The sequence below is a fragment of the Pseudomonas graminis genome (assembly GCF_900111735.1).
In the GTDB taxonomy this organism is placed as follows: domain Bacteria; phylum Pseudomonadota; class Gammaproteobacteria; order Pseudomonadales; family Pseudomonadaceae; genus Aquipseudomonas; species Aquipseudomonas graminis.
Genome location: NZ_FOHW01000025.1, coordinates 1 through 57,671 on the forward strand (window position 1 = coordinate 1; position 57,671 = coordinate 57,671).

General features: G+C 60.5%; 50 protein-coding genes and 2 tRNA genes (1 of these 52 running past the window's edge). 18 read left to right on the top strand and 34 right to left on the bottom strand.

The window, feature by feature from the left end; all coding sequences use genetic code 11:
* Positions 1-397 precede the first annotated feature (397 nt).
* Positions 398-1,408, bottom strand: coding sequence for an AI-2E family transporter (locus tag BMY98_RS17820; protein WP_065987762.1), 1,011 nt, complete (start codon positions 1,406-1,408; stop codon positions 398-400).
* 188 nt (positions 1,409-1,596) lie between these two features.
* Positions 1,597-1,887 carry a PsiF family protein gene (locus BMY98_RS17825; RefSeq protein ID WP_074891365.1) on the bottom strand — a complete coding sequence of 97 codons (291 nt, stop codon included), beginning with the start codon at positions 1,885-1,887 and terminating at the stop codon, positions 1,597-1,599.
* A 152-nt stretch (positions 1,888-2,039) separates the two neighbouring features.
* Between BMY98_RS17825 and BMY98_RS17830 the strand changes: the two genes are divergently transcribed.
* Positions 2,040-2,924 (top strand): DMT family transporter, encoded by an 885-nt coding sequence (locus tag BMY98_RS17830; protein ID WP_074891366.1) that lies wholly within the window; start codon positions 2,040-2,042, stop codon positions 2,922-2,924.
* A gap of 26 nt (positions 2,925-2,950) precedes the next feature.
* On the opposite strand, the gene BMY98_RS17835 is transcribed toward BMY98_RS17830, so the two are convergent.
* Positions 2,951-3,187: a hypothetical protein gene (locus tag BMY98_RS17835; protein ID WP_074891368.1), complete on the bottom strand. Its 237-nt coding sequence runs from the start codon at positions 3,185-3,187 to the stop codon at positions 2,951-2,953.
* Between the two features lie 58 nt (positions 3,188-3,245).
* On the bottom strand, positions 3,246-4,136 hold the full coding sequence (locus tag BMY98_RS17840; RefSeq protein WP_074891370.1) for an esterase/lipase family protein: 891 nt from the start codon (positions 4,134-4,136) through the stop codon (positions 3,246-3,248).
* Positions 4,137-4,334: 198 nt separating this feature from the next.
* Here BMY98_RS17840 and osmE point away from each other — a divergent pair, with 198 nt between their 5' ends.
* Complete coding sequence (gene osmE, locus BMY98_RS17845; RefSeq protein ID WP_074891372.1) at positions 4,335-4,673, top strand: osmotically-inducible lipoprotein OsmE; 339 nt, start codon at positions 4,335-4,337, stop codon at positions 4,671-4,673.
* A gap of 330 nt (positions 4,674-5,003) precedes the next feature.
* Positions 5,004-5,537, top strand: a complete 534-nt coding sequence (locus BMY98_RS17850) for a ferritin-like domain-containing protein (RefSeq protein WP_065987767.1) — start codon at positions 5,004-5,006, stop codon at positions 5,535-5,537.
* A gap of 242 nt (positions 5,538-5,779) precedes the next feature.
* Here BMY98_RS17850 and BMY98_RS17855 read toward each other — a convergent pair whose 3' ends face one another.
* On the bottom strand, positions 5,780-7,849 hold the full coding sequence (locus BMY98_RS17855) for an AsmA family protein (protein WP_074891373.1): 2,070 nt from the start codon (positions 7,847-7,849) through the stop codon (positions 5,780-5,782).
* Positions 7,850-8,165: 316 nt separating this feature from the next.
* On the opposite strand from BMY98_RS17855, the gene BMY98_RS17865 reads away from it, so the two are divergent.
* From BMY98_RS17865 to BMY98_RS17895, 7 genes are all read left to right on the top strand, one after another.
* Entirely contained in the window at positions 8,166-8,387 is a 222-nt protein-coding gene (locus tag BMY98_RS17865) for a hypothetical protein (protein ID WP_074891376.1), read from the top strand.
* A gap of 248 nt (positions 8,388-8,635) precedes the next feature.
* On the top strand, positions 8,636-9,268 hold the full coding sequence (locus BMY98_RS17870; RefSeq protein WP_074891378.1) for a TetR family transcriptional regulator: 633 nt from the start codon (positions 8,636-8,638) through the stop codon (positions 9,266-9,268).
* Between the two features lie 379 nt (positions 9,269-9,647).
* A complete protein-coding gene (gene ureE, locus BMY98_RS17875; protein ID WP_074891379.1) occupies positions 9,648-10,148 on the top strand; it encodes an urease accessory protein UreE in 501 nt (166 codons plus the stop codon).
* Positions 10,145-10,819, top strand: coding sequence for an urease accessory protein UreF (locus tag BMY98_RS17880; RefSeq protein ID WP_074891381.1), 675 nt, complete (start codon positions 10,145-10,147; stop codon positions 10,817-10,819). The genes ureE and BMY98_RS17880 overlap by 4 nt, the downstream gene beginning before the upstream one ends.
* A 58-nt stretch (positions 10,820-10,877) precedes the next feature.
* Positions 10,878-11,492: an urease accessory protein UreG gene (gene ureG / locus BMY98_RS17885; protein WP_074891382.1), complete on the top strand. Its 615-nt coding sequence runs from the start codon at positions 10,878-10,880 to the stop codon at positions 11,490-11,492.
* A 49-nt stretch (positions 11,493-11,541) separates the two neighbouring features.
* Positions 11,542-12,114: a HupE/UreJ family protein gene (locus BMY98_RS17890; protein WP_074891384.1), complete on the top strand. Its 573-nt coding sequence runs from the start codon at positions 11,542-11,544 to the stop codon at positions 12,112-12,114.
* 242 nt (positions 12,115-12,356) lie between these two features.
* Positions 12,357-13,493 (top strand): AGE family epimerase/isomerase, encoded by a 1,137-nt coding sequence (locus tag BMY98_RS17895; protein ID WP_074891385.1) that lies wholly within the window; start codon positions 12,357-12,359, stop codon positions 13,491-13,493.
* A gap of 187 nt (positions 13,494-13,680) precedes the next feature.
* On the opposite strand, the gene BMY98_RS17900 is transcribed toward BMY98_RS17895, so the two are convergent.
* The 8 genes from BMY98_RS17900 to amaB form a co-directional block, all read right to left on the bottom strand.
* The gene (locus tag BMY98_RS17900; RefSeq protein WP_074891387.1) at positions 13,681-14,451 is read right to left on the bottom strand and encodes an SDR family oxidoreductase; all 771 of its coding nucleotides are present in this window, start codon (positions 14,449-14,451) and stop codon (positions 13,681-13,683) included.
* A 771-nt stretch (positions 14,452-15,222) separates the two neighbouring features.
* Positions 15,223-15,939: an ABC transporter ATP-binding protein gene (locus BMY98_RS17905; protein ID WP_074891389.1), complete on the bottom strand. Its 717-nt coding sequence runs from the start codon at positions 15,937-15,939 to the stop codon at positions 15,223-15,225.
* On the bottom strand, positions 15,936-16,811 hold the full coding sequence (locus tag BMY98_RS17910; RefSeq protein ID WP_074891390.1) for an ABC transporter ATP-binding protein: 876 nt from the start codon (positions 16,809-16,811) through the stop codon (positions 15,936-15,938). The genes BMY98_RS17905 and BMY98_RS17910 overlap by 4 nt, the downstream gene beginning before the upstream one ends.
* A complete protein-coding gene (livM, locus tag BMY98_RS17915) occupies positions 16,811-18,106 on the bottom strand; it encodes a high-affinity branched-chain amino acid ABC transporter permease LivM (protein WP_074891392.1) in 1,296 nt (431 codons plus the stop codon). Before livM ends, BMY98_RS17910 begins: the two co-directional genes overlap by 1 nt.
* Before the next feature lie 2 nt (positions 18,107-18,108).
* Positions 18,109-19,023, bottom strand: coding sequence for an ABC transporter permease subunit (locus BMY98_RS17920; RefSeq protein ID WP_037015668.1), 915 nt, complete (start codon positions 19,021-19,023; stop codon positions 18,109-18,111).
* Positions 19,024-19,208: 185 nt separating this feature from the next.
* Positions 19,209-20,345, bottom strand: a complete 1,137-nt coding sequence (locus BMY98_RS17925) for an ABC transporter substrate-binding protein (protein WP_074891393.1) — start codon at positions 20,343-20,345, stop codon at positions 19,209-19,211.
* A 357-nt stretch (positions 20,346-20,702) separates the two neighbouring features.
* Positions 20,703-21,986, bottom strand: coding sequence for an L-pipecolate oxidase (amaA, locus tag BMY98_RS17930; RefSeq protein WP_074891395.1), 1,284 nt, complete (start codon positions 21,984-21,986; stop codon positions 20,703-20,705).
* 229 nt (positions 21,987-22,215) lie between these two features.
* Positions 22,216-23,706 carry an L-piperidine-6-carboxylate dehydrogenase gene (amaB, locus tag BMY98_RS17935; protein ID WP_074891397.1) on the bottom strand — a complete coding sequence of 497 codons (1,491 nt, stop codon included), beginning with the start codon at positions 23,704-23,706 and terminating at the stop codon, positions 22,216-22,218.
* Positions 23,707-23,862: 156 nt separating this feature from the next.
* Between amaB and BMY98_RS17940 the strand changes: the two genes are divergently transcribed.
* The 4 genes from BMY98_RS17940 to BMY98_RS17955 all read left to right on the top strand — a co-directional run bounded on the left by BMY98_RS17940 (position 23,863) and on the right by BMY98_RS17955 (position 28,501).
* Complete coding sequence (locus BMY98_RS17940) at positions 23,863-24,768, top strand: LysR family transcriptional regulator (RefSeq protein WP_074891399.1); 906 nt, start codon at positions 23,863-23,865, stop codon at positions 24,766-24,768.
* A 329-nt stretch (positions 24,769-25,097) separates the two neighbouring features.
* Entirely contained in the window at positions 25,098-26,297 is a 1,200-nt protein-coding gene (gene pncB / locus BMY98_RS17945) for a nicotinate phosphoribosyltransferase (protein WP_074891400.1), read from the top strand.
* A 58-nt stretch (positions 26,298-26,355) separates the two neighbouring features.
* Positions 26,356-27,183 (top strand): ammonia-dependent NAD(+) synthetase, encoded by an 828-nt coding sequence (nadE, locus tag BMY98_RS17950; RefSeq protein WP_074891402.1) that lies wholly within the window; start codon positions 26,356-26,358, stop codon positions 27,181-27,183.
* Between the two features lie 292 nt (positions 27,184-27,475).
* The gene (locus BMY98_RS17955; protein WP_074891403.1) at positions 27,476-28,501 is read left to right on the top strand and encodes a DUF1338 domain-containing protein; all 1,026 of its coding nucleotides are present in this window, start codon (positions 27,476-27,478) and stop codon (positions 28,499-28,501) included.
* 3 nt (positions 28,502-28,504) lie between these two features.
* Here BMY98_RS17955 and azu read toward each other — a convergent pair whose 3' ends face one another.
* Positions 28,505-28,951, bottom strand: a complete 447-nt coding sequence (gene azu / locus BMY98_RS17960; protein ID WP_074891405.1) for an azurin — start codon at positions 28,949-28,951, stop codon at positions 28,505-28,507.
* Positions 28,952-29,135: 184 nt separating this feature from the next.
* On the opposite strand from azu, the gene BMY98_RS27830 reads away from it, so the two are divergent.
* Both BMY98_RS27830 and BMY98_RS17965 read left to right on the top strand, forming a co-directional pair.
* Positions 29,136-29,264 carry a hypothetical protein gene (locus BMY98_RS27830; protein WP_281248189.1) on the top strand — a complete coding sequence of 43 codons (129 nt, stop codon included), beginning with the start codon at positions 29,136-29,138 and terminating at the stop codon, positions 29,262-29,264.
* Between the two features lie 110 nt (positions 29,265-29,374).
* Positions 29,375-29,587, top strand: coding sequence for a hypothetical protein (locus tag BMY98_RS17965; protein WP_074891406.1), 213 nt, complete (start codon positions 29,375-29,377; stop codon positions 29,585-29,587).
* Between the two features lie 143 nt (positions 29,588-29,730).
* Here the strand turns inward: BMY98_RS17965 and BMY98_RS17970 are convergent, their stop codons facing one another.
* The 11 genes from BMY98_RS17970 to rnr form a co-directional block, all read right to left on the bottom strand.
* Positions 29,731-30,627 (bottom strand): transglutaminase family protein, encoded by an 897-nt coding sequence (locus BMY98_RS17970; protein WP_074891408.1) that lies wholly within the window; start codon positions 30,625-30,627, stop codon positions 29,731-29,733.
* Entirely contained in the window at positions 30,627-33,128 is a 2,502-nt protein-coding gene (locus BMY98_RS17975) for a circularly permuted type 2 ATP-grasp protein (RefSeq protein WP_074891410.1), read from the bottom strand. Before BMY98_RS17975 ends, BMY98_RS17970 begins: the two co-directional genes overlap by 1 nt.
* Positions 33,129-33,263: 135 nt before the next feature.
* Positions 33,264-36,557: a transglutaminase family protein gene (locus BMY98_RS17980; RefSeq protein ID WP_074891411.1), complete on the bottom strand. Its 3,294-nt coding sequence runs from the start codon at positions 36,555-36,557 to the stop codon at positions 33,264-33,266.
* A 246-nt stretch (positions 36,558-36,803) separates the two neighbouring features.
* Positions 36,804-39,113, bottom strand: coding sequence for a YgiQ family radical SAM protein (locus tag BMY98_RS17985; protein ID WP_074891413.1), 2,310 nt, complete (start codon positions 39,111-39,113; stop codon positions 36,804-36,806).
* Between the two features lie 167 nt (positions 39,114-39,280).
* Positions 39,281-40,678, bottom strand: a complete 1,398-nt coding sequence (dnaB, locus tag BMY98_RS17990; protein WP_065987793.1) for a replicative DNA helicase — start codon at positions 40,676-40,678, stop codon at positions 39,281-39,283.
* A gap of 149 nt (positions 40,679-40,827) precedes the next feature.
* Positions 40,828-41,274 carry a 50S ribosomal protein L9 gene (gene rplI / locus BMY98_RS17995; protein WP_065987794.1) on the bottom strand — a complete coding sequence of 149 codons (447 nt, stop codon included), beginning with the start codon at positions 41,272-41,274 and terminating at the stop codon, positions 40,828-40,830.
* Positions 41,275-41,293: 19 nt separating this feature from the next.
* Positions 41,294-42,190: a YybS family protein gene (locus BMY98_RS18000; RefSeq protein ID WP_065987795.1), complete on the bottom strand. Its 897-nt coding sequence runs from the start codon at positions 42,188-42,190 to the stop codon at positions 41,294-41,296.
* Between the two features lie 38 nt (positions 42,191-42,228).
* Positions 42,229-42,459 carry a 30S ribosomal protein S18 gene (rpsR, locus tag BMY98_RS18005; RefSeq protein WP_037015707.1) on the bottom strand — a complete coding sequence of 77 codons (231 nt, stop codon included), beginning with the start codon at positions 42,457-42,459 and terminating at the stop codon, positions 42,229-42,231.
* 28 nt (positions 42,460-42,487) lie between these two features.
* The gene (gene rpsF / locus BMY98_RS18010) at positions 42,488-42,910 is read right to left on the bottom strand and encodes a 30S ribosomal protein S6 (RefSeq protein WP_065987796.1); all 423 of its coding nucleotides are present in this window, start codon (positions 42,908-42,910) and stop codon (positions 42,488-42,490) included.
* 251 nt (positions 42,911-43,161) lie between these two features.
* Positions 43,162-43,911, bottom strand: a complete 750-nt coding sequence (rlmB, locus tag BMY98_RS18015) for a 23S rRNA (guanosine(2251)-2'-O)-methyltransferase RlmB (RefSeq protein ID WP_037015712.1) — start codon at positions 43,909-43,911, stop codon at positions 43,162-43,164.
* Positions 43,908-46,526: a ribonuclease R gene (rnr, locus tag BMY98_RS18020; RefSeq protein ID WP_074891414.1), complete on the bottom strand. Its 2,619-nt coding sequence runs from the start codon at positions 46,524-46,526 to the stop codon at positions 43,908-43,910. Before rnr ends, rlmB begins: the two co-directional genes overlap by 4 nt.
* A 213-nt stretch (positions 46,527-46,739) precedes the next feature.
* On the opposite strand from rnr, the gene BMY98_RS18025 reads away from it, so the two are divergent.
* Positions 46,740-46,826 (top strand) — tRNA-Leu (locus BMY98_RS18025).
* A gap of 193 nt (positions 46,827-47,019) precedes the next feature.
* Positions 47,020-47,106, top strand: a tRNA-Leu gene (locus BMY98_RS18030).
* A gap of 68 nt (positions 47,107-47,174) precedes the next feature.
* Here BMY98_RS18030 and BMY98_RS18035 read toward each other — a convergent pair.
* The 9 genes from BMY98_RS18035 to mutL all read right to left on the bottom strand — a co-directional run.
* Complete coding sequence (locus tag BMY98_RS18035) at positions 47,175-49,109, bottom strand: methyl-accepting chemotaxis protein (protein WP_074891416.1); 1,935 nt, start codon at positions 49,107-49,109, stop codon at positions 47,175-47,177.
* A gap of 150 nt (positions 49,110-49,259) precedes the next feature.
* Complete coding sequence (locus BMY98_RS18040) at positions 49,260-50,552, bottom strand: adenylosuccinate synthase (RefSeq protein WP_074891417.1); 1,293 nt, start codon at positions 50,550-50,552, stop codon at positions 49,260-49,262.
* A gap of 54 nt (positions 50,553-50,606) precedes the next feature.
* On the bottom strand, positions 50,607-51,794 hold the full coding sequence (locus tag BMY98_RS18045; protein ID WP_074891419.1) for an ATP phosphoribosyltransferase regulatory subunit: 1,188 nt from the start codon (positions 51,792-51,794) through the stop codon (positions 50,607-50,609).
* A gap of 290 nt (positions 51,795-52,084) precedes the next feature.
* The gene (gene hflC / locus BMY98_RS18050; RefSeq protein ID WP_074891421.1) at positions 52,085-52,954 is read right to left on the bottom strand and encodes a protease modulator HflC; all 870 of its coding nucleotides are present in this window, start codon (positions 52,952-52,954) and stop codon (positions 52,085-52,087) included.
* On the bottom strand, positions 52,954-54,135 hold the full coding sequence (hflK, locus tag BMY98_RS18055; protein WP_074891422.1) for an FtsH protease activity modulator HflK: 1,182 nt from the start codon (positions 54,133-54,135) through the stop codon (positions 52,954-52,956). Before hflK ends, hflC begins: the two co-directional genes overlap by 1 nt.
* A 96-nt stretch (positions 54,136-54,231) precedes the next feature.
* Complete coding sequence (gene hflX / locus BMY98_RS18060; RefSeq protein WP_074891424.1) at positions 54,232-55,533, bottom strand: ribosome rescue GTPase HflX; 1,302 nt, start codon at positions 55,531-55,533, stop codon at positions 54,232-54,234.
* Between the two features lie 12 nt (positions 55,534-55,545).
* A complete protein-coding gene (hfq, locus tag BMY98_RS18065) occupies positions 55,546-55,806 on the bottom strand; it encodes an RNA chaperone Hfq (RefSeq protein ID WP_019691505.1) in 261 nt (86 codons plus the stop codon).
* Between the two features lie 104 nt (positions 55,807-55,910).
* On the bottom strand, positions 55,911-56,882 hold the full coding sequence (gene miaA / locus BMY98_RS18070; protein ID WP_074891426.1) for a tRNA (adenosine(37)-N6)-dimethylallyltransferase MiaA: 972 nt from the start codon (positions 56,880-56,882) through the stop codon (positions 55,911-55,913).
* A protein-coding gene (mutL, locus tag BMY98_RS18075) for a DNA mismatch repair endonuclease MutL (protein ID WP_175514189.1) crosses the window boundary here: on the bottom strand, positions 56,882-57,671 show its end. It continues 1,166 nt past the right edge of the window; the window shows 790 of its 1,956 coding nt (coding positions 1,167-1,956); its start codon lies off the right edge, out of view; it ends in the stop codon at positions 56,882-56,884. Before mutL ends, miaA begins: the two co-directional genes overlap by 1 nt.

The window sequence follows — 57,671 nt, forward strand, 5'->3', positions numbered from 1 at the left end:
AAGCCGGTCCTACTGACCGCGTGCAAATGTAGGACCGGCTTTAGCCGGGAATGCGTCGGGTGTCACGCCGCAAATTTTATGGTGCACAAACCGGCCTCTTCCCGGCTGAAGCCGGTCCCACAAAACACCGCGTGCAAATGTAGGACTGGCTTTAGCCGGGAAGGCGTCGGGTGTCACGCCGCAAAATAGATGGTGTGCAATCTGGCCCCTTCCCGGCTGAAGCCGGTCCCACAAAAACACCGCGTGCACATGTAGGACTGGCTTTAGCCGGGAATGCGTCGGGCCTCACGCCGCAAAATTGATGGTGTGCAATCTGGCCCCTTCCCGGCTAAAGCCGGTCCCACAAAAACACCGCGTGCAGCCGTAAAAAGGGTGAGCACCTGTTGAGCACCTGCCGCTATACCAACTCCGCCCGGCGCAGTTCGCTCTTCAGGTAGGCGTAATAAATCGGCCCTGCCACCACCCCCGGCAGGCCGAAGGCGGCTTCGAAGATCAGCATCGCCAGCAGCAATTCCCACGACTTGGCGCTGATCTGCCCGCCGACGATCCGTGCGTTTAGGAAATACTCGACTTTGTGGATCACGATCAGATAACCCAACGCCGCCACCGCCACCCAGATCGACAACGACATGCCGACGATGAAGATCAGCGTGTTGGACATCAGGTTGCCGACCACCGGAAGCAAGCCCAGCAGGAAGGTCAGCACGATCAGGGTTTTGGTCAGCGGCAAGTGCACGCCACACAGCGGCAGGATCACCGCCAGAAAAATCGAGGTGAACGCCGTATTCAGCAGCGAGATCTTGATCTGCGCGAAAACAATATTGCGAAAGGCCTGAGTCAGCAGGTGCAAACGCTCGAACAGCGCCGCCGCCAGTGGCTTGCGCTTGGTGACATCGGGGATGCGCTGCAGGGCGATGATCGCGCCCAGCACCATGCCAATCAGCAAGGTCACGAACATGTGCGCCGCGCCCTTGCCGAGCAGTTGCAGCTCGCCCAGGTGCTTGGTCAGCCAGGCGCTGAGCGACACCTGAAACTCGGTGGCACTGGCCGGCAGGTAGTTGTCGATGAAAGGCGGCAGCTGACCGCGGGCGCGGTCCACCAGAATCATGAATTTATCCAGCGACGCGCCGGGGTTTTCCGCCTCGTGCAGCAGGAAACTGATCGCGCCGGCAAACAGCAACGCCAACACCGTCACCACCAAGGTCCCCAGCAATGCCACCGCCAGCCACCGCGCACGCTCGCCGGCAATCAGCCGTTGCAGCTGCGGGGTGAGCATGTCGACCAGTTCATATACCAGCAAACCCGCCAGCAGACTGGGCAGAAGGTTCAGCGGCAGCACCAGCAGCAACCCGCCGAACACGAGAATGCAACTGGCCAGATAGACTTGACGGGGCGTAAACGTTGGCATACAGCCTCAAAACGAGCGGCGTGAAGGATGGGCAGTCTGCCAGCGTTCTGAGTGGAGAACCAGCGACGCGAAAGCCCTTGAGAGCTCAAGCGTGAGGAGGCTGCGATTGCAAACCGGTTCATCGGCCGCAATCGCAAAAAAAGCAGGGGTTGGCGCCGCATTTCGACGCCCGCCATTGGCTCGGAAAATTATTTCTTTTTAAGACAATCGCTCATGAAGGTCTTGCGGGCATCACCCTTGAGCGCTTGGGTGCTCGCCGTTGCGTTACAGGTCTTCATCTTCTCCTGCTGGGTCGCGGCAGGCGCAGGCGCGGCCTTCAGGCAGGTGCTCATGAACGCCTTGCGCTCGTCGCCTTTCAAGGACTTGGCAGAGGCATCGGCGTTGCAGGTGGTCATCTTGTTTTGTTGGGCGGTGGCGGCAAAACCCTGGGCGCTCAACAGCAGGCCCATCACCAGCAGAGGAATACGCAGCATCGTCATCGCTTTTCTCCGGAAGCGCCACGCACCTGCATGGCTTTACGAGCAGTGTAGTCAAAGAATGTTGCTGCATATTTCTGCAAATGCGCAGCGCACGCTGGACGCGCGGACTGACAGGCCGATAATGGCCGCCTCACTCAGCCGCCGGTCCGGTCATGCAATACCTTTATCCACTGCTCACCGTCATGATCTGGGCGGGCAACAACGTCATCACCAAGGCAGCCGCCGGGCGTATTTTCCCGGCCGAGATCGGCTTCTATCGCTGGTTGCTGGCGGGCTTCCTGTTCACGCCGTTTCTGCTCGGTCCCGTGCTGCGTAACCGGGCGCAGATCAAACCCATCATCGGCAAGGTCGTGGTGCTGGGCGTGCTGGGCATGGCGATTTATCAAAGCCTGGCGTACTACGCGGCGAATATCACGACAGCCACCAACATGGGCATCATTCTGTCACTGGTGCCAGTGATGACCCTGGGCATGTCGATTGCCAGCCTGGGCACACGGCTGACCGCGGGCGCACTGGTCGGCGCAATCGTGTCGTTTGCGGGCGTGTTATGGGTGGTGTCCCAAGGGAGCTGGAGCTTGCTGATTGCCCATGGCATCAACATCGGCGACGTCATGATGCTGGTCGCGACACTGGCGTATGCGACCTACAGCACGCTGCTGAAGAAATGGCAGTTGCGCATGCCGCCGTTGCAGCTGCTGTACCTGCAGATTCTGGTGGCGATCATCGCGCTGTTTCCGTTGTTCGCGATTTCACCGAAAACCGGCCTGAACGCGAGCAACATTCCGTTGGTGCTCTATGCGTGCATCCCGACCTCGATGCTCGCGCCGTTGCTGTGGATGAAAGCGATCTCCATCTTGGGACCAAGCCGTACCACGTTGTTCTTCAACCTGGTGCCAATCCTGACGGCGCTGGTCGCTGCGCTCGCACTGGGCGAGCAGCTGGCGTCGTATCACTTCATCGGCGGTGCCCTGACGCTGGGCGGGGTGATCCTGGCAGAACGCTGGACCACACCGCTGCGCAAGGCCGCAATCCATTAAGCCTGTCCTTCGGATGAAACCGGCAATCAGGCTTTGTCGTGCTCCTGCGCAGCGTGAATCGACACGTCGGTAATGCCTAGAACATGAGGCAGACCGATGGTGTCCTCGCCGGTATCGAAGGGGTCATCTTCAACGGCCACGTTGTGCTTGAGCGCCAGCTCGTGCACGACCTCGATGATGGGCACGTCGAGGTTTTCAATCAGATCGACATGGTGCTCACCGGCCAGCGTGTACTCGATTTCATAAAGCTCTTTATCGCTCATCGCATCTCTTCCTACGCGACCTCACGGGTCGACTGATCACGAACTACGGCCAAATAAGTCAAAGACCGGCGGCTTTGAGACGCGCGGCATGTTCAAGGAACAACCCCACGGGATCGGCTCCCTTGCCCACCAGCCCGAAGTGCTGGTTGACGATGTCGAAATGGTCGAGCGGGTAGTCATCACCGATGACTTTACCCAGGTGAGAACTGCACCTCCCGACCATGCCATCAGATTGACCTCGCTCTTTCGTGAACGTGCGAGCAAATATTCGGCAGGAGAGATTTGACGTATCGAAGACGTTCTTGCCACGTTCTGTGCGCCCCGCTTGCAACGTCCCGGACCACGAGTAATAGCGCACGCCGTTGACCTCCTCGTCGCCCTGCCCGCCCCAGTGTTCAGGCAATCCCTGGGGGAACAGCCGGTTGAAGCGCGCCACTCCGCGCGTGGTCAGCGAATGGTGCGCAGCGTCGACATCCACGGGCAGACGCGTGCCGCGATAACCGGTGTCGAGCAGGCTGGTGATGAGCGTGGTGAGGCGGATTGCAGCGTTGACCACACGTCCTTTCACGGTGCGGGGCGGGTAATGCGCTTCAAAGTAATCGGCCAGTTCCGAGCCATGATTGGGCCCTGCGACCGAGGTGACCGAGGCGACCAGGTCAGGGCGAACACCCGCGACATATCGAATGGTCAGCGCACCCTGACTGTGACCGATCAGGTTGACCTTGGCCGCGCCGGTTTCCAGGAGAATTTCCTGCACGCGGGCCAGCAGTTGTTCCCCGCGAATCTCGGTGGAATTGACTGCCGAAACCATCACCGGAATGACATGCGCGCCGCCCCGACGCAGCGCCGGCACGATACCGAACCAATACGGATAGACCACCAGCTTTACGAACCCCATCAACCCCGGTACCAGAACGATGGGATAACGCGTGGCCTGTTCTTGCGGCATGAAGGGACGTTCCTGAGTGAGCGTTTTGATCAGAGCAATCGGGTCAAGTCAGCTATGTGAAAGTAGTCGGGAAACATTCATGAAACATGACAGAACCCGGTAATGCCCCATCGCCATCAATTTGATCGAACTCTTTCGCCTCTTCAACGCTCCTAACAGCAACGGGCCAACAATGGCCTTTTTCGCGGAGCGATTCGAATGTTCAAGCAATCCCTGGCAGTAGTGATTTCCATGGCCGCATTGGCTGGTTGCGCATCGACCACCCTGCCGAACCCGGTTGATTACGCGACCTATCGCAATGAGCCGCTGGTCAAGCAGGTTGAGGAAGGCATGACCAAAGAACAGGTCCTGACCATTGGTGGCACGCCATCGACCTCCATGCAGCGTCGCGCCCATCCAGGTACCTGCAACAACTACGTGCTGAACCGCGAAGGCCATCAGCAGGCGTACTACGTCACCTTCGACAACAATGGCCGCGTCAACAGCAAGGGCTTCATGACCTGCGAACAGCGTGACGCCAACGAACGCGCCATGTGATCTGAGGCCCTTCGTATGAAAGGGCTTTGATTGGATGAGCCTGCTCGCGATCACGAGCGCCGTGGCATCGCAAAGATGCCCGGCACTGCTGTCATCGCGGGCGATTCCTGCGCAAACATGCGCACCCCGTCCTGACCCCGCCTTGGTTCTACCCCCCGCGACGTTACCCCGCGACAATCTGACCCGCGTCAAAAAGTCTGTGAACAAAAATCAAACTTTTGCCAGCGCCCACCACTCACACATTAAGACCCCGATCCTGCCGGGCGCCTGCGTAAGCACGGCGCAACAGAGCGCGACGGAAAAAAACCGGAACAGCCCTGGAGAAATCTGATGATCAATCTGCACCCAATGACCGACGTCGCCACCCTGCGAGAGCGCGCACGCAAAAACGTCGAAGACGGCGCCGTCACTGAAGGCTACAACGGTGATCGTGATGAGGTCCTGCGTTTGCTGAACTCGTCGCTGGCCACTGAACTGGTCTGCACCCTGCGTTACAAGCGCCATTACTTCATGGCCAAGGGCATCAAATCCCACGCGGCGGCTGACGAGTTTCTGGAACACGCCAATCAAGAACTTGAACACGCTGACAAGCTGGCCGAGCGCATCGTGCAGTTGGGCGGCGAGCCGGAATTCAACCCGGACCTGCTGAGCAAGAATTCCCACGCGCAGTACGTGGCCGGCAACACGCTGAAAGAGATGATCACTGAAGACCTGGTAGCCGAGCGCATCGCGATCGACAGCTACCGTGAAATCATTCAGTACATCGGTGATCAGGACCCGACCACCCGCCGTATCTTCGAAGAGATTCTGGCGCAAGAAGAAGAGCACGCCGACGACATGGCCGACCTGCTCGACGGCCTCTGATACGCCGCACGCAACGCAAAAAGCCAGGGCATATGCCCTGGCTTTTTTGTGGGTGCGGGATTGAAGACCCCGCAGGATTATGTGCTGTACGCGGTCAACTGTAGGAGTGACCGGGGGTGGCGCTCCACCTTGCTCGCGAAAGCGGTGCTCCAGGCGCCGAGATATGTCGGCTGTACTGGCCTCTTCGCGAGCAAGCTCACTCCTACACGAGCGGACTAGGGCGCAGAATCATTGCGCCGAACTCACTTCACCGTTTTCGGCGCCTTGCCTGAACGCATCTGCTCCAGCAACCCGGTGCATTGGTTAGGCGCGTCGCCACTGCTCGGTGCCACCAGCGCCAGCAACCCTGCCGCCGGCCCGACTGCCGCGCCCAACAGCACCATGCCTGCGCCGCGCAGCAGCAACGGACCTGATTCAACCCCCGCGTTGGGCTTGCTGAACGGCCCGCGCACATATAGCGGCGAACGCAAGGAGAAAACCCGGAAGCCTTTCGATTCCGGCGTCACCTTCATGTCCAGTTGCTCGGTCTTCATGTTCGCCGTGCCTTCGACGTAAATGATCGCGTTTTCGGTGTCGAACAAAAACACCTTGGTGCTCGCCAGGCCGTCCTTGAAGCCTACGTCAGTGGCCGCACAGTTGATCTTCACGTCCTTGTCGCCGAACAGCTTGCCGACCACGTAATTACCGACGTTCAGCCCGGCAATCTCCATCAGGCCTCGGCTGACAGCGCCGTCGTTGATCAGCATCTTCAGATCGCCGTTGGACGTGCCCAGCAACGCTGCCACGGAGTTGCCACGGCCACTGAGGTCGGCATCACCGTTGAGCTCACCAAAGCTGGTTTTCATCGGCTCGAAAGTCGGGAACAACTGCTTAAGCTTGAAGCCCCGGGCCGAAAGCTTCGCACGCCCTTCCAGCGGCTGGGTGTGGCCGTTGAGCTTGATGTCGGCGTCGAGCTTGCCGCCCGCCACACCAAATCGCAGCGGTTCCAGACTCAGCACGCCATCGTTGAGTACTACGTGGGTGTACAGGTCAGTAAACGGCAGGTCGGCGCTCTGCACGATGCGCTTGCCGGTGAACTCCACGTCGGCGTCCATGGCAGCCCAGCGATCGGTCTTGAATTCCTCGACCGGCAGCACTTTGCCTGTCGGCTGTTTGCTCTCGCCGCCCCGGGTTTTCTGCTCGGCATTGGAGTCGGCACCGATCAGCGGCTTGAGGTCCGCCATCAGCAATTGATTGGACACCAACGCGCCGGTCAGCTTGGGGCGAGGTTCACTGGCGACAAAGCCCAGGTCGCCATGAATATCGCTGTCGCCGATCTTGCCGTTGAAGGACTTGTACTGGAAGGACGCACCCGCCGGGTCGTGCAGTTTGGCGATCAGGCGGCCATCGGTGGAGTACGGCGGGGAATCCGGCAGGGTCACGCCAGTCAGGGGATACAGGTTGCTGAGGCTGTCGCCGGAGAGTTTCAGGCGCAGGTCCAGCTCACCCAAGTTCTGCGGATCGGTCACGGTCCCCGCAATGGCGACACGCAAGGCGCCCGCGCTAACGTCGGCCTGCACCGGGAATGGCTGCGTGGCGTCTTTCAATGCCAGCAGTCCACCGACTTTGCCGCTGCCGTTTAGCTTCTGGCCGTGGTACTGGCCTTTTGCGGTAAAGCCGAAGGCATAGTCCTGTGCCGAAGCGCCCTTGTCCTGGACCTTCTTCGCCTCGCTGCTGCCGACGATGTCGCTGTAGGGAATGGGCTTGCCGAGCATATCGATAACGACATCGACCGCCGTGTTGATCTTCTGGTCGTTGTAGCTCACGAAGCCTTTATCGAAGCCGATCGAGCCAATGTCGACCACCCAGCTCGACGGTTTGGCGTTCGGGTCGCTCTTGGGCAGATCAAACACCCAGTTGGCGCGGCCATCGGCCAGACGCTCGATTTTCGCGTTGGGCTCGGTCAGGTTGATACGCGGAATGACCACGCGTTGCGCCAGCAATGGCAAGGGAGACAAGCGCAGGTCGACGCGCTTGAGCGTGACCATCTGCGGCGTCTTCGACCATTCCGGGTTGCCCAGTGAAATGTCTTCCGCCGACATGTGCGGCCATGGCACCCAGGCGCGCCATCCGCCTTCGTCGGGCTCACGGTGCCAGCTCACCGCCAGATTGCCGTTGATGGCAAAGGGGCGATGCAGTTCTGCAGACACTTTCTCATTGATGGTCGGCTTGAGCCGGTTCCAGTCGAACGTCGCGATCACAATGATCAGAATCACCAGCAACAGCAGCAGGATTGCAGCTGTCCAGGCAAAGATTTTACGGCCTCGCATCATTGCGTTGTCTCCCCAAAAACCGACGCGCCATCCAGGGCGCGTGTCGTACGTCGTAACGGTTCGACTGAGAAAACCCGCGTCGGTTTGATGAAATCTGTATTCATGGTCAGAAAAGTTCCGCAGCCCGCCAATACCGTACGTCCAGAAGGGTTTGAGGATTGGCCTTAAACACGCTGAAACGCCCGCCGGGCAAGGTGCGCGAAGCCGCATCATTTCTGTCGATGGTCACCATCAGCCCGCTGAACTTCTTTATCGAACGGGCAGCGGTAAAATCGCCAGCACGTTCACACACCCCTTTACACCCGAGCATCCTTCCATGAAACGCCAATTGATTGCCCTGACCCTTTCCCTCCTTGCCTCGAGCGCATTCGCGATGCCTGCCAGCGAACAAGCGATCCTCGGCGAAGCGAAGGCGACGCAGCATTCCGGTTTGCCGACCATTGCGCAAGACGGCCCGAATCGATTGATCAATCAATACCAGCGAGTGGCCGACAACGGCCCTGATCGGCTGATTCAGCAGTATCAACGCGTTTCCTGAGCGATACTCGCTGCAGGTAACGCCTTCCCGGCTAAAGCCGGTCCTACGGAAGACACGCGCACCCCGTAGGACCGGCTTCAGCCGGGAAGAGGCCGGTCAGATCACCCAAAAATCGGCACGACAAAAAACATGAGAACAGCCCGGCCTTGATCGCCGGGCTTTTTATTGCCCGACGCAAAACCGGGTTCGACGCCACGCAAATGCATTTGCTAGAGTTGCGGCCCATGCCTCCATCAGATACACGCCCCATGCTGCCCCGCGCCGAACAGAAACAGCAGACCCGCCATGCCCTGCTCGATGCAGCACGGGGCCTGATGGAGAGCGGACGCGGTTTCGGCAGCTTAAGCCTGCGTGAAGTGGCGAAAACCGCCGGCATCGTGCCCACCGGTTTCTATCGGCATTTCGATGACATGGACCACCTGGGCCTGGCGCTGGTCAGCGAGGTCGGCCAGACCTTCCGTGAAACCATTCGGCGCGTGCGTCACAACCACAATATCGACAGCGGCATCATTGATGCCTCCATCCGCATCTTTCTGGATGTCGTCGCCGCCAACCGCTCGCAGTTTCTGTTTCTGGCGCGGGAGCAATACGGCGGCTCGCTGAAAGTCCGTCAGGCGCTCGGTGCGCTGCGCGAAGGCATCATCGCCGACCTTGCGACCGACCTGGCGTCGATGCCCAAATTCCGGCACCTGGACACCGACGACCTTTCGGTCATGGCCGACCTGGTGGTGAAGAGCGTGTTCGCCATGCTCCCCGAGCTGATCGACCCGCCGCCCCCGGCATTGGCCGCACACCTGACCCCACGCGCGAAAATCACTCAACAGCTGCGCTTCATCTTCATCGGCGCCAAGCGCTGGAAGGGGTTGGGCAGTACTGAGTGATTCAGCGCCTGCAAAGGCCATTCGCGGGCAAGCGCGCTCCTACAGTGGGTTGCGGTACTAAACATGGATACGGTGATGGTGCTGAAGTCGTTGTCGCAGGCAGTGTAAACCTGCGTTTGGAACGCGATCCCGTGTAGGAGCGCGCTTGCCCGCGAAGACCTAGCGTCCACCCCAGAAGATTCCAGCGCCGTACCGATTAGTAGCGCCACAACTCAAGCGCACCATGCCGGTGCGCAATCTTTCCTCGCGCCCCACCACTGAGCGTCACGCCTGCTGAATTTCGGCCCTCTGCACCGTATTCAGGCAATTTCTGTTCTGGTCGCCTGTTGGCAAGCCACTTGCTCTAGCACTTGCATCGCACATTGCTGGAAGCTATCTGATGCTGGTGATTCATCAACGGACCGAACCTCAGGCTGAATGGGCCGCAGAGCTGCATTTGATATTCGAGGCGCGGAGCAAGAGCCGGCTGCGCTGTTTCAGTGCCGAGGGTGAGGATGTCGGGCTGTTCCTTGAGCGGGGTCAGCCGCCGCTGCGTGATGGCGACTTCCTCAAGGCTGAAGACGGCCGGATCGTGCGTGTTTGCGCGCGCCCCGAGCAACTGATGCACGTGACGTGCAGCAATACGTTCGAACTGACCCGGGCGGCGTATCACCTGGGTAACCGCCATGTGGCGCTGCAAGTGGGCGACGGTTGGCTGCGACTGCTGGACGACTACGTGCTCAAGGCCATGCTCGATCAACTGGGCGCCACCACCGAATCCCTCGAAGCACCCTTCCAGCCGGAACATGGCGCGTACGGCGGCGGCCATCACCACTCGCGCGCCGGTGAGGAAGACTTCAACTACGCGCCGCGCATTCATCAATTCGGCGTACGCACGTGAACGCCGCCTGGGCGCTGCTGCGTCTGGCAAGCCCCCAGCTGCCAATCGGCGGCTACAGCTATTCCCAGGGCCTGGAAATGGCGGTCGAGCAATCGATCGTTCACGACTCGGCCAGCGCCGCCCGCTGGATTGGCGACCAGTTGCTGCTCAACCTTGCGCGCTTCGAGGCGCCGCTTTTACTGGCGCACTGCACAGCGGCTGCCGAAGACGACTGGGCGACGCTACTGCAATTGAGCGAAGCACACCGCGCCAGCCGCGAAACACGCGAGCTGCACCTCGAAAGCCGGCAGATGGGCTACTCGCTGCAACAACTGCTCAACGGCCTGCCGGAAATGGATCAACCTGCGCGAGACGTTCTACAACGTGTGGGCGAGCCCCATCTGGCGCTGGGTTGGGCACTGGCCGCGCGGGCGTGGCAGATCAGTCCTCACGACGCACTCGCCGCCTGGCTCTGGAGCTGGCTGGAAAACCAATTGGCGGTGCTGATGAAAACCCTGCCACTGGGCCAGCAAGCCGCCCAGCGCCTGACCAGTGAGTTGCTGCCGCTGCTGCAGAAGGCTCAGCAGGACGCGACCGCACTGAACCCTGAACACATCGGCAGCGCGCCATTCGGTCTGGCGCTGGCGAGCATGAACCATGAGCGGCAGTACAGCCGCCTGTTCCGATCATGAGGTGGCCGCCGTCGCTGCAGCACCTCGAACCGCACAACACGCTTAACGGAGAGAACGAATGAACAGCCAACCTTTGCGCGTCGGCATCGGCGGTCCGGTCGGTTCCGGCAAGACCGCGCTGACGCTCGCGCTGTGCCTGGCCCTGCGCGACCGCTACAACCTCGCGGTGGTCACCAACGACATCTACACCCGTGAAGACGCTGACTTTCTGGTGCGCAACGAAGCACTGGCGCCCGAGCGCATCATCGGCGTGGAAACCGGCGGCTGCCCGCACACGGCGATCCGCGAAGACGCCTCGATCAATCTGGAAGCCGTCGACCAGCTCAATCGGCGCTTCGAGGGACTGGACCTGATCATCGTCGAATCCGGTGGCGACAACCTGTCGGCGACGTTCAGCCCGGAGCTGTCGGACCTCACCATCTACGTGATCGACGTGTCAGCAGGCGACAAGCTGCCGCGCAAGGGTGGCCCTGGCATCTGCAAATCCGATCTGCTGGTGATCAACAAGATCGACCTCGCGCCGCTGGTGGGTGCATCGCTGGAGATGATGGACCGCGACACCAAGAAGATGCGCGGCGACAAGCCGTTCGTGTTCAGCAACCAGAAAACCGGTCACGGCCTGGAGCAGATCATCGCGTTCATCGAGCGCCAGGGCCTGCTGACTGCGGCATGATTTCGTCCACCCAAATGGCTCACACCCAAGTGAAGCAAGGAATTCATTCATGAACGGCAAAAAAGTATTCGGCGCGTTGGCGCTGCTCCTCGTTCCGGCGCTGGCCTTCGCCCATCCCGGCCATGATGAAAGCGGTCTTGTGGCCGGCATCAGCCATCCATTGGGCGGCATCGATCACCTGCTGGCGATGATCGCCGTCGGCCTTTGGGCGGCACAGCAAAAAGGCGCGGCGCGCTGGGCGCTGCCGTGCACGTTCGTCGGCACCATGCTAATGGGCGGCTTGCTCGGGTTTGAAGGGCTGGCGCTGCCTGCACTGGAAAGCGGGATTGCGGCGTCGGTGTTTGCGTTGGGCCTGGCGGTGGCGCTGGCGGTGCGTCCGCCGCTGTTCGTGGCCGTCGCGGCGACGGCGCTGTTTGCGCTGTTCCACGGCGTGGCCCATGGTCTGGAGCTGCCGGAGATGTCGAGCCCATGGGGTTATGCGCTCGGGTTTGTCGGCGCGACGGCGGCGCTGCATGCGGCGGGTTATGCCGTTGTGCGGTTTCTGCCATCGGCGGCGTCACCGGTTGTGCGGGTTGCTGGTGCGCTGTCGGCTGCGACCGGCGTCTGGTTGTTTGCGGGCTGAATGACATCCGAAAATGTAGGAGCGCGGCTTGTCCCGCGATCGGCGACGAAGTCGTCGTAAAGCAGGCCAGCGCGGTCATCCTGGTTGATCCGGTAGGTAAGCTTTGCTGCCGCTGCGCGACAGATCGCGGGACAAGCCACGCTCCTACAGGACTCGGCGGGGATCAATCGATCCCCGCTGCCCCGCCCGCCTCACCTCCTGCTACCATGTCGCGCAATTTGCCACTGCCGTGACGCCATCCAATGCCTGACGCTTCCCTTCCCACCGCCAAGTCTGAACTGTCCGCCGCATTCGCCGAGGTGCAACGACACTTCATGCGCGTGGTCGTGCCGTTGTGGCAGGGCCCGGGATGGAATGCCGAGATGGCGTTGCCGTTCGAGGCGGTCGACGCTCAGCATCGGCCTTTGCCGCCGCAGCGCTACCGGGCCATGGCCTGTGCGCGTCAGCTGTTTCTGTTTTCAAGCCTGATCGATCACCCCGACGTACCCGACGCCGCAACTCGCGCGGCGGCTCTGTTTCGTTCGTTGCAGCAGCACTTTCACGACGCCGAGCACGGCGGCTGGTTCTACAGCATTGATCCACAGGGCGCGCCGCTGGATCGCCGCAAGGACCTCTACACCCACGCCTTCATCGTCTTTGCCTGCGCGCATTACTGGGGCCAAGTCCGTGAGCCGTTGGTGGAGTCGGTACTCAACGCCGCGCTGAACGTGGTCGCCGAGCGCTTTGCCGACGGCGATGGCCTGTTCGAATCCGTGCTGGCCGAGGATTGGTCTTCGCTCAACGCCGGCCCGCTGCAGAACCCGCTGATGCACCTGGCCGAAGCGTTTCTCGGCACGCTCGCGGTGCGCGATGACGCTGACACGCAGGGGGCGCTGGATGCGTTGGTGGAAGCCATGCAGCGACGCTTCGTCGATGTCGAGCATGGGGTGATGCTGGAAAAACCGCTGGACGCTGTGGATAACTGGTCCGAGCCGGGTCATCAGTTCGAATGGTTCTACCTGCTAGCGTCTTCTGCGCGTCTGCGGGGCACGCCGCTGTATCGTTCGCTGGAGACTGCGTTCGCCCACGCCGAGGCACAGGGCGTCGATCAAACGAACGGCGCGGTCGCGGCGACGCTGGAAGTGGACGGCTCGGTGAAAGACGGCACGCAGCGCATCTGGGCCCAGGCTGAATACCTGCGCGCGTTGACGTTACGACCTGATAGCGAGCGCCTGCTGGCGCGCCAGTTGAAAGCGCTGCAAGCGCAGTTCCTGCACCCCGCCGGCTGGAACGAGTGCCTCGACAGCCAGGGGCAGATCAGCCGCAGCGACATGCCTTCCACTACGCCCTATCACTTGGCGACCTGCTACATCGGGCTGGCCGAGTACTTCAACGCCTGAGGCACCCCGGCCTTGTGACGCCAACCGTTTTAATGCTCGCCCCTGTAGGAGCCGGCTAACGATCGTTCCCACGCTCTGCGTGGGGATGCAGCCCAGGACGCTCCGCGTCCCAGCCGCCGGTGACGCGGAGCGTCGGTTAGCGCATTCCCACGCGGAGCGGGAGAGCGATCACATCAGTAAAACTGACTTACTTCTCGCCACGACTACGATCAATCGCAAACCCGGCCCAGGTCTGGCTGACGGGCATCAGTTCCAGGCTGTTGACGTTGACGTGGGCCGGCGTGTTCATGATCCAGAAGATGGTGTCGGCGATGTCCTGGGGCTGGATCGGCTCGGCGCCTGCGTAGGTGGCGTCGTACTTGGCCTGATCGCCGCCGAAACGCACCAGCGAGAACTCGCTTTCACACAGCCCCGGCTCAAGATTGGTCACCCGTACGCCGGTGCCGATCAGGTCATTGCGCAGGTTCAGCGAGAACTGTCCGACGAACGCTTTGGTGCCGCCATACACGTTACCGCCCGGGTACGGATAATTCCCCGCCACCGAACCAAGATTGACGATGCTGGCCCCGCGGCCGTAGGCGATCAGACGCGAAAGCAGCGTGCGCGTGGTGTACACCAGCCCTTTGATGTTGGTGTCGATCATGGTGTCCCAGTCATCCAGATCGCACTTGGGTGCAGGATCAATCCCCAGCGCCAGGCCGGCGTTGTTGATCAGGCCGCGAATTTTCGCGAATTCAGCCGGCAGGATTTCCACAGCGCGCTCCACGCCCGCCCGATCACGCACGTCCAGCGTCAGCGTGTGCACCTTGGTCTGTTTCGACAATTCGGCGCTCAGCGCCTGCAAGCGGTCTTCACGGCGACCGGTCAGCACCAGCGACCAGCCCGCCTCGGCAAAACGACGGGCGCAGGCTTCGCCAAACCCGGAAGTGGCCCCGGTAATGAATACGGTAGAGGTCATTTCTTTCTCCTGACTAACGATGCGGGCTTATCAAGCCAAGCGGAAATGTCACGCAAGCAGCGTTGCGTGTAGGAAGTTTCTGGAGAATGCCCGCGCTAACAGGCCGGGATCAAGCACCATCAGCAACATCGTCATACGACCGTTCTGCTGTATAAAAAACAACCAACTTCCCCAACCCCTTATTCCGTATGGCCTACAGATACTTTTGCCCACCTTATCCACAGTCAGGCAACCATTTTCTGGGGGCAAATCGAAACGCCTAGAGTCCCGGCATACGGGGCGTGTGGGTAACTTGAACGATGTTTTTACTTGACCGGCCATGGGCCATCTGCCGTCGAATTTTCTCAGGACTTGGGTGGGTGGACAGGAATGCACGCTCCAGACCACAGATTGCGCTATCTGCGGCGGTCTTTCCAACGGTTGCACACAGACTTATCCACAGGTCGGCACTACATAAAGACTGTATAAAAAACCAGCCACAACAACGTTGACAAATCCCACTAAAATACCGGCCGAAACAACTGGTCAAATATTGATCAACAGGCTGTAAGCCACGTAAAACAAGGCTTCCAGCCAGCTGCTCCCAACTTATTCACAGTCGCTTCCACAGTAAAACTGAACAAGTCAAAAGCGTGACAAAACAGCGATTTGCAGCGGCTATATGTCGCGTTTTAGCAGTTGCCCAAAATTGTTTTCCACAATTCGGCTTTGCCATAAAAAAGCCCCGGAAGTTATCCACCCGGGGCTTGTTTTTTCTGCATTGATCAGGAATCAGTGACCGCCGAGATAGGCGTTCCTGACCTCCTCATTGGTGAGCAATTCCTTACCCGTACCCGTCAGGCGAATCTCGCCGTTTACCATCACGTAAGCACGGTCGGACAGCTTCAGCGCGTGGTTGGCGTTCTGCTCGACCAGGAAGATCGTCATGCCGGTCTGCGCCAGCTCGCGCAGCGTCGCGAAGATCTGCTTCACGATGATCGGCGCCAGCCCCAGGCTCGGTTCGTCCAGTAGCAGCAGCTTGGGACGGCTCATCAACGCGCGCGCGATGGCGAGCATTTGCTGCTCACCTCCGGACATGGTCATCGCCCGCTGGTTGCGACGCTCCTTGAGCCGCGGGAACATCTCGAACATGCGCTGCATGTCTTCGCCGGCGTGTTTGTCGCCGATGGGGATGGTGCCCATCATCAGGTTCTCTTCCACCGACATGTCCGGGAACACGCGACGGCCTTCAGGCGACTGAGCGATACCGTTGGACGCGATGTAGTGGGACGACTTGTGGGTGATGTCAGTGCCCTGATAGATGATCTGGCCGCTGGCCGCGCGCGGCTGGCCGAAGATCGACATCAGCAGCGTGGACTTACCCGCGCCGTTGGAGCCGATCAGGCTGACCGTCTCGCCCTCGTCAATGTGCATCGAGACTTTCTTCAGGGCCTGAATCGGCCCGTAATACACGTCGATCTCTTTCAGTTCGAGGATCGGCTTACTCATACCAACTCCTCTTCATCAGCGCCCAGATACGCCGCGATCACTTTCGGATCGTTGCGAATCTGCTCCGGTTTGCCCTTGGCGATCACGTTGCCGTGGTCGAGCACGACGATGTCGTCGGAAATGCCCATGACCATGCCCATGTCGTGCTCGATCAACACGATGGTCATGTCGTGGTCATCGCGCAGGTGGCGAATCATGCCGCTCAACGCCTCGGTTTCCTGTGGGTTCAAACCAGCTGCTGGCTCGTCCAGGCAGATGACCTGCGGACGCGTGCACATGGCGCGAGCGATCTCCAGACGGCGTTGCTGGCCGTAGGAAAGTTCACCGGCCAGACGGTTGGCGCAGTCGACCAGATCCACCACTTCGAGCCAGTAGAACGCAGTGCTCATGGCGTCGTCTTCGGCCTTGCGATAGGCCTTGGTGTTGAAGATGCCAGCCAGCATGTTGCGATTGACCCACATGTGCTGTGCGACCAGCAGGTTCTCGATGACGGACATTTCCTTGAACAAGCGAATGTTCTGGAACGTACGCGCGAGCCCCGCACGGTTTACCAGGTGCGTGCCGCCAAACATTTTGTAGTACAGGCGGCTGCCGAAGCGCTTCGGCGAAGCGAAGTCGGCGGCGCGAAATTGCTCGCCGAGCAGCTGAATGACGTTGGTCTTCTTGCCCCGCGCGTTGAGCTCGATGCGCCCGCCCGTGGCTTTGTAGAAGCCGGTCAGGCAGTTGAACACCGTTGTCTTGCCGGCGCCGTTCGGGCCGATGAGGGCAAAGATCGAGTTGCGCCGCACTTGCAGGCTGACGTCGCTGAGGGCCTTGATGCCGCCGAAATGCATCATCAGGTTTTCCACGGACAGAACGATTTCGTCGCTCATCACGCGCCCTCCACGTTGGCCAGCACGCCTTTGCGTGGCTGTACGCCGGTACGGCTGATGCGAATCAGGCCACGGGGACGCCAGATCATCATCAGCACCATGAGGATGCCGAACAGCAGGACGCGGTACTCCGCGAAGCTGCGCAGCAGTTCCGGTGCGACGGTCAGCACGAAGGCCGCGATGACCACGCCGACGGTCGAGCCCATGCCGCCGAGCACGACGATGGCGAGAATCAGCGCCGACTCGAAGAAAGTGAACGAGGTCGGGTTGACGAAGCCCTGATAGCTGGCGAAGAACACACCGGCCAGCCCGGCCGTCGACGCGCCGATGGTGAAGGCCGAAAGCTTGACCAGCACGTGGTTCAGGCCCATGGAGCGGCAGGCGATTTCGTCTTCACGCAGGGCTTCCCACGCGCGGCCGACCGGCATGCGGGTCAGGCGATGCTTGACGTACAGCACAGCCAGCACCACCAGAAACAGCACGGTGTAGATGAAGATGAATTTCAGGTCCGGGTTGTATTCGAAGCCGAAGTACTCGTGGATCGGGATGCCGCCGTCTTTGGCGCGACGTCCGAATTCCAGGCCGAAGAAGGTCGGCGCCGGCACTGCCACTCCGTTCGGTCCGCCGGTGAACGACAGCCAGTTATTGAGCACCAGACGAATGATCTCGCCGAACCCCAGGGTCACGATCGCCAGGTAATCCCCGTGCATGCGCAACACCGGAAAGCCGAGGATGCAACCGGCAAGCGCCGCTGCAATGGCTGCCAGCGGCAACGCCGACCAAAACCCCAGGCCCAGATACTGATAACCCAGCGCCAGGCCGTACGCGCCAATGGCATAGAAGGCCACGTACCCCAGATCCAGCAGACCGGCGAGGCCCACCACGATATTAAGGCCCAGGCCCAGCAGCACGTAGATCAGGCCGAGGATGACCACGGTCAGCACGTACTTGTCAGCGAAGATCGGGAAGATCACCGCGATCAGGATCATCAGCGGAATGATGAAGCGCAGGCGCGTCTTGTAACCCGGCGGCAGCACGTGCACGCCGGAGCCCGAGCTTTCAAAACTCTGCGCGATGGCCACGCCCTTCGGCGTCTGCAGGAACAGGCTCATGAAGAAACGACCGACAACGACCACGCCCACCAGCACGGCGACGCGGGCCGGTTGCAGGTTGAAGCCATAGCCGTCCAGCACGATGCCGACGATCGGGCCAAACACGATCAGCGCCAGCAGGCCGGCGATCACCGCGTCGATCAGGCTTTGTTTGATATCGATAGGTTTAGTAGGTGCAGACATGGTTATACCTTCGCCACGAGTGGGCGACCCAGCAGGCCTTGGGGACGGAAGATCAGAATCACTACCAGCAGGCCGAAACTGAACACGTCTTTGTAATCGGAGTTGATCAGGCCGGAGAACTGCGACTCGGCAACCCCCAGGATCAGCCCGCCGAGCATGGCGCCTGGCAACGAACCGATGCCGCCGAGTACCGCGGCGGTAAACGCCTTGATGCCGATGACGAAGCCGGCGAAGAAGTCGAACGTGCCGTAGTTCATGGTGATCAGCACGCCGGCCAGTGCAGCCATGGCTGCGCCGATGACGAACACGTAGGAAATGACCCGGTCGGTGTTGATGCCCAGAATCGAGGCCATCTTGCGATCCTGCTGCGTGGCGCGGCACATCCGGCCCAGCTTGGTGTACTTGATGATGTAGGTCAGTACGCCCATGCCGACGAAGGCAGCGATCAGGATGAAGATTTTGGTGTAGGTGATCTGTACGAAACCGCTGCCGACATCGAAGCGCATGGCGCCTTCGAGCAGGGTCGGTACGCCTTGCTGGCGTGGGCCCTGAGCGATTTGCGCGTAGTTCTGCAGAATCAGGGAGATGCCGATCGCGCTGATCAGCGGCGCCAGACGGGTCGAGTTACGCAGCGGTTTGTACGCCACTCGCTCGATGACGAAGCCGTATACACCGGTCACCACAATGGTGAAGATCAGTGTGCCGAGAATCAGAAAGGGGAATGACTCAACACCGAAGAACGACAGTACGGCGAGGCCGATGGCTGCGAGGTAGGCGGAGATCATGTACACGTCGCCGTGGGCGAAGTTGATCATGCCGATGATGCCGTAGACCATCGTGTAACCGATGGCAATCAGGCCATAGACCGAGCCCAGTGTCAGGCCGTTGACCATTTGCTGCAGGAAAATACCGTCCATCACGCACGCTCACGAACTTGAAAGGCCAACCTGGCGCGCGGCGACCACTCCCTCGTGAGGAATAGATCGGCGCACACAGTGGCAGCAGAAGAAATCCGGCGCCGCCGTCAGACAGCGCCGATTACCGGATCAGGTTGTTTCCCGGCTCACCCCCGTGAAACAACCGATCCGACTAAGCGCTTAACTCACTTCTGCTTTTCGAGCTGGTGATATTTGCCGTCCTTGTCCCACTGGTAAACCACGTAGTCAGAGACTTTCAGGTCGCCCTTGGTGTCCCAGGCTTTCTCGCCCATAACGGTTTTGACCGGGTGGGCTTTGAGGAACTTGGCAGCGTCTTCGCCTTTGTTCGACTTGGCGCCGTTGAAGCCAGCGGCCAGGGCCTGAACCGAAGCGTAGGCGTAGAGGGTGTAGCCTTCTGGCTCGTAGCCGGATTTGCGGAACTGCTCAACCACGGCCTTGCTGTCTGGCAGCATGCGCGGGTCGGCGCCGAAGGTCATGTACACGCCATCGACGTATTGCGCGCCGCCAGCGGTGGTGACCAGTTCGTCGGTGACAACGCCGTCGTCGGACATGAATTTCACGTCTTTCAGGCCTTGCTCACGCAGTTGGCGAACCAGTGGGCCGGCTTCCGGGTGCAGGCCGCCGAAGTAAACGACGTCAGCGCCGACGGAGCGGATCTTGGTGACCAGGGCGCTGAAGTCCTTCTCGCCACGGGTCAGACCTTCTTCCAGCACAGGCTTCACGCCGCGCTTGGTCAGCTGCTTGGCGGTGGCGTCTGCCAGGCCTTTGCCGTAGGTATCTTTGTCGTTGATGACGGCGATCTTCTTGCCCTTGAGCACGTCGACGATGTAGTCGCCGGCAACGATGCCTTGCTGATCGTCACGGCCGCACATACGGAACATGGCGCTCAGGCCGCGTTCGGTCACGGTCGGGTTGGTGGAGCCAGGGGTGATCGCGATGATGCCGGCTTCGTCATAGACTTCCGACGCCGGGATGGTCGAGGAGGAGCAGAAGTGACCGACAACGCCGGCGACCTTGTCGGACGCAGCCTTGTTGGCAACGGCAACGGCCTGCTTCGGTTCGCACGCATCGTCGTAGGCGGTCAGGACGATTTTATCGCCGTTGACGCCGCCCGCAGCGTTGATGGCATCGGCAGCTGCTTGAGCGCCCTTCATGTATTGCTCGCCGAATGAGGCGTTGGCGCCGGTCATCGGGCCTGCAACGCCGATCTTGATGTCGGCTGCCTGCGCAAATGAAGCCGCACCCATGGCAGTAGCCACTGCGAGTGCGAGAAAGCCTTTTCTGTAGAACGTCTGCGACATGAGTTGGTGCTCCTTGGGTTTTTTAATTAGCACTGCGACCACAGAGCTGCTGCGAGCAAGTGGCGTGCCATCGGTTTTTTATTCTTGAGAAACTCGTCGTTTTGTTGCTATCCGACTGATTCCTGCCCTTTTTCACGGGGCGTGCAACCGTCTAAACCGCGCAAGGTGCAACCTTGCGACTTTAAAAGAGCAACCCTGGCGAGACAGGCGCGCAACCGCGCCATCCTCACCTGTACAACCCTGTTGTTACAGCATGCGTCACCTAACTGCACACCGCCGGTGCGGCACCGCTACGGGCCGCACCATTTGAGGGTAGTGGATGTAGGAGAAAGCGTTGTTTTGGAGAGAGAATTCTTCTCAGATAACGATTCTGAGGCATTGGCCCGCATGGTATAGCGAAAAGCCAGCCTCATACAAAGAACTGCGCAGTCCGACGGCCGCCAGCGGCTGCATCTGCGCAAAGGGGATGGGTAGGACACTGGCGTTGCCACTGCACAGATAATCGGCGAATGCTTTGCCGACGACTGTTCCTGTGGTGTTCCCGCGTCCGTTGTAACCGGTGACGGCGACCAGTCCTGGTGCAGGCTCGAACATTCGCAGCAAGTGATCGGGCGTAAACGCGATGCAGCCGGTCCACGTGCATTCCCACTCAACCGTTTTGAGGTACGGGAAATAATGCTGCTGCACACGATCCGCCCATGCCTTCAGAAACCACCCAGGCTTCTGATTGCCATTGCCCAGACTGCCCAACAACAGCCGACCATCGGCATCGCGACGAATGCTGCTGAGCACCTGGCGCGTGTCCCAGGAGCCCTGCCCACCTGGCAAAATCTGCTGCGCCGCGTCTTCGGTCAGTGGCGCCGAGGCCACCTGGTAGTAATAGCCGGGGAAGAAGTTGCGCCGCAGTTCCGTCCATTCGCCCTCGGTGTAGGCGTTGGACGCGATGACGACTTGCTCGGCAAGCACCGCCCCGTTTTCGGTGATCACGCACCAGCGCGAGCCTTGTCGTTCAAGGCGCTTGACCGGCGAGTGATCGAAACGCTGGCCGCCCAATTGCGTGACGGCCGCCGCCAACCCGCTCGTGTAGGCCATCGGGTTGATGGTGCCAGCGCGGTGATCGAGTAATGCGGAGGTGATTTCTGTGGTGCCGGTCGCTTCCTGACAGACTTTGCCGGTGAGTAATTCCACCGGAGCGCCGCGTCGCGTCCATTGTTCTGCCCGGCTGCGCAGGTCCAGCTCGCCCTTGGCGTTGTGCGCCATGTGCAGCGTGCCTTTGCGCGTCGCCTGGCAGTCGATGCCGTATTTTTCGATGAGGCTGAAGACCAGCGACGGCGCATTGCCGAGCATGGTGTTGAGCTGGCTGCCGACTTTCTCGCCGAAGCCGGCTTCAATTTCGTCAGGCGGAATCCACAGGCCGGCGTTGACCAGTCCTACGTTCCGCCCGGATCCGCCCTGCCCGGTGCGATGGGCTTCGACGACAGCGACCGTCTTGCCTTGCTCAAGCAGATGAATGGCTGCCGACAACCCCGTGATACCTGCGCCGATGACGCACACATCGACAGTCACTTCCCCGCTCAACGCGGGCGCTTCGGGCCTTTGCGGCGTCAGCGTTTCCCACAGACACTCTTCGCGTAACGGCATCGCAAAACCTCGGAGAGAGACAACGATGATTCAAATGATCGTTCCCACGCTCTGCGTGGGAATGAATACGCGCGCGGATGACTTAAACCTGTAGGAGCGTGGCTTGTCCCGCGATCGGCTGCGCAGCAGTCGTAATGCGTTTCCCCGGTTGATTCAGACAAACCGGGTTCAAGAACTTACTGCCGCTGCGCGCCAGATCGCGGGACAAGCCACGCTCCTACACAAACCATCAATCGAAGGTAATCCCCTGCGCCAGCGGCAATTCCCGGGAGTAGTTCACGGTCGCAGTCTGGCGGCGCATGTAGCCTTTCCACGAGTCCGAGCCGGATTCGCGACCGCCGCCGGTTTCTTTCTCGCCACCGAACGCGCCACCAATCTCTGCACCACTCGGGCCAATGTTGACGTTGGCGATGCCGCAATCGCTGCCCAGCGCCGAGATGAATTGCTCGGCCTCGCGCACGTCGGTGGTGAAGATGCAGGACGACAAACCTTGGGGCACATCGTTGTTCAGGCGCACCGCCTCGCTGAATTCCTCATAGCCCACCACGTACAGAATCGGCGCGAAGGTTTCGCTGCGCACGACATCGCTCTGCTCCGGCATCTCGACGATAGCCGGGGAGACGTAGTAACCGTTGGGGAATTGCTCTTGCAACTGGCGCTTGCCGCCAAACACCTTGCCGCCTTCGCTCAACGCCTGTTCCAGGGCTTCTTGCATGTTTTCGTAGCTTTGCTTGTCGATCAGCGGACCCACCAGATTGCCTTCCAGCGGATGCCCGATGCGCACTTTGGCGTACGCCGCTTTCAGGCGCTCGACGAACTCCGCCTTCACCGACGAGTGCGCGATCAAACGGCGCAGGGTGGTGCAACGTTGGCCAGCCGTGCCGACAGCGCTGAACAGCACCGCGCGGACGGCCAGATCCAGGTCGGCACTTGGGGTCAGAATCATCGCGTTGTTGCCGCCCAGCTCAAGAATGCTGCGGGCGAAACGTGCAGCGAGTTTCGGCGCCACTTCGCGGCCCATGCGTGTGCTGCCAGTGGCACTGATCAGCGCGACGCGGGCGTCATCGACCAACGCCTCACCGGCTTCGCGGCCGCCGACGATGCATTGGGTGAGGTACTGCGGAGCGTCCGAGAACTCAGCCGCGACCTTATCGAACAGCGCCTGGCAAGCCAGCGCCGTCAGCGGCGTCTTTTCCGAAGGTTTCCAGATCACCGAGTTACCGCAGACCAGTGCCAATGCGGTGTTCCACGACCAGACCGCGACAGGGAAGTTGAATGCGCTGATGACGCCGACGACGCCCAGCGGGTGCCAGGTTTCACGCATGTGGTGACCCGGGCGCTCGGAAGCGATGGTCAGGCCGTACATCTGACGCGACAGGCCGACGGCGAAGTCGCAGATGTCGATCATTTCCTGCACTTCGCCAAGACCTTCCTGAGTGATCTTGCCGGCTTCCCACGACACCAGCTCGCCCAGGTCGGTTTTGTGCTTGCGCAGCGCTTCGCCAAACAGACGAATCAGCTCACCACGACGGGGCGCGGGCACTTTGCGCCACGCGTCGAAGGCGTGGTCGGCGCGGGTGATGCGCTGCTCGACTTCGGCGGCGCTTTCCCAGCTCACCGACGCCACCTGGCTGCCATCGATCGGCGTGTGAACAGGCTTGTCGCCCTTTAGATAAAGCGCGGCATCGACACCGAGTCGGGTAAGCAGGTCGTTGAGCATGATTTCTCCTGAAACTGATCGTAAGCGCGAAAGCGGAATGCCAAATATTGGTTATTTCGTCAGCCTCTAGTAATAGCTGCCCGGCGACACTGCAACAAACGACGATTAAGCGAGATATCATTCCGTTTTTTCATGCTGACGCTGAACGAGCCGAATATGCTGAGCAAACGCCATCTCCCGTCGGTCACCGCGCTGCAATGTTTTGAAGCGGTGACCCGGCACCTGAGTTTCACCCGTGCGGCCGAGGAGCTGAACCTCACCCAGAGCGCCGTCAGCAAGCAGGTGGCCCAGCTGGAGGAGTTGGTGCAGCATCTGTTGTTCCGACGGGTTCGTCGGCGCCTGCAACTGACGCCAGCCGGAGCGCTGTACCTGGGCGAGGTGCGCAAAGTGCTCACGCAGATGGAAATGTCGACGCACTTCCTGCGTTCCTACGGCGGCGAAACCGAAGTCTTGCGCGTATCGACGCCTTCGACCTTCGGCGCCCGCTGGCTGGTACCGCGACTCAAGGGCTGGCGCTTGCGTCATCCGCACATTCATCTGGATCTGGTCAACGAACAGGAAAGCGATGACCTGGCTCAGAGCCGCTGCGACCTGTCGTTCTATTTCGGCGGTGGCGCCCGACCCGGTGCCGAGAGCGTGAGGCTGTTCAGTGAAGAGCTCGTCCCGGTCTGCGCTCCAGGCAGCGTGCCTGAGGAGCCGTTCACCGATCCTACGCAACTGACCGATCTGGTCCTGCTGCAAAACGCGCATCGTCCCCAGGCCTGGCATGACTGGTTCGACAGTCAGGGTTACCAGACCGAGCACAGCTATCACGGCCCGCGCTTCGAAACGATCTATATGTGCATTCGCGCAGCGCAAGTGGGCTGCGGCGTCGCGCTGCTGCCCCGGTTTCTGGTGGAGGAAGAGCTGGCGGACGGCAAGCTGATCATCCCCTGGCAACACGCCCTCCCCAGCCAGGATGCGTATTACCTGGCATACCCGGAGCACGCCGCCGAAGTGCCGAAGATTCGCGTGTTTGTGGAGTGGATGCTGGAACAGCTCAATGAGCCAACGCCGCAGTAGTCTGGATATCCGCAACATTGTAGGAGCGTGGCTTGTCCCGCGATCGGCTGCTTAGCAGTCGTAATCCGTTCCCCCGGTTGTGTCAGACAAACAGCATTCACCAGCATGACTGCCGCTTCGCGCCAGATCGCGGGACAAGCCACGCTCCTACCGGAAATCACCGTGCACCCAAACATTTCTGCCCCTCTTCCACGACCACTGGCATTATGTCGGCCATCGTCAATAACAAACCGGACGTACCGCCACAGCGCTACCGCAAGGTTGTATGCGACACACCCAATTGAATCCCGGGCCGCACATTGGCGGCCGCTGCTGGCTGGAGCGACACAATGAGTGAGAGCGCTTTCGCGGACCGCATCGTGCAGAACCTGCTCGATACCGACCTCTATAAGCTGAGCATGATGCAGGCCGTGCTGCACAACTACCCCAACGTCGAAGTCGAGTGGGAGTTTCGCTGCCGCAACGGTGAAGACCTCAGGCCGTATCTGAACGAGATCCGCTATCAGATCGAGCAGCTCTGCGACCTGTCGCTGAGTGTCGACGAGACCGGTTTCCTCGAGCGCATCAATTTCATGAAGCCCGACTTCCTGCGTTTCCTCGGGCTGTTCCGTTTCAACTTGCGCTACGTCCAGACCACCATCGAAAACGACGAACTGTGCATCCGCCTGTCCGGCCCGTGGCTGCACGTGATCCTCTTCGAAGTGCCCGTCCTGGCCATCGTCAGCGAAGTCCGCAATCGCCATCGCAACCCGGAAACCCTGCTCAGTCAGGCTCGCGATCAGCTGTATCGAAAATTCGACTGGCTGAACGCAACCGCCACCGCCGACGAACTGGCGGAATTGAAAGTCGCTGACTTCGGCACGCGCCGGCGTTTCTCCTACGCGGTGCAGGAAGACGTCGTTTCGGTGCTGAAAAAGGATTTCCCCGGCCAGTTCGTCGGCACCAGTAACGTGCACCTGGCGCGCAAATTCGACCTCAAGCCTCTCGGCACCATGGCCCACGAATGGATCATGGCCCACCAGCAACTCGGCCCGCGCCTGATCGACAGCCAGATTGCCGCCCTCGATTGCTGGGTGCGCGAATACCGAGGCCTGCTGGGTATTGCGCTGACAGACTGCATCACCACCGATGCCTTCCTCGGTGATTTCGACCTGTTCTTCGCCAAGCTCTTCGACGGCCTGCGCCACGATTCGGGCGATCCTGTGCAGTGGGCCGAAAAATGCATCCGGCATTATCAAAAGCTGGGCATCGAGCCGATGAGCAAGACGCTGGTGTTCTCCGACGGGTTGAATCTGCCCAAGGCGCTGGAAATATTCCGGGCGCTGCGGGGCCGCATCAACGTCAGTTTCGGGATCGGCACCAACCTGACCGCCGACATCCCGGGGATCCAGCCGATGAGCATCGTGCTGAAAATGACCGCCTGCGCCGGCCAGCCCGTCGCCAAGATTTCCGACGAGCCCGGCAAAACGCAGTGCAAGGACCCGGAATTCGTGTCCTATCTGCGCCACGTATTCAAGGTGCCAGCCTGAGTCGAGCACCGACCGCCGCCCTTTTTATGCCATTCCTTTTTTGCTCGAGGAGTCAATCATGCAAGACGTACAGCGCGAGATCGCCCGGCAGCTCAACGTCCAGCCGCCTTTTGCCAATGATGAGGTGCTGCAGGCGGAAGTCAGCCGCCGCGTGCAATTCATCAAGGACTGCCTGCATAACGCCCGTCTGAAGGTGCTGGTGCTGGGCATCAGTGGTGGCGTGGATTCGCTGACAGCGGGTTTGATGGCCCAACGCGCCATTCGCGAGCTGCGTGAAAGTACCGGCGACAATGCCTACACCTTCGTCGCCGTGCGCCTGCCGTATCACATCCAGCACGACGAACACGAAGCCACCGCATCGGTGGATTTCATCAATCCCGATGAGCGCCACACAGTGGACATCGCGCCCTCGGTGAAGGCGCTGGTCGGGCAGATCAAAGCCTTCGAGGGCCAGCCGGCCAATACCGTGGATTTCGTCAAAGGCAACATCAAGGCCCGGGCGCGAATGGTCGCGCAGTACGCCATTGCTGGCGTGAAAGGCGGTCTGGTCATCGGTACCGACCATGCGGCTGAAGCGGTGATGGGTTTCTACACCAAGTTCGGCGACGGCGCCTGCGACCTGGCGCCGTTGAGCGGTCTGGTGAAGAATCAGGTCCGCGCGATCGCCCGCAGCTTCGGCGCACCGCAGAATCTTGTGGAGAAAGTCCCCACCGCCGACCTCGAAGAACTGGTCCCCGGCAAACCGGACGAAGCGGCCCACGGCATCAGCTACGCCGAGATCGACGCCTTCCTGCACGGCGAGCCGGTCAAACAGGAAACCGCCGAGATCATTGTCAGCACTTACCGCAAGACCCAGCACAAACGGGATCTGCCGTACGCGCCGTAATCCTTCCGGGAACGGAAGCGCGCCTTTGGGCTGTGAATCCAGTCGCTTAAGCGCATGCAAATCCTGTAGGAGCGCGCTTGCCCGCGAAAGCGTTTTGTCAGTCGCCATGTGCATAACTGACCCAACTCGTTCGCGGGCAAGCGCGCTCCTACAGTGATTCACGCGATACACAGCGCAGGTCGAACGGTGCTGCATTCAAAAACGGAATGAACCCGTTAGTTCTTTTCGCTTGATGGCGCTCGCCATCACGGCTTACATAGCGCTCTGACTATCCCGCCCAGAGCCGCTATCCATGACTGCTTTCCAAGGCCTCTTCACCCTCGTTGCGTCCACCGTCGGCCAGCCCGCTGCAGCATGGCTGGAACACCGCGTCGAGGTGCCACAAGCGCTGAGCGGGTTTTCCTGGTCTGAAGAGGCGATCCATCGCGTGTGGCTCGCCGAAGCGTTGAACCTTTGCCTGTTTCACAAGCTGGTGGAGGCAGTGCCGGACGGGCTTCGCTATGTGGACGAGCAATTCGAGGTCGGCCGCAAGGTGGTGTTTGACCACGGCGCCATCCGCACCGTCGATTGGGCGGGGAACGGCGAATTGCCGCGTGGTCGTCAGGCCTTCTCGCGCCTGCTGGAGCCGCTGGGTTTCACCGATGTGCGCACCTATCCGCTGACCAAGCTGAACATGACCGGCTGGGGCTATCGTCAGATGGACCTGCCGGAAGACATCGCGCAGTTCTTCGTTTCCGAACTGCACCCAGGGCGACTCAGTCAGTCGTTTCAAGACGCGGTCAGCCGCGTCGTCGGCTCGAGCCGCGACCCGTTGAGCCCTGAAGACCTGAGTGTCCTCAATCGCCTGCGCACCACCCGGCATTGCAGCCTGGCGGAAGCCACGCGCCTGCTGCCGGCGCTGTACCGCGCGTTCGGCCGCCAGCACGGCGTCGTTCGGGAGGACGACTATCGCCAACTGTTGAGCGAAAGCGCGGAAATGGCGTGGATCGCTACTGAAGGCAACAGCTTCAATCATCTGACCGACCGGGTGGTGAATCTGGAAGCGACAGTGGCCGAGCAGAATCGGCGCGAGCGGCCGATGAAGGACAGCATCGAGGTATCAGGTTCGGGAAGGGTCATGCAGACCGCGTACAAAGCCTGCACGGTAAGCCGAGAACTCTTGAATGCCCAGGGCGTCGTGGTGGCGCATAAGGTGCCGGGCTCATTCGTGGAGTTCATTCAGCGCAAGATCGACCCTGATAACGGCAGGATCGATCTCAACTTCGACAGCAGCAACGCCCAGGGCATCTTCAAGATGACCGATTCGAAGCAGGCTTAGCGGTCACTTCAACGTGACAGTGCCTTTCATCATCCCGATGTGGCCTGGGAACGAGCAGAAGAAGCCGTATTTCTCGGCCGGGTCCAGTTTGGATACGTCGAAGGTGACCGAATCCTTCTCGCCTCCGCCGATCACTTTGGTGTGGGCAATAACGCGCGCGTCACCGTCCTTCAGATAATCCTTGTCGATGCCGACGCTCATGCCGTCTGTGGCGATCTGCGACATTTCATCGTATTTGCTGATGACCAGGTTGTGGCCCATCACGGCCTTAGGCAGGCTGCCGGAGTGTTTCAGGTTCACGGTGAACTGCTTGCAGCTCTTGTCGATTTCGATGGCTTTGGTGGTGAACGTCATCTGGTCGGTGGAATCGACTTCGACCGAGCATTCGGCCGCCAGCAGGTGCCCACTGGCCAAAGTCAGAACGGATGCAGCGACAAGCTTGCGAATCATGGTGCGTCTCCTGGTGGGCAGCCTGCAACTTTGTACACAAGGACTGCCCTCAAATTAAAACACGTTATCAACCGGTAATACCGGTCACCTCGGGTGGCACTATCAGTGCCATCGAGACAATCAAACAGTCAGCACTACGATGGCTGCATAAGCTCGCCCTGTCACCTATCTTCAGGACGATCCCATGCAACTCTCCAGCATTTTCCGCAGCTTGCTCGCCGCTTACGCCTGTGGCGCATCGGGCAGTTACGACCGCGCCAGCCAGGCTTACGGCGTCTATCAACGTGCGGTTTCCAACGGACAGGACCTGTAATGGCGGGCGACTGACCAGCATCGATGACCGCCTGAGGAAAAATACCACGCCGGTTTTGCACCATTCTCAGGCAGAATGTGCTGACTTATCGTCTGCCTCGAGGACTGCCCATGGCCAAACCCAACTATTCCTTCGCCAAACGCCAACGTGATCTGGCAAAAGAGCAAAAGAAAGAGGAAAAAGCACAGCGCAAGCAGGCCGAGAAGGCTGAAGCAGAGGCTGGAGAAGGTGCAGTCGTAGACGGCGAAAACGCCGAAGGCTCCACCGAAGCTGATGGCGCCACCGACGTAAAAGGCTCCGCTGAAGAAAAGCCTGCTGAGTGATCATCTGATTCAGCGCAATGGGATGGATGAACGCGAAAATCTGTAGGAGTGAGCTTGCTCGCGATAGGATTTTCGCCGTGATCCATCCATTGGCTGACACTCATCTATCGTGGGCAAGCGCGCTCCTGCAACAGGCCTCCCCCTCACATCGCAATCGGCATCACGGTCACACGCACTTCCGGGTCGTGGCTCCCGCCTCCCAGAATCACCCCGCGCAACGGCGACACGTCAGAAAAATCCCTCCCCCACGCCAGACTGATGTGCTCAAGCGCCGGCTGAACGTTGTTGGTCGGATCAAAATCAACCCAACCCAGCACCGGACAGAACACCGAGACCCACGCGTGGGACGCATCGGCGCCGATCAGCCGTGGCTGACCGGGCGGCGGCTGGGTCAGCAGATATCCGCTGACATAACGCGCCGCCAGCCCGCGCGAGCGCACGCAGGCCAGCATCAGATGAGCGAAGTCCTGACACACGCCACGACGGGTTTCGAGCACTTCCACCAATGGCGTGGCAACCTGAGTCGCCTCGCCGTCAAACGTGAACTCTTCGAATATCTTTTCCATCAACGCCTGCGCGCACATCAGCAGCGGCCGTCCAGCGGGAAAGCAGCTGGCTGAGAAATCGACGAACGTCTGCTTCAGGTGCACGTAAGGCGATTCGAAGCGATAGCGGCAGGCATCGAGGATGTCCGGCGCCATCCTCGACGCGCTGTAGGTCAGCCGATGCTGCGCCTCGTCCCATGCAGCGGAGCCATTGAAATCCAGCCGCGGCCGTTCCAGCACTTCAATGCGCAGGCGCGCGTTGACCTGCAGCTCATCGTGGGGGCGTTCGAATGCCAGGCGCGTCAGCGGATTGCCGAAAACGTCCAGCTCATCGCGGCGCGTGGTCGGCGTCGGGCTGATAACCAGGTGCTGCTCCAGGCAGCGCTGCCAGGGACTGCGTCGCGGCCACAGATGGGCGAGCTGCTGCGCCAGGGAAACCGGGCTGTCGTATTTGTAGTGCGTGTCGTGGAGGATCTGATACTGGGCACTGTTCATTAGACGGACACCGTGCGCTGACTGACATCGTCGACGTGGGCGAAGTGACGCAGCGCCAGCCGATCAGACACATGGCCGCTGGTCTCGCCGATGGTCTGCAGCAAATCCGCCAGCCCATCCAGCGCAGCTTTGACGCTGCTCGTGCCGAACAGACCCTCTCCCAGACAGCCCAGATCGAAGACCGACAGCCGCTGGATCAGCGCCGCGAGACTATTGTCCTGGGGCACCCCGAAATCCTCGTTCATGCGTTTCACCGAGCGGGCCACCAGCTTGAGCTGAAATAACACCGCGTGGGGGTTCTGATCATCCAGCACCAGCAAATCGAGCACCGGGATCAACTGCGGCAGGGCCAGATAGCGCGAGCGGTAAGTGATGCCGCTATTACCCAGCTCAAGCAGCCCGTCCAGAGCATCCTGATGAAATACCGCCTCGCTGCGCAGGAATGCCGCCAGCGTCGTGCACAGAAACTGCAAGCGCTCGATGCGCCGCCCGATCATCAGGAAGCGCCAGCCCTCGTCGCGGGTCATGTCGTCCAGGGCAAAACCGGACAGCGCCGCCAGTGACATCACCAGCCGGTTGAGAAAATCCAGCAACTCGCCGAAGTCGGGACTCTCGGTTTCCAGGCTCATCGCTTCACGCTGCAACTCCACCAGCGCCTGCCAGTTCTCCCGGGACAACTTGCCGCGCACCTGGGACGCCGCCCACTGCAGTCGCTGCAAATTCGAGCGCAGGCTGAACGGCCAGTCGTCACCCAACAGCGCTTCAAGCAGACGCTCATGCAGCTCGCTCGGCTCTTCTTCGTCCTGGAGCGGCAGCAGGTTCAAGCGTTCGGCCAACTCGACCGCCGCTTGCAGGGCGACCGGGTCATCGCCGTCGACATAGCGCGTGAGCATGATGCGCAGGAGGCGCGCACTGTTGTCGCATCGCTCGCAGTAGCGGCCGAACCAGAACAGATTTTCCACCACCCGCGACGGCAGATAAGGGTCGCGACGCACCAAGTCATGCACACCCAACGAATGGCGATGTTTCCACGGTTCGCTGCCCAGCGGGCGCTCGCCAAGAATCCAGGTGTCCTTGCTCGCCCCGCCCCGCTGCATCGACACCACGTCGGCGTCGGCGTCGGCAGCCACGCGGGTCAGTCCGCCCGGCAGGACACGATAGCCATCGGCCGTTGCCACCGCGTACACGCGCATGCCGATGGCGCGGGGTTGCAGCTGACTGTCCTCGCCGTGCCAGACCGGAGCGTGGGACAACTGCGCCAGTTCCTGAGCGACGTAGGCATAGGGCCGGGCCTGCATGCGCGCGGCCAGGGCCTGACGCTCTTCGTCGCTGAGATCACGGCCGAACACCGGGGCGAAACTCTGCGAAGGAAATGCGGGCTTGATGAGCAGCTCGGGCATCTTCTCCAGCGCCTGGGCCAGCACCGGCGGCTCGCCGCACCACCACGTGGCAATCGACGGCAGCAACAACTCTTCGCCAAACAGGTGTTCATTGATCTTCGGCAAAAACCCCAACAGCCCCGGTGATTCCAGCACGCCGCTGCCCAAGGCATTGGCAACCAGCACGCGGCCCTGTCGCACCGCTTGAAGCAGGCCCGGCACGCCCAGCGCCGAATCGGTGCGCAGCTCCAGTGGATCGCAGAAATCGTCGTCAAGACGGCGCATGATCGCGTGAACACGACGCAGCCCGCTGAGGGTTTTCAGATAGACCGTGTCGTCGCGCACAGTCAGGTCGCTGCCTTCCACCAGCGGATAGCCCAGCTGACCGGCCAGATAAAGATGCTCGAAATAGCTCTCGTTGAAACGTCCGGGCGTCAGCAACACCACCAGCGGTGCTTCGTGGCTGGTCGGTGCCTGGCGCGCGAGGGTTTCCTGCAACGACCGAAAGAAATTCGAGAGGTGCTGGACTTGCATATCCCGGTACAACTCGGGAAACGCACGCGACACGATCAGACGGTTTTCCAGCGCATAACCGGCACCCGACGGCGCCTGAGTCCGGTCGGCGGTCACCCACCAGCGGCCATCGGGCGTGCGCGCCAGGTCAACCGCGTACACATGCAGAAAAGTGCCTTCAGGCGGCTTTACGCCCTGGCATGGCCAGAGAAAATTGTTGTGGCCGAACACCAGCTCCGCCGGCAGCAGACCTTCGGCGATCAGTTCCTGCGGGCCGTAGAGATCGGCCAGCACGGCATTGAGCAGACGGGCACGCTGGGCGATACCGGCCGCCAGGGGCTGCCACTCTTCCAGTGGAATCACGTGGGGCAGCATGTCCAGTTCCCAGGGTCGATCGGCACCCTTGGGGTCGGCGTAGACGTTATAGGTCACGCCGTTTTCCTGAATCTGCCGGGCGAGCAGCGCCTGACGCTGGAAGAGCTGCGAAGGCGTGCTGCGCTGGAGATGCTCGTACAGACGCTGCCAATGCGGCCGAACGGCGCCGCTGGCATCCAGCATCTCGTGATAGGTACCCGAGGTGAGCGGATAGTGGTCAAGCAGGTCAGGCATGGAAGGCTCGGCAGACAACAAAAGGACTCGAATCAACTGCGCTCAGAGTAGCGCAGACAACATGACACGCAGGTGCGCTTCCACGTTTGGATCTGCAGCACGGCGACCTGACCCCACGTCAGGTCGCCGGCGCTGCTATCGATGCAGGCGCAGGTCCAGGGTCATCGGCAGCTCATCGTTGAGGGTGAGCCCAGGAACCTGCCGTTTGCCGGGGCTGTGGCCGACCCGGAAGAACCGCGCCAGACGCCGGCTTTCCGCTTCATTGGCGTTCACCGGCAGGGTCTCGTAATTACGCCCGCCAGGATGGGCCACATGATACTCGCAGCCCCCCAGCGAGCGCTGCATCCAGGTGTCGAGGATGTCGAAGACCAGCGGCGCATGCACCGGAATCGTCGGCTGCAACGCATTGGTTGGCTGCCAGGCGCGATAACGCACCCCCGCGACGAACTCGCCCACCCGCCCGGTCGGTTGCAGAGGCACCGACACGCCGTTGCAGGTGAGCATGTACCGCTGCGGCGGCAGACCGGTGACCTTCAGCTGCAAGCGCTCGAGTGATGAGTCCACATAACGAACCGCACCACCCGCTGCACCCTCCTCGCCCAACACGTGCCACGGCTCCAGCGCCTGGCGCAGCTCCAGCTCGATGCCGCTGACGGCGTAGTCGCCGACCTTCGGAAAGCGAAACTCCAGATGCGCCGCGAACCACTCGGCGCGCACGGGATAACCCGCGTCGTTGAGTTCGGCGATGACGTCGGCGAAATCCTGCTCGATGAAGTGCGGCAGCATGAAGCGGTCATGCAGCTCGGTGCCCCAGCGCGCCAGCTTCGCCGGTGCATAGGGCTCGCGCCAGAAACGCGCGACCAGTGCCCGCAGTAACAGCTGTTGCGCCAGGCTCATCCGCGCGTGCGGCGGCATCTCGAACGCGCGCAGCTCCAGCAGGCCCAAGCGCCCTGTGGCGCCGTCGGGCGAATAAAGTTTGTCGATGCAGAATTCGGCGCGATGGGTGTTGCCGGTCACGTCGATCAGCAAGTTGCGCAGCAGCCGATCCACCAGCCAGGGGGCGCATTCTTCGCCCGGCTTGGGCATCTGCGAAAAGGCGATTTCCAGCTCGTACAGCGAGTCGTTGCGTGCTTCGTCGACCCGCGGAGCTTGCGAGGTCGGGCCGATGAACAATCCGGAGAACAAGTAGGACAGCGACGGGTGGTTATGCCAGTAACTCAACAGGCTGCGCAGCAGATCCGGCCGGCGCAGGAAGGGCGAGTCGCCCGGCGTCGCGCCACCGAGGACAAAATGGTTGCCGCCGCCAGTGCCGGTGTGGCGGCCATCGATCATGAATTTCTCGGTGGTCAGCCGGGTCAGGCGCGCCTGTTCGTAGAGAAACTCGGTGCGTTCGACCAGCTCATCCCACGTCGACGACGGCTGCACGTTGACCTCAATCACGCCCGGATCCGGGGTGATGCGGAAGTTCGCCAGACGCGGATCGCTCGGCGGCTCGTAACCTTCCAGCAACACCGGGCAGCGCATGTCCTCGGCCGTCGCTTCGATGGCGGCGACCAATTCCAGATAGGCCTCAAGGGATTGCAGCGGCGGCATGAACAGATACAACCGCCCGCCCCGTGCTTCGGCGCTCAGTGCGGTGCGGGTCAGCCAATCGGCGGACTCGTCGATCTCGGGTTCGCGGTCAACGCTCGGGTCGCCCTGCTCTGCCAGGCCTTCCAGTCGCGACTGAACCTCGTCGCGGTCGGGCAATTCGGCAAATGCCTGGTTGTGATCGGTCGGGTGGATGTACGGGTATTCCGCCGCCTTGACCCACGGCTGCGAAGCCAGCGGCAAGCGATAGCCAAGGGCAGAGTCACCCGGCACCAGACGGCAATGCTCGTCGCGCAAGTACCAGCGGCCGCTCTGCCAGTGATCGTCGGCAGCGGTCCGCGCCAGCGGCAGAACGTGGCCGATGATCGTGTCCAGCCCTTGGGAAAACACTTTGCGCAGGCGCGCGCGTTCGAGGGGGTCTTCAAGGCGCGAGGCTTCGGCGCTGACATTTTTGGGCAGCGCGCCCTCACGCCACAGGTAATAGAAACGGTCTTCGTAAGCCGGGAAAACGTAGCGCGTCGGCAGCTTCAGCCGCTCGGCCACGCTGCGCAGGAAACTGCCCGCCATCTCGCTGTCGGCGCCATAGTCCCGGGCTTCGTCGGCAACCAGCGCGTTGTTGCGCCAGACCGGCTGCCCGTCCCGCCGCCAGAAGCAGTTCAGCGACCAGCGCGGCAACTGCTCACCGGGGTACCACTTGCCCTGACCGAAATGAACGATGCCCTGGGGCGCGTAATGGTTGCGCATGCGCTGGTACAACTCGGCGGAGAGCAAGCGCTTCTTCGGGCCCAGCGCGGCGGTGTTCCATTCATCGCCGTCACGGTCGTCGATGGAAACAAAGGTCGGCTCGCCGCCCATGGTCAGGCGTACGTCGTGGGCGACCAGATCGTTATCGATCTGACGTCCCAGCGCCTGGATGTCCTGCCACTGCTCTTCGGTGTAGGGCTTGGTGACGCGGGGCGCCTCCCAGATACGCTCCACCGACATCTCGTGGCTGAACTCGGTGTTGCAGGGCTCGACCATGCCACTGATCGGCGCCGCCGAAGACGGCTCGGGGCTGCACGCCAGCGGAATGTGCCCCTCACCGGCAAACAAGCCGGACGTAGCGTCAAGGCCCACCCAGCCAGCGCCCGGCAGGTACACCTCGCACCAAGCGTGCAAATCCGTGAAATCAACATCGGTGCCCGACGGTCCATCCAGCGCTTTGACATCGGCCTTGAGCTGAATCAGATACCCGGACACAAACCGCGCGGCGAGGCCCAGGTGACGCAGCAACTGCACCAGCAACCAGGCGGAGTCACGGCAGGAGCCAGACGCGTTTTCGAGGGTGTATTCCGGCGTTTGAATGCCCGGTTCCATGCGGATCAGGTAACCGATGTCATTGGCCAGACGCTGGTTGAGGCCGACGAGAAAGTCGATCGCCGGGATCGGCGTGCGGTCGATGCTGTCCAGATACGCCTGAAATCTTGGGGTCAGCGGCAGCTTTTCCAAATAGGGCTGCAGCTCGTGGTGCTCTTCGCGGGCATAGGTGAACGGGATCTTCTCGGCGTAGGGCTCAAGGAAGAAATCGAACGGATTGAAGACCGCCATCTCGGCGACCAGGTCCACTTCGATGCGCAGCTCGTTGGTCTTTTCCGGAAACACCAACCGCGCCAGGTAATTACCCTGCGGGTCCTGCTGCCAGTTGATGAAGTGGTTTTCGGGGAGGACTTTCAGCGAATACGACAATACACGCGTGCGGCTGTGAGCCGCCGGTCGCAAGCGGACGATCTGCGGACCCAGCTCAACCGCGCGTTCGTAGCGGTAATGCGTGACATGGTGCAAGGCAATGTGAATCGACACGGCGTGCCTCCTGCGAGCCTGGACGGTAACGGAGCTGCGCAAGACTTATGCCACCCCGGCAAATCAGGCGCCTCCGGCGTGGAGGATGCTTGTTCAGCCAGGCACAGCACCAAAATCGCGCCAGCCTCAACGAATGGTGCAAGGGTCGCACGGAAATGAGGCAGGTGGGGTTATTTGCACCGGAATGCAAAACGCCAGCTCGAAAGCTGGCGTTTTGTTGGAGCGAAGAAGCTTTGCGCGGGGCCCTTACCGTGGAAAAACCGGCTGGCGCGAAGGCTTCTTGCTTTTGCCGCCTTTGCCACCCTTGGCGGCATCCGCGCGCTCCTTGGCGGCGTCCCTGTTACGAGCCGCCGCGGCGGCCTTGGCCTCTTCACGCTTGTCCCAAGGCTTGCTACCGTCGCTTGCACGCTGAGGCAAGCCCGTGTGCTGCGTCAGGATCTTGGTGGTCTTGGCGACCTTGTGGCTACCGGCCGGCGTCGAGTTCTTGCGGCGCGCGCTCTGATAGCTATCGGTTTCCACCTGATGCAGCGGAATCAGTTGATGCTTGCCCGGCCCGATAAGATCGGCACGGCCCATCCGCTCCAGCGCTTCACGCAGCATCGGCCAGCCCTTCGGATCGTGGTAGCGCAGGAACGCCTTGTGCAGACGGCGCTGCTCCTCGCTCTTGACGATGGTGACCGAATCGCTCTTGTACGTGACCTTGCGCAGCGGGTTCTTGCCGGAGTGGTACATGGCGGTCGCACTGGCCATCGGCGACGGATAGAACGCCTGCACCTGATCCGCACGGAAGCCGTTGCCCTTGAGCCACAGCGCGAGGTTCATCATGTCTTCATCGGTCGTGCCCGGGTGGGCCGCGATGAAGTAAGGAATCAGGTACTGCTCTTTGCCCGCTTCCTTGGAGTACTTCTCGAACATGCGCTTGAATTTGTCATAGCTGCCAATGCCCGGCTTCATCATCTGGTTGAGCGGACCTTCTTCGGTGTGCTCAGGCGCAATCTTCAGGTAACCGCCGACGTGGTGGGTCACCAGTTCCTTGACGTACTCGGGCGATTCAACGGCCAGGTCGTAACGCAGACCGGACGCGATCAGAATCTTCTTCACGCCGGGCAGTTCACGGGCGCTGCGGTACAGCTGAATCAACGCCGAGTGATCGGTGTTCAGGTTCGGGCAGATACCCGGGAACACGCACGACGGCTTACGGCACGCGGATTCGATTTCCGGGCTCTTGCAGGCGATGCGATACATGTTCGCCGTCGGCCCGCCGAGGTCGGAAATCACGCCGGTAAAACCAGGAACCTTGTCACGGATCTCTTCGATCTCGCGAATGATCGAGTCGTGGGAGCGGTTCTGAATGATCCGGCCTTCGTGCTCGGTGATCGAGCAGAACGTACAGCCGCCGAAGCAGCCGCGCATGATGTTCACCGAGAAACGGATCATGTCGTAGGCCGGGATCTTCTCCTTGCCGTACACCGGGTGCGGAATGCGCGCGTAAGGCATGCCGAACACGTAGTCCATTTCTTCGGTGGTCATCGGAATGGGCGGCGGATTGAACCAGACGTCCACCTCGCCGTGCTTCTGAACCAGCGCGCGAGCGTTGCCCGGGTTGGTTTCCAGGTGCAGCACGCGGTTGGCGTGAGCATACAGAACCGCGTCGCCGCGGACCTTCTCCATCGACGGCAGGCGGATGACCGTTTTGTCGCGGGTCATGCGCGGGCTCGCCAGAATCTGCACGACCTTCGCTTCGTTCGGATCCTCAGCGTCACCCTTTTCCTGCTCAATGGCGCAGGCCTGGGTGTCTTGAGTGTTCACGTACGGGTTGATGATCTTGTCGATCTTGCCTGGACGGTCGATGCGCGTGGAGTCGACTTCGTACCAGCCTTCCGGCGTATCACGACGAATGAATGCCGTGCCGCGCACATCGGTGATGCTTTCGATCGTCTCGCCATAGGACAGGCGGGTGGCCACTTCGACGATGGCCCGCTCGGCGTTGCCGTACAGCAGGATATCGGCGCAGGCGTCGATCAGGATCGAGTTGCGAACCTTGTCCTGCCAGTAGTCGTAGTGAGCGATGCGGCGCAGCGATGCTTCGATGCCACCCAGAACGATCGGCACGTTCTTGTAGGCTTCCTTGCAGCGCTGGCTGTAGACCAGACTCGCACGGTCCGGACGCTTGCCCGCCATGCCACCCGGCGTGTACGCATCGTCGGAGCGAATCTTTTTGTCGGCGGTGTAACGGTTGATCATCGAATCCATGTTGCCGGCCGCGACGCCGAAGAACAGGTTCGGCTCGCCGAGCTTCATGAAGTCGTCTTTTGACTTCCAGTCAGGCTGCGCAATGATCCCGACGCGGAAGCCCTGGGACTCCAGCAGCCGGCCGATGATTGCCATGCCAAATGAAGGGTGATCGACGTAGGCATCACCCGTGACAATGATGATGTCGCAGGAATCCCAGCCAAGCTGATCCATTTCTTCCCGGCTCATCGGCAGGAAAGGCGCTGGTCCGAAACATTCGGCCCAGTATTTCGGATAGTCAAATAACGGCTTGGCTGCTTGCATATCGATGACCAGTGTTCGTGTCAGGGGGCGATTTCGCGTGGAAATTCGCGGTCGCGGAGAATAGCACAAATTTTGATCAAGTCCGACGACAGTAGTCGGATAAGTGATCGGCATGACTCTCGACTCTGGAGCCCTTCGGGCCTCAAAGTCGCGATCCAGAGCCCTACTTATTCATCATCATCAAAGTTGTAACTACCCGGCGCGAGATTTTCGAAGCGGGTGTACTTGCCGATGAAAGCCAGCCGGATGAACCCGATCGGGCCGTTCCGCTGCTTGCCGATGATGATTTCAGCGATGCCCTTGTGTTCGGTCTCGGGGTGATACACCTCATCCCGGTACACGAACATGATGACGTCTGCGTCCTGCTCGATCGCTCCGGATTCCCGCAAGTCGGAGTTCACCGGGCGCTTGTTGGGACGCTGCTCCAGGGAGCGGTTGAGCTGGGACAGCGCGACGACCGGGCAATTGAATTCCTTGGCGAGCGCTTTCAGGGAACGGGAGATCTCGGAAATCTCGTTGGTCCGGTTATCGCCGCTCGATCCAGGGATCTGCATCAGCTGCAGGTAGTCGATCATGATCAGGCCGATGTCGCCGTGTTCGCGGACCAGACGCCGGGTACGCGCGCGCATCTCCGACGGGCTGATGCCGGCCGTATCGTCGATGAACAGCTTGCGATCGTTGAGCAGGTTGACCGCCGATGTCAGGCGCGGCCAGTCATCGTCATCGAGCTGACCAGAACGCACCTTGGTCTGGTCGATACGACCCAGCGACGAAAGCATACGCATGATCAGCGATTCGCCTGGCATCTCAAGCGAATAAACCAGCACCACCTTGTCGCTGCGCAGCACCGCGTTTTCCACGAGGTTCATCGCGAAGGTGGTCTTACCCATCGACGGACGGCCTGCGACAATGATCAGGTCAGACTGCTGCAGACCACTGGTCTTTTCGTCCAGGTCGGCGTAGCCCGTGGAGAGGCCGGTAATGCCGTCGCCGATGTTGAACAGCGTGTCGATGCGGTCAATGGCACGGGTCAGCAGGTCGTTGACGCTGACCGGACCGCCTGTCTTTGGCCGCGCCTCGGCGATCTGAAAGATCTGCCGTTCGGCCTCGTCAAGAATCTCTTCAGCGGTACGCCCTTCCGGGTTGAACGCACTGTCGGCGATTTCGGTACTGATGCCGATCAACTGGCGCAGCGTCGCGCGCTGACGAACGATCTGGGCATAGGCCTTGATGTTCGCAACAGACGGAATGTTCTTCGCCAGCTCGGACAGGTAGCCCAGGCCACCGACTTGCGAAGTCTGGCCTTCTTTATCCAGCTGTTCGGCCAGGGTCACGACGTCGATCGGCTGGTTTTGATCGGCCAGCTTGGCGATGGCGCGGAATATCAGACGGTGGTCATGACGATAGAAGTCGCCATCCGACACCTGATCAAGCACGCGCTCCCAGGCGTTGTTGTCCAGCATCAAACCACCGAGCACGGCCTGTTCGGCCTCGATGGAATGCGGCGGCACCTTCAGGGCAGCGGTTTGCAGGTCATATTGCTCAGGAGCGGAGATGTCGTTCATGGCCACACAGAAATCAGGGGGTTGAATCAGGATACTCAGAAATGACAAAGGGCACGACCTGCGAACAGGAACGTGCCCAATGCTAACCGACCGAGGAGCAACTCATCAGCCGGTCAGACTTCTGCACCGAAGTGCAGAAACCATACTGCTTAAGCAGCTACAACAACAACGCGAACGGTAGCTTCAACATCGCTGTGCAGGTGCACGGCTACGTCGTATTCGCCAACGTTACGGATGGTGCCGTTCGGCAGACGAACTTCAGCTTTAGCCACTTCAACGCCGGAGGCCGTCAGTGCGTCAGCGATGTCGTGAGTACCGATCGAACCGAACAGCTTGCCTTCGTCACCAGCGGTGGCAGTGATAGTCACTTCCAGCTCAGCCAGTTGAGCAGCACGAGTTTCAGCAGAAGCTTTCTTCTCGGCGGCAGCTTTTTCCAGCTCTGCACGACGCTCTTCAAACGCGGCCACGTTGGCAGCGGTTGCAGCGGTTGCTTTGCCGAAAGGCAGCAGGAAGTTACGACCGTAGCCAGCCTTAACGTTTACTTTATCGCCCAGGTTGCCCAGGTTGGCGACTTTTTCCAGCAGGATGAGTTCCATTTGGTAAAACCTCTTAACTTTAACCTTCACCGTTCGCAGAACCGTTATCGGCATCTTTCGACGCCAGACGGCCGCGAAAATCAATCAGGCTGTCGACAATGGCAAACACCACCAGCAACGGATAGATCAGCTGCATGAACAGCAACAGCGTGACGTACAACCCCACCAGCCAGAACCGTGTCAGGCGCTTTGCAGCCACCAGACCGTGAATCAGGGCCAGGCCCGCGAACATGAGCGGCACGCTGCACAACGGTGTCAGCATCGCCAGTTGAGGACCGAAGTTCGGCCCCACCAACATGCACACCAGCAGCACCAGCATCGGTGCCCGCGGGAGTTTCAGGCTGCGAAATTCGCGTCCGAAACCGCCCGGGTTATACAACAACGCCTGCCAGTACCGCCCAAGGAGCAGGCATACCACGCTGACGATCTGCAACAACGCTGCAATCAGGCCATTGAGGACCGGTGTAATCAGTGCCCCAAGACGCGCTCGCTCTTCTACCGACATCTGCTGGTAGACATCACCGAAGACGTGGGGCAAGAGCTTTTGCAGCTCCCCCGCCATGGCTTCGATGGGCTCGCGAAAGACCGCGCCCAGAACCACTGCATACAACAATCCAACCGCCACGCTGACCAGCAGCACGCGGACCCAGGACTCGCTGGCACGCAACACGGCGGCCAGCCCCCAGGAACCCAGCAACACCATCAGGGTGCGAGGTTCACCGAAATACCACCAGACCAACGCCGGCAGCAGAGCCCAGGCAAGGACGCCCAGGGCGTCACTCATCCCGCGTCGCAGGAGCACAAGGCAACCTGCGGCAGCACTCAACCAGAACAACAGCGGCAATGCCGCACATCCAACCACTACGAGAGTGGCCTGCATGCGGCCGCGCATGATGAATTCAGCCATGGCGCGCATGCGATCTATCCCTTACTGCGTTTGTCGACTACCTGGTCTCAGCGGCCGTGGCTGTCGGTGTAGGCCAACAGGGCCAGGAAGCGGGCGCGCTTGATAGCGGTAGCCAGCTGACGCTGATAACGAGCTTTGGTACCAGTAATGCGGCTAGGAACGATCTTGCCGGTTTCAGATACGTAGGCTTTCAGGGTGTTGAGATCTTTGTAATCGATCTCCTTCACATTTTCAGCTGTGAAGCGGCAGAATTTACGACGACGGAAGAAACGTGCCATGTAATGGGCTCCTCAAAAGGTCCGTGGATTACTCGTCAGCGTTATCGCTGTTGTCGCTGTCATCACCATCGGCGCCATCGGCGTCGGAGTGCTCAGGACGGTCGCGACGCTCACGGCGCTCACTGCGGTTTTCTTCAGCCTTGAGCATTTCGGACTGGCCAGTAACAGCTTCGTCGCGACGGATGACAAGGTTACGGATCACGGCATCGTTGTAACGGAAGTTGTCTTCCAGCTCGGCCAGAGCCTTGCCAGTGCACTCAACGTTCAGCATCACGTAGTGAGCCTTGTGAACATTGTTGATTGCATAGGCCAGTTGACGACGGCCCCAATCTTCCAGACGGTGGATCTTGCCGCCGTCTTCTTCGATCAGCTTGGTGTAACGCTCAACCATGCCGCCGACTTGCTCGCTCTGGTCCGGGTGAACCAGAAAGATGATTTCGTAATGACGCATGAATGCTCCTTACGGGTTGTAGCCTGCCGCCAAAGCGGTCAGACAAGGAGTGAATAACACTGGTTTATCTTGCACAGGGACAGGCACATGAGCGCCTGCCATGACAGCAAGGGGCGCAATTGTAGAGAAGGGGTCGGAGGGGCGCAAGGAGATTGGTGAATATTTGAACAATGATGCTGAGCTACAAGCTACAAGCCGGAGCGTGACTGGCTTGAGCTTGAGGCTTGCAGCTTGCAGCTCGCTACTGACGACTACTTCTTGGCAGCGGCGCGCTGGCGCAGGGCTTCGAACAGGCAGACGCCTGTCGCGACCGAAACGTTGAGGCTGCTGACGCTACCCGCCATCGGCAGGCGCACCAGATAGTCGCAATGCTCGCGGGTCAGGCGTCGCATGCCTTTGCCTTCGGCGCCCATGATCAGAATGGTCGGGCCGGTCAGGTCCTGCTGGTACAACTCCTGCTCCGCCTCACCCGCAGTGCCGACGACCCACAGGCCGCGCTGCTGGAGTTTTTCCAGCGTGCGCGCCAGGTTGGTCACGGCGACGAGAGGAATGACCTCCGCCGCACCGCATGCCACTTTCCGAACGGTCGGCGTCAATGTCGCGGACTTGTCCTTGGGCACGATCACTGCCAGTGCGCCCGCCGCATCGGCAGTCCGCAGGCAGGCACCGAGATTATGAGGATCGGTGACGCCATCCAGAACCAGGATCAGCGGCGGACCTTCGGTGCGGTCCAGCAGCTCGTCGAGCATTGCCTCGCCCCAGACCTGGCTCGGACTGACGTCCGCCACCACGCCCTGATGAACACCTTCTACCCAGGCGTCCATTTCTCGACGCTCGGCCTGCCCCACCGACACACGATTCTGCGCGGCGAGCTCGATGAGCACCTGAACCCGTGGGTCGCTGCGCCCTTCAGCCAGCCAGATCTGTTTGACCCGCTTTGGGTGATGACGCAACAGCGCCTCTACGGCATGAACACCGTAGATTTTTTCCAGCTGACTCATGACTTGGCCTTAGGTTTGCGCACGCTGCCACTGCCCGAAGCAGAGGTCGAGCCCGACTTGGACGACCCCTTGCGATGTTTGCTGGTTTTACCTGAGGCGCCAGCGGAATCACTCGTCGACTTTCCCGACGATGCCTTGCTACCACCCTTGGCTTCGGTCAGCAGCGCTTTCTTCATTTCCCGGCTTTTGCGCACTTCTGCGTTCTTGGCAGCCGCGTCACCGGGCCGATAGGCCTCGGCAACAGGCTCTTTTGCAGTGCGGCGACCAGACTTGGAAGCAGATGACGATTCCTTCGAGTCCTTGCCCTTATCTGCCGCAGCAGGTTCAGACGTTCGACGCTTACGGCCAATGGGCGCGCTGGTGGTCTTTTCGGACATTTCGAAGTCGATCTTGCGCTCGTCAAGATCAACGCGCATGACGCGCACTTCAACGGTGTCGCCCAGGCGGAAGCTACGACCTGTGCGCTCGCCAGCCAGACGATGGTGGACCGGATCGAAGTGGTAGTAGTCACCCGGCAATGCGGTGACGTGGACCAAGCCTTCGACGTAGATATCGGTCAGCTCGACGAACAGACCAAAGCCGGTGACAGCTGTGATCACGCCCGGGAACGACTCGCCAACGCGGTCTTTCATGAACTCGCATTTCAGCCAGTTCGTGACGTCGCGGGTCGCCTCATCGGCACGGCGCTCGCTCATCGAGCACTGCTCGCCCAACTGCTCGAGCATCGGCTCGTCGTATGGGTAAATGCGCGCCTTCGGAATGACAGGAGCACCGGCACGGCGAACGTGCGGCGTTTCCTGCTTGGAGCGGATCACACTGCGGATGGCGCGGTGAGTCAGCAAGTCCGGGTAGCGACGAATCGGCGAGGTGAAGTGGGTGTACGCCTCGTAATTCAAGCCGAAGTGCCCGTGGTTATCGGAGCTGTATACCGCCTGACTCAACGAACGCAGCATAACGGTCTGGATCAGGTGGTAATCCGGACGGTCCTTGATGGTTTCGAGCAGCGCCTGATAGTCCTTCGGCGTCGGGCCGTCTTTGCCCTTGTGCAGGGAGAGCCCCAATTCGCCGAGGAAAGCACGCAGCTTTTCCAGGCGCTCTGGCGGCGGACCGTCGTGGACGCGGTACAGCGCAGGAATCTCGTGCTTCTTGAGAAACGCTGCAGTCGCCACGTTCGCCGCAAGCATGCACTCTTCAATCAGCTTGTGCGCATCGTTGCGAGTGGTCGGACGGATCTCGGCGATTTTGCGCTCGGTCCCGAAAATGATCCGGGTTTCCTGGGTTTCAAAATCGATGGCACCGCGAACATGCCGGGCACCCAGCAGGACTTTGTACAGCGCATAAAGCTGCTTCAGGTGCGGCACGACGTCGCCATACTGCTCGCGCAGCTGCTTGGCTTCGGCGGCTTTCGGATGCTCCAGCATCGAGCTGACTTTGTTGTAGGTCAGACGCGCATGGGAGTGAATCACGGCTTCGTAGAAAACGTAGTCGGTCATCTCGCCGGTTTTGGAAATCGTCATCTCGCAGACCATCGCCAGACGATCAACCAGCGGATTCAGCGAGCACAAGCCGTTGGACAGTTGCTCAGGCAGCATCGGGATCACGCGCTCGGGGAAATACACCGAGTTGCCGCGCACCTGAGACTCAGCGTCCAGCGCCGAACCGAGTTTCACGTAGCTTGATACGTCGGCGATGGCCACGTAGAGCTTCCAGCCGCCGGAGAACAGGCGCAGCTTGCCGGGTTTGGCTTCGCAGAAAACAGCATCATCGAAGTCGCGAGCATCTTCGCCGTCGATGGTGACGAATGGAAGGTGACGCAGATCGACGCGGTTTTCCTTGTCCTTCTCTTCGACTTCCGGCTTGAGCTTGGCGGCTTCTTTCAGCACAGCCTCGGGCCAGACGTGAGGGATGTCGTAGGTACGCAGCGCGACATCGATCTCCATGCCGGGCGCCATGTAATTGCCCACCACCTCAACCACGTCGCCTTGCGGCTGGAAACGCGGGGTCGGCCAGTGGGTGATTTTCACCTCGACGAACTGACCGACCTTGGCGCCGTTGTTACGGCCCGGTGTGATCAGCACTTCTTGCTGGATTTTTGGGTTGTCCGGCTGGACGAAACCGATGCCGCTTTCTTCGAAGTAGCGGCCCACTACGGTTTCGTGCGCGCGGGAGATGACTTCGACGATCACGCCTTCGCGGCGACCGCGACGGTCAAGACCCGAGACGCGCGCCAATGCACGGTCACCATCGAACACCAGGCGCATTTGCGCAGGGCTCATGAACAGGTCGTCCGAACCGTCATCCGGAACCAGAAAGCCGAAGCCGTCACGGTGGCCGCTGATGCGACCCAGGATGAGGTCCAGCTTGTCGACTGGCGCGTACGTGCCGCGACGGGTGTAAATCAATTGCGCGTCGCGCTCCATGGCACGGAGCCGACGTCGCAAGGCCTCGATCTGATCTTCAGTCGTCAGGCCAAACTCTTCCACCAACTGCTCGCGGGCAGCGGGCGAACCGCGCTCGGAGAGGTGCGCCAGAATCAGCTCACGGCTAGGGATGGGGTTTTCGTATTTTTCCGCTTCACGAGCGGCCTCGGGATCGAGGGACTGCCAATCGGCCATTAGAATGAATTCACCTTATCTGTATGTAATTAGTTTGGCATATACCAGATTGAAACGCGAAGACAGCGTTTGCTGGGACTTTTCGCTATTTCAAATTATTTTTGCACGGGGGCTTTACAGCCTTCAATCTCCTCCGTAAGATGCGCCCCACAACGACGGCACTGCCAAGTTGTAGTTGAAATCAAACGAAATATCGAATGAAATCAACGAACTGCCCAGATGGTGAAATTGGTAGACACGCCAGCTTCAGGTGCTGGTGACCGCAAGGTCGTGGAAGTTCGAGTCTTCTTCTGGGCACCAATTCAACGAAACCGAGCCTTGGCTCGGTTTTGTGCATTTTATGGTTTGAAAAGTCAAGTCTGGCAAACAGCGCTCAGCGTAGATCACTTCCCCTGCCCTCTCCCATGGGGCAAACGAATCGCTGAACAGCCTCCCGAAGAAATTCAAAAATTCAGTTGCACTCCTGCGAAAAATCTAATTAAATCAGCGCCATGCCCAGATGGTGAAATTGGTAGACACGCCAGCTTCAGGTGCTGGTGACCGCAAGGTCGTGGAAGTTCGAGTCTTCTTCTGGGCACCAAACAAACAAAACCGAGCCGAGTGCTCGGTTTTGTGCTTTCTGGGGTCTGCCATAAACCCCAGCCGTCCCTACGCCCGGAACTGTCCCAGACTGGCCTTGAGCTGGGCGGCGAGCCTGTCCAGCGTCTTGCCGCTGGCAGTCGTTTCCACCACGGCCTGCGCAGCCTTCTCGGCCTGGGCGTGAATCACCTCTACCCGCCCCCGCACCGCTTGCGCGCCCTGAGCCTGATGCTCTGCCGCCCGGGTCGCCAGGCCAATCGCCGCATGCACCTGCTCGACAGACACCTGCACCGATTGCTGCAGCCGAGCGCTGTCCTTCAGCACCGCGAGCCCTTCCTTTGCCTGACGCCCGGCCAGACCAATCGTTGCCACTGCTTCGCGCGCCCCGGATTGCAGCTTGGCGATGTGCTCCTGGATATCGCCCGTTGAGCTTTGCGTCTTGCTCGCCAACGCGCGCACTTCATCGGCGACAACGGCGAAACCTCGACCGGTCTCGCCGGCGCGCGCAGCCTCAATGGCAGCATTGAGAGCAAGCAGGTTGGTTTGCTCGGCGATGCCATGGATCACTTCCAGCACCACTTCGATCTGCTGGCTTTGCTGCGCCAGCCGCTCGATGACCTGGGCACCGGTCTCCACCTGCCCGGCCAGCGCCTCGATCAAGCTACCGACCTGATTGGAGGTGCGCGTGTTTTCATCGGTCGCCTGACGAATGTCCACCACCTGCCGCAGCGCTGCCTGCATTGCCTGGCTCTCGGCCTGCGCTTCGTCAGCCATCTGCGCCAGCGCTTGAAGGCTCGCAGCCACCTCATCGCGCTGCAACTCGGCTGCAGCGCCAGCACCTGCATTGCGCTTGCTCATGGCGCCAATCTCGACGCCAGTCTGCTGCGCCACATCCCCTGCCTCTCGAACGATCGGCTGCAACTTGTCGACAAAGCGGTTCACGGCCGCGGCCATGTCGCCTATCTCATCGTTGCTGTTGAGTTTGACGCGTTTGGTCAGATCACCTTCGCCTGCCGCCAGATCATCCAGCGCGCGGCTGAGCAACTGCAAGCGCAGCACGACGCGGCGCCCCAGCACGATGGCCAGCAGCACCAGCACGCCGAGCCCCACCAGAGACAGCCCGACACCGATTCTCCAGCGCAGCGTGGTCGCGGCCTCCTGCACAGCGGAGCTGGTATTGCCTGCCATCGCGGCGGCCGAAGATTGCGCCGCCTGCAGACGCGAGCGCAACGCCGCAGAACTCTCGGCGGCCGCGCCGCCAAGACTTTCCGAAACCAGTTGATCACCGCTGCCGATCAGCGCAACGAAGCGCTTGTCCAGCGCCGCCAGATTTTCTTCTACCGAGGTGGTCGACACACCCATACGAACTTTGCCGATCTCCACGCCGTTGGGACTGATGGAAGCTTCAACGTAGTAAACCGAAGGGTCCTTCTGCGCTGCATTCAGGACCTTGTCCATGGCGCGCTCGCCCTCGCCTTTCGCCAGCAAGGCTTTGACCGATTCATTCTCGCGATTCAGGTAACGCGTCAAATGCTCGCCCTGAGCATCGTCGTAGACCACGAACAGCACGTTCGGATTGCGTTGCGCACGTCGGGCGAACTCCGACAGCGTCGGCGTATCGCCATCCCACATCGCTCGCGGCGCGACAGCAGCCAGCAACTCGGCCATGTCCGTCGCCGAATCCCGAAGATCTTTCTCCAGCGTCGCACGCAGTTGCTTCTGTTCATCCTTTAGGCGCGTCGACAGGCCGGCACTCAAGCGCTGACGTGTATTTTGCGAAAGACTGTCGAGACTGGACGTTACGTCGCGGCTCGCCTGCTCCAGTTCGCCGGTCAAGTGTTGCGAATCTACACTCAGCCGCGACGCAAGCTCAGCTTCGAGCGCAATGACGGTGCTCCGAGTAAGAGCGACGGCAACCAGCACTTGCACCAGAAGGGCGATACCAAGAGCAATGAATACGGGCCGCAGCAAGCGACTGCGCATAAGAGAAGTAACGGCCGACACAGGAGATCCCTCACCACACACGCCATCAAAATGCTGGCATCGTTTTATAAGTGGAATCACAGCAAGGGTCGTGCCGCAGTGCAGCGCAGTTTTCAGCGGGCAAAACAAAGGGCCGCCGAGGCGACCCTTTGTTTGCGCTTCAACGACTTATCAGTCGAACGGATGACGCAGAACGATCGTCTCGTTACGGTCAGGGCCCGTCGAAATAATGTCGATCGGTGCGCCGACCAGCTCTTCGAGACGCTTGATGTAAGCGCGAGCGTTGGCAGGCAACTCTTCCAGGGTCTTGGCACCCAGGGTCGACTCGGACCAGCCCGGCACTTCTTCGTACACTGGCTCCAGGCCGATGTAGCTATCGGCGTCCGTCGGCGCTTCGATCACTGCACCGTTCTCGTTCTTGTAGCCCACGCAGATGTTGATGGTCTCGAGACCGTCAAGCACGTCCAGCTTGGTCAGGCAGATGCCCGAGATGCTGTTGACGTCGATGGCGCGGCGCAGGATGACAGCGTCGAACCAGCCACAGCGACGCGCACGACCTGTGGTCGCACCGAACTCGTGGCCACGCTTGGCCAGGAACGCACCAACGTCGTCGAACAGTTCAGTCGGGAACGGGCCCGAACCCACGCGAGTGGTGTAGGCCTTGGTGATGCCCAGGATGTAATCCAGGTACATCGGACCCATGCCCGAACCGGTAGCGATGCCGCCTGCAGTAGTGTTCGAACTGGTGACGTACGGGTAGGTACCGTGGTCGATGTCCAGCAATGAACCCTGGGCACCTTCGAACATGATGTCTTTGCCGGCGCGACGCATTTCGTGCAGCGTTGCGGTCACGTCGAGCATCATCGGCTTGAGCAGCTCGGCGTATTCCATGCACTCGTCGAGCGTCTTTTGGAAGTCGATCGCCGGCTCTTTGTAGTAGTTGACCAGAACGAAGTTGTGGTAATCCAGCAGCTCGCCCAGCTTGGCGGCGAAGCGTTCGCGGTGGAACAGATCACCGATGCGCAGACCACGACGCGCAACCTTGTCTTCGTATGCCGGGCCAATGCCGCGACCGGTGGTGCCGATCTTGTGCTCGCCACGGGCCTTTTCGCGGGCCTGATCAAGGGCCACGTGATAGGACAGGATCAGCGGGCAGGACGGGCTGATGCGCAGACGCTCGCGCACCGGAATGCCTTTATCTTCGAGCTTGGTGATTTCGCGCATGAGTGCATCAGGCGCGACGACCACACCGTTGCCGATCAGGCACTGCACGCCTTCGCGCAGGACGCCGGACGGAATCAGGTGCAGGACGGTTTTTTCGCCGTCGATCACCAGCGTGTGACCAGCGTTGTGGCCACCTTGATAGCGCACTACCGCAGTTGCATGTTCGGTCAGCAGATCAACGATCTTGCCTTTGCCCTCATCACCCCATTGGGTGCCCAGGACTACGACATTCTTACCCATAACACTTGTCCTCATTCGCGCAAACTTGGTGCCGGCAGCGGCCGGCGGGGAAACTCAAGAGGCCAGCGGCATTACCTGCCAACGCTCGCCCTGCTGAATCAATTGCCGATCACAGTCGGCGTCTTGCGCCGCTGAAACCGGTTGGCCTGGCAACGCCTGAACCACGCGCTGACCCTCGGCGCGCAGCTGACAGACCTTTTGCCACAGCGCCGCATCGGTGCTGTCAGGCATCCAGATGCCGCCAGACGGCAGCTCGATCTGCGCCTGACCGCGTGTCACCAGGGTTTTCAAATCGGTTGAAAAACCCGTCGCCGGGCGCGCACGACCAAAGTCAGCACCAATGTCATCGTACCGACCGCCCTGGGCAATCGACTGACCGACACCCGGGACGAAGACCGCAAACACCACGCCGGTGTGGTAGTGGTAGCCGCGCAACTCGCCAAGGTCAAAGTAGAACGGTAGCTCAGGGAATCGGGCAGAGAGACGTTCGGCGATTTCCTGCAGATCATCCAGCGCTTCAATGACCGGCGCCGGCGCGTTCGCCAGACGGTCGCGCGCCTGTGCCAACACCGTGCGGTCGCCACACAGATCCACCAGCGCGCGCAGCATGCTGGCCAGCTCGGCCGGCAGACCTTCGGTCAACGCAATGACCTCGTCGATGGCCTTGCGCTGCAGCGCATCAAACAGCTGTTGTTCGACTTCGCCGGACAACCCGGCAGCGCGGGCAAGACCACGGTAAATCCCGACGTGCCCCAGGTCCATATGGACTTCCGGCACATCCGCCAGTTGCAGCATCGCCAGCATGAGGCTGATGACTTCGACGTCGCTGCTCGGGCTTGCGTCGCCATACAGCTCGGCGCCCAGCTGGATCGGGCTGCGCGAGGACGACAATGCACGCGGCTGGGCATGCAGCACGCTGCCAGCGTAGCAGAGACGGCTTGGGCCTTCACGACGCAGGGTGTGCGCGTCGATGCGGGCGACCTGCGGCGTGATGTCCGCGCGGAAACCCATCTGCCGACCCGATTGCGGGTCGACCACTTTGAAGGTGCGCAGATCCAGATCCTGACCCGCACCGGTGAGCAGTGATTCAAGGTATTCGATGTGCGGGGTCACGACAAACTCGTAGCCCCAGCTCTGAAACAGATCCAGCACCTGACGACGCGCGACTTCAATACGCGCAGCTTCCGGCGGCAGTACTTCTTCGATGCCATCCGGCAGCAGCCAGCGGTCAACCGTTGCCATTACGCCTTTCCCCTATGATCCGGGCGGCTGGCCCTTGGGCAAGCCTTGAGTGAAGCAGACAGCATTCTGCGGACGCTGGGCGAGGAAATGTCCTCTGCCCGATGCGCCGCCCTATCGTGAACACCGTCCTCGAAAAAACTGCCGCGCACGGAACACGCCACGGCCAATCAATCGTGCAGACGCAAAAAAGCCGGGAATTTCCCGGCTGCCGCATCATACACACGTTTTGTCGCGCGATCACCCCGACGGGCAGTTTTGCCGCCCGGCGGAGTGATCAGGTGCTGATGCGATTACGGCTTGGACTTTTGCAGATAGCGGAAGAACTCGCTGCTTGGGTCCAGCACCATCACGTCGCTTTTGTTCGCGAAGCTTTCACGGTAGGCGCGAAGACTACGGTAGAACGCGTAGAACTCCTGATCCTGACCGTATGCCTTGGAGTAAATCGCGGACGCCTGAGCATCACCATCACCGCGTGCCTCTTCAGACTCGCGATACGCTTCAGCCAACAGAACGCGGCGCTGGCGATCAGCGTCGGCACGGATGCCTTCAGCCAGCTCGTTACCCTTGGCGCGGTGCTCGCGTGCCTCACGCTCACGCTCGGTGCTCATACGCTCGAACACGCTGCGGTTCACTTCCTTCGGCAGGTCGATGGCCTTGACCCGAACATCGACAACTTCAATGCCCAGCTCTTTGCCAGCCATGGTGTTGAGCGACGCAGTGATGTCAGCCATCAACGCGTCACGCTCACCCGAAACCACTTCGTGCAGGGTGCGCTTGCCGAACTGGTCTCGCAGACCGGATTCGAGACGACGAGAGAGACGCTCATCGGCAATCTGCTTAAGGCCGGATGTCGCGGTGTAGAAACGCTCCGCGTCCTTCACGCGCCATTTGGCATAGGCATCGACCATCACGGCTTTCTTTTCCAGCGTCAGAAAACGCTGAGTCGGTGCATCAAGCGTCATAAGGCGGCCGTCGAACTTGCGCACCTGGTTCACGTAAGGAATCTTCACGTGCAGGCCCGGCTGAACATCAGCTTGAACAACGCGACCGAACTGCAACAGCACTGCTCGCTCGGTCTGAGCGACAATGTAGAAGCTGTTCCAGGCGACCACGGCCAGTACGACGCAGGCGATCAGGGCAACCAGAGATTTATTGCTCATCAGCGAGTCTCCCTAGTGCGCGTGTCGCGTTGCTGTTGCATGTCCGCTGCCCGTGAGCCCGGATCTGCCGGTGCAGCAGCAGCGCCGCCGGCGGTAGACGGGTTGGAACCGTTACGACTGCTATCGATCATTTTGTCCAACGGCAGATAAAGCAGGTTGTTCTGACCTTTGTCGCCGGTCACGAGTACCTTGCTGGTGTTGCTGAAGACTTCCTGCATGGTGTCCAGATACAGACGCTCACGCGTGACCTCCGGTGCCTTGCGGTACTCGGCAACCAGTTTGGTAAAGCGGTCCGCTTCACCCTTGGCCCGAGACACCACTTCATCGCGATAACCGTTGGCATCTTCGACGATACGCTGAGCCTGACCGCGCGCTTCCGGGATCACGCCGTTGGCGTAGGTTTCAGCCTGGTTACGTGAGCGCTGCTCGTCTTCACGGGCGCGGATCACGTCATCGAACGCTTCCTGGACTTCGCGCGGCGCCGCAGCACTCTGCACGTTGACCTGGGTTACGGTGATGCCGGTGCGATAGGTGTCAAGGAAGCGCTGCAGCCGCTCCTTGATTTCGCTGGCCATCAACTCACGACCTTCAGTCAGCACCTGATCCATGGCGGTCGAACCGACCACATGGCGCAAGGCGCTTTCGGTAGCATGCTGCAGGCTGACTTCAGGCTGATCAACGTTCAGCACGAAATCCTGCAGATTGGTGATCTTGTACTGCACGGTCAGTGGCACTTCGACGATGTTCTCGTCTTCGGTGAGCATCTGGCCTTGCTTGCTGTACGCACGCTCACGCGTCACGTTTTCGAGGTACTTGCGATCAAACGGCGGGAAATAGATGTTCAGACCCGGCCCGACGGTGTCGTAGTACTTGCCGAAGCGCAGCACTACGGCCTGCTCCTGCTCGTCCACCACATAGATTGCGTTGTACAGCCAGATTGCGAGCAGCACGACAAGACCGATGCCGAGCAGGCCGAGGCCACCGCCCTTGCTCGATCCACCGCCGCTGCCGCCGCCATCGCCACTGCGTTTCTTACCACCACCGAACAACCCATTCAGGCTTTCCTGCAGCTTACGGAAGGCCTCGTCGAGATCCGGTGGCCCCTTGCGGTCGCCGCCCTTGCGCTTACCACCCCAAGGATCCTGATTATTCGAGTTGCCACCCGGCTCATTCCAAGCCATAGCGCTCTCCATCTGATAAAGCAAAGACGCGCCCACGGCGCGCCGACCAATGCTACAGAATGCCCGTCAAAGCGGTACAACCGCTTTGTCAGGCTTTTATTGCAAAGTGTGTTGCTCGATGAATTCCAGCGGCTGCAGTCCTTCGCGACTCACCAGGCGATTGAATTCAACTCGGGGTAACCGAACAGCCAGAAGACTCTGGCCTTCTTCGTCGTGCTCTTCGCTCTGCACCGCACCCAGGTTGAAAAACTGGGCACGCAACCGGGCGAATTCCTGCGTGAGGCGCAGCGTCCCCACAAAGAGGTCATTGCCCAACACTTCGGCGATGGCCTGCTTGAGCAAATCCAGACCACGCCCGTCACGGGCAGAAACCCAGACCCGCTGCGGCTTGCCATCGGCATCGCGTTGAATCTGCGGCTCAACCCCTTCGAGCAGATCGAGTTTGTTATACACCTCAAGCATCGGCAAGTCCTGGGCGCCAATCTCGCCCAGCACCACCATGACCTGCTCGATCTGCTCAAGGCGGTCGGGCTCGTGAGCGTCGATCACATGCAACAGCAGATCGGAGTTGCTCGACTCTTCAAGCGTAGCCCGAAAGGCCTCGACCAGCTTGTGCGGCAAATGGCGGATAAAACCTACCGTATCAGCCAGCACAATCGGCCCCAGGTCTTTGACTTCAAGGCGGCGCAGGGTCGGGTCGAGGGTCGCGAACAGTTGATCGGCCGCGTAGACGTCAGAGTCGGTCACCGCATTGAATAGCGTTGACTTGCCGGCGTTGGTATAGCCGACGATAGAAACCGTAGGAATGTCGGCGCGGGTGCGGCCACGACGGGCCTGATCACGCTGACTGCGGACTTTTTCAAGCCGGCCCTTGATCTGACGCAAGCGCACGCGCAACAGACGTCGGTCCGTTTCGAGCTGGGTTTCACCCGGACCGCGCAGACCGATACCGCCGCCCTGACGCTCAAGGTGAGTCCAGCCACGAACCAGCCGCGTACTCATGTGCTCAAGCTGGGCCAGTTCGACCTGCAGCTTGCCTTCATGGGTGCGCGCCCGTTGGGCGAAAATGTCGAGAATCAGGCCCGTACGGTCAAGCACGCGACACTCGAAAACACGTTCGAGGTTACGTTCCTGACTGGGTGTAAGGACATGATTGAAGATGACGATATCTGACTTTTCGGTTTTGACCAGGTCGCGTAATTCCTCGACCTTGCCGCTGCCTACCAGATACTTGGCCGTTGGCCGATGCCTTGGCACGTTGACGAACGAGACAATGTCGGCGCCGGCCGACAGCGCCAGTTCCCTGAACTCCTGCGGATCTTCGCGCGCCTCAGGGTCCTGACCATCCAAGTGAACGAGGATCGCCCGCTCACCACCACTGTGGCGCTCAAAGAACAAAGCAGACTCCTATCAGGCGTTACCTGGCTCGGCGTCAGCCTGCTCGGATTCGGTAGCGCTAGGCAGACGAATCGGGCGGACGGGAACGACAGTCGAGATGGCGTGTTTGTAGACCATTTGGCTGACAGTGTTCTTCAGCAAAATAACGAACTGGTCAAAGGATTCGATAGTGCCTTGCAGCTTGATACCGTTTACCAGGTAGATCGAAACCCCAACCTTTTCTTTACGCAAAGTGTTCAGGTAAGGGTCTTGTAGCGAATGCCCTTTTGACATGTGCCGCACTCCTTTAAGGATCAATAGAATAAATTCGAAACCATTGGCTTGGGCCGCTACCTCCCGAAGGCTATCCCCCAAGGATAGACGGCTATTGCAAGGACTCAGCTCAATATGGAGACCGACCCCAGGTATTTCAAGGCGCGTGGCAGATTGTCGCAAGCCAGGCTGTCCAACCAGTGCAAATCCTGCCAGCTGCGTAACCAGGTGAACTGCCTCTTGGCCAACTGGCGCGTGGCAATGATGCCGCGCTCCTGCATCTCGTCCAGAGCCAGCTTGCCGTCCAGATGATCCCAGACCTGGCGATACCCTACAGCTCTTATAGACGGTAAATTCGAGTGCAGATCACCCCTCGAACGTAGCGCTACGACTTCTTCAACGAACCCTTCATCAAGCATTTGCCTGAAACGCACAGCAATTCGGTCGTGGAGCACCTTGCGATCCGTCGGTGCGATCGCGAGATTTGCGACAGTATAGGGCAATTGATGACGCCCCGAAGCGCTCGCTTGAGCACTTTGCGCACTTTGTTGTTCTCGGTGCGCGGTCATGCTCACGCCGCTCACCCGAAAGACTTCCAGCGCGCGAACCAGCCGCTGGGGATCGTTGGGGTGAATCCTCGCTGCCGACACCGGATCAATGCTCGCCAGCTCATCATGCAACGCCTGCCAACCCTGACTGGCCGCTTGCGCTTCGATCTGCGCACGAATTTCGGCGTCAGCTGCAGGCATATCGGCCAACCCTTCCAGTAGAGCTTTGAAATACAACATCGTGCCGCCCACCAGCAGGGGAATTTTTCCCCGGGCGGTAATTTCCGCCATGGCGTGCAAGGCATCGGCTCGAAAATCCGCTGCAGAGTAGCTCTGGCTCGGATCGAGGATATCGATGAGACGGTGTGGATACGTGTCCAGCAGCGCTTTTGAGGGCTTGGCGGTGCCGATGTCCATGCCGCGATAGACCAGCGCGGAATCCACGCTGATCAGCTCACACGGAAGCACTTTGGTCAGTTCGATAGCGAGATCGGTTTTGCCGGCGGCGGTCGGCCCCATCAGAAAGATGGCTGGAGGAAGGGCTTTCATCAGCGACCGCGCAGGAATAGTTTGTCCAGATCATCCAGACCCAACTGGGTCCAGGTCGGCCGTCCATGATTGCATTGACCGCTGCGCTCGGTGTTTTCCATATCACGCAGCAGGCCGTTCATTTCCGGAATGGCCAGCCGCCGATTGGCGCGAATCGCACCGTGGCACGCCATGGTGCCGAGCAGTTCATTCATGTGCGCCTGAACGCGGTCGCTGGTGCCGTACTCCATCAGATCGCCCAGCACGTCGTGCACCAGCCGATTCGCCTCAGCCTGCTTGAGCAGCGCGGGGATCTGCCGGATCGCGAGGGTCTCGGGGCCGAGGCGTTGCAATTCGAAGCCCAGTTGCTGGAAGGTCGTCATGTGCTCTTCAGCGCAGTCGGCCTCGCGCTGACTGACCGCGATGGACTCCGGCACCAGCAGCGGCTGACCGCTCAGGCCTTCGCTGGCCATGGCGATCTTCAAGCGCTCGTACATGATCCGCTCGTGGGCCGCGTGCATGTCCACCAGCACCAAACCGTGGGCGTTTTCCGCGAGGATATAAATGCCTTTGAGCTGAGCGAGGGCATAACCCAGCGGCGGAACATCGCCCTGGGACTCGGGCAACGAGACACTGCCTGCGCTCGCCGGAGCCTGCGCGCCGGGCAGCGGGGCAAAGAATTCGCTGTAAGCGGCACGCGTCTCTTCAGCCGGAAGCACCGACGAAGGCCGCGGCGTGTACTGATACTGGTAACCCGCGCCACTGCCAGAGCCGGGGGCGGTTCCGGCCGGCGGATTCCAGGCCTGACCT

Excerpts from the sequence above, each read along its gene's own strand:
- BMY98_RS17820 (WP_065987762.1), bottom strand. The coding sequence starts at position 1,408 with ATGCCAACGTTTACGCCCCGTCAAGTCTATCTGGCCAGTTGCATTCTC.
- BMY98_RS17825 (WP_074891365.1), bottom strand. The coding sequence starts at position 1,887 with ATGACGATGCTGCGTATTCCTCTGCTGGTGATGGGCCTGCTGTTGAGC.
- BMY98_RS17830 (WP_074891366.1), top strand. The coding sequence starts at position 2,040 with ATGCAATACCTTTATCCACTGCTCACCGTCATGATCTGGGCGGGCAAC.
- BMY98_RS17835 (WP_074891368.1), bottom strand. The coding sequence starts at position 3,187 with ATGAGCGATAAAGAGCTTTATGAAATCGAGTACACGCTGGCCGGTGAG.
- BMY98_RS17840 (WP_074891370.1), bottom strand. The coding sequence starts at position 4,136 with ATGCCGCAAGAACAGGCCACGCGTTATCCCATCGTTCTGGTACCGGGG.
- osmE (WP_074891372.1), top strand. The coding sequence starts at position 4,335 with ATGTTCAAGCAATCCCTGGCAGTAGTGATTTCCATGGCCGCATTGGCT.
- BMY98_RS17850 (WP_065987767.1), top strand. The coding sequence starts at position 5,004 with ATGATCAATCTGCACCCAATGACCGACGTCGCCACCCTGCGAGAGCGC.
- BMY98_RS17855 (WP_074891373.1), bottom strand. The coding sequence starts at position 7,849 with ATGATGCGAGGCCGTAAAATCTTTGCCTGGACAGCTGCAATCCTGCTG.
- BMY98_RS17865 (WP_074891376.1), top strand. The coding sequence starts at position 8,166 with ATGAAACGCCAATTGATTGCCCTGACCCTTTCCCTCCTTGCCTCGAGC.
- BMY98_RS17870 (WP_074891378.1), top strand. The coding sequence starts at position 8,636 with ATGCTGCCCCGCGCCGAACAGAAACAGCAGACCCGCCATGCCCTGCTC.
- ureE (WP_074891379.1), top strand. The coding sequence starts at position 9,648 with ATGCTGGTGATTCATCAACGGACCGAACCTCAGGCTGAATGGGCCGCA.
- ureG (WP_074891382.1), top strand. The coding sequence starts at position 10,878 with ATGAACAGCCAACCTTTGCGCGTCGGCATCGGCGGTCCGGTCGGTTCC.
- BMY98_RS17890 (WP_074891384.1), top strand. The coding sequence starts at position 11,542 with ATGAACGGCAAAAAAGTATTCGGCGCGTTGGCGCTGCTCCTCGTTCCG.
- BMY98_RS17895 (WP_074891385.1), top strand. The coding sequence starts at position 12,357 with ATGCCTGACGCTTCCCTTCCCACCGCCAAGTCTGAACTGTCCGCCGCA.
- BMY98_RS17900 (WP_074891387.1), bottom strand. The coding sequence starts at position 14,451 with ATGACCTCTACCGTATTCATTACCGGGGCCACTTCCGGGTTTGGCGAA.
- BMY98_RS17905 (WP_074891389.1), bottom strand. The coding sequence starts at position 15,939 with ATGAGTAAGCCGATCCTCGAACTGAAAGAGATCGACGTGTATTACGGG.
- BMY98_RS17910 (WP_074891390.1), bottom strand. The coding sequence starts at position 16,811 with ATGAGCGACGAAATCGTTCTGTCCGTGGAAAACCTGATGATGCATTTC.
- livM (WP_074891392.1), bottom strand. The coding sequence starts at position 18,106 with ATGTCTGCACCTACTAAACCTATCGATATCAAACAAAGCCTGATCGAC.
- BMY98_RS17920 (WP_037015668.1), bottom strand. The coding sequence starts at position 19,023 with ATGGACGGTATTTTCCTGCAGCAAATGGTCAACGGCCTGACACTGGGC.
- BMY98_RS17925 (WP_074891393.1), bottom strand. The coding sequence starts at position 20,345 with ATGTCGCAGACGTTCTACAGAAAAGGCTTTCTCGCACTCGCAGTGGCT.
- amaA (WP_074891395.1), bottom strand. The coding sequence starts at position 21,986 with ATGCCGTTACGCGAAGAGTGTCTGTGGGAAACGCTGACGCCGCAAAGG.
- amaB (WP_074891397.1), bottom strand. The coding sequence starts at position 23,706 with ATGCTCAACGACCTGCTTACCCGACTCGGTGTCGATGCCGCGCTTTAT.
- BMY98_RS17940 (WP_074891399.1), top strand. The coding sequence starts at position 23,863 with ATGCTGAGCAAACGCCATCTCCCGTCGGTCACCGCGCTGCAATGTTTT.
- pncB (WP_074891400.1), top strand. The coding sequence starts at position 25,098 with ATGAGTGAGAGCGCTTTCGCGGACCGCATCGTGCAGAACCTGCTCGAT.
- nadE (WP_074891402.1), top strand. The coding sequence starts at position 26,356 with ATGCAAGACGTACAGCGCGAGATCGCCCGGCAGCTCAACGTCCAGCCG.
- BMY98_RS17955 (WP_074891403.1), top strand. The coding sequence starts at position 27,476 with ATGACTGCTTTCCAAGGCCTCTTCACCCTCGTTGCGTCCACCGTCGGC.
- azu (WP_074891405.1), bottom strand. The coding sequence starts at position 28,951 with ATGATTCGCAAGCTTGTCGCTGCATCCGTTCTGACTTTGGCCAGTGGG.
- BMY98_RS27830 (WP_281248189.1), top strand. The coding sequence starts at position 29,136 with ATGCAACTCTCCAGCATTTTCCGCAGCTTGCTCGCCGCTTACGCCTGT.
- BMY98_RS17965 (WP_074891406.1), top strand. The coding sequence starts at position 29,375 with ATGGCCAAACCCAACTATTCCTTCGCCAAACGCCAACGTGATCTGGCA.
- BMY98_RS17970 (WP_074891408.1), bottom strand. The coding sequence starts at position 30,627 with ATGAACAGTGCCCAGTATCAGATCCTCCACGACACGCACTACAAATAC.
- BMY98_RS17975 (WP_074891410.1), bottom strand. The coding sequence starts at position 33,128 with ATGCCTGACCTGCTTGACCACTATCCGCTCACCTCGGGTACCTATCAC.
- BMY98_RS17985 (WP_074891413.1), bottom strand. The coding sequence starts at position 39,113 with ATGCAAGCAGCCAAGCCGTTATTTGACTATCCGAAATACTGGGCCGAA.
- dnaB (WP_065987793.1), bottom strand. The coding sequence starts at position 40,678 with ATGAACGACATCTCCGCTCCTGAGCAATATGACCTGCAAACCGCTGCC.
- rplI (WP_065987794.1), bottom strand. The coding sequence starts at position 41,274 with ATGGAACTCATCCTGCTGGAAAAAGTCGCCAACCTGGGCAACCTGGGC.
- BMY98_RS18000 (WP_065987795.1), bottom strand. The coding sequence starts at position 42,190 with ATGCGCGCCATGGCTGAATTCATCATGCGCGGCCGCATGCAGGCCACT.
- rpsR (WP_037015707.1), bottom strand. The coding sequence starts at position 42,459 with ATGGCACGTTTCTTCCGTCGTCGTAAATTCTGCCGCTTCACAGCTGAA.
- rpsF (WP_065987796.1), bottom strand. The coding sequence starts at position 42,910 with ATGCGTCATTACGAAATCATCTTTCTGGTTCACCCGGACCAGAGCGAG.
- rlmB (WP_037015712.1), bottom strand. The coding sequence starts at position 43,911 with ATGAGTCAGCTGGAAAAAATCTACGGTGTTCATGCCGTAGAGGCGCTG.
- rnr (WP_074891414.1), bottom strand. The coding sequence starts at position 46,526 with ATGGCCGATTGGCAGTCCCTCGATCCCGAGGCCGCTCGTGAAGCGGAA.
- BMY98_RS18040 (WP_074891417.1), bottom strand. The coding sequence starts at position 50,552 with ATGGGTAAGAATGTCGTAGTCCTGGGCACCCAATGGGGTGATGAGGGC.
- BMY98_RS18045 (WP_074891419.1), bottom strand. The coding sequence starts at position 51,794 with ATGGCAACGGTTGACCGCTGGCTGCTGCCGGATGGCATCGAAGAAGTA.
- hflC (WP_074891421.1), bottom strand. The coding sequence starts at position 52,954 with ATGAGCAATAAATCTCTGGTTGCCCTGATCGCCTGCGTCGTACTGGCC.
- hflK (WP_074891422.1), bottom strand. The coding sequence starts at position 54,135 with ATGGCTTGGAATGAGCCGGGTGGCAACTCGAATAATCAGGATCCTTGG.
- hfq (WP_019691505.1), bottom strand. The coding sequence starts at position 55,806 with ATGTCAAAAGGGCATTCGCTACAAGACCCTTACCTGAACACTTTGCGT.
- miaA (WP_074891426.1), bottom strand. The coding sequence starts at position 56,882 with ATGAAAGCCCTTCCTCCAGCCATCTTTCTGATGGGGCCGACCGCCGCC.